Genomic DNA, 57,303 nt, shown 5'->3' on the forward strand with positions numbered 1-57,303 from the left:
TCCGATCATCAGGCGACCGACCTTGGTGCGGGCATCGTCGGCGTTCCCGACGGTGCCGACCAGCGCTCCGTTTGCGATGACGGCGATGCGGTCGCACATGCTCAGCAATTCCTCGAGGTCGGTGGAGATCAGCAGCACGGCAAGGCCACGCGCCGCCGTGTCGCGGATGCGCTGGCGCGACGCCAGTGTGTTGGCGAGATCGAGCCCATAGGTCGGCTTGTTGAAGATCACCACCTTGGCGCCTTCCGCCAGTTCCCGCGCCAGAAGCACCTTCTGGATGTTGCCGCCGGACAGCCGCGCGACGGGCGTCTTCAGGCTTGGCGTACGCACATCGTAGTCGCGCACGAGCTGGGCGGCGCGCCTGTCGATCTCCGCGCGCTGCTCGATGCCGTTGCGCCAGAACGGGGCCGCGCCGACCTGCTTGAGAAAGAAGTTGATCGAAACCGGGAAGGTTCCGACAGTGCCCTCGCCCAGCCGGTCGTCGGTCAGGTAGCGTAGACCGCGCCGGCGGCGTTCGCCGACGCTCAGCGTCTCGATGGCAACGCCGTCCAGCCTGACCGAACCGCCAGTCGCCGCGCGCTGGCCGGCCAGTGCCTCCGCCAACTGCTTCTGGCCGTTGCCGTCGATGCCGGCTATGCCCAGGATCTCGCCAGGGCGGATGTCGAAGGAGATCGACGACAGGCCCGGCGCGTTGTCCGTCGGCGCGACCGCCAGATCCGCGACCTGAAGCAGCGGGGCCGCGTCGGCGCGAACAGTGCGGACCGGACGTTCGACAGCTTCCGGATCGTCCTTCTGCTTGCCGAACATCAATTCCACGATCTCCGAGATGACCTCCTGTTCGCCAAGCGCGCGAAACCGCTCGGGCGGGATCTCGCCGACCTTGCGGCCGAGCTTTAGCACCGAGATGCGGTCGCCGAAGGCTGCCGCCTCCTTGAGCTTGTGGGTGATGAAGACGATTGCCAGGCCCTGCTCGACGAGGCGACGCATCAACGCGCCCAGTTCGTCGATGCCTTTCGGCGTCAGCATGGAGGTGGACTCGTCAAGAATGAGCAACCGGCTGTTGCGGACCATCGCGCGCAGGATTTCGACCTGTTGCTGTTCGCCAAGCGAGAGCTCCGACACCTTGGCATGCAATTTCACCGTGATACCAAGCGTGCTGGTGATGTCGGCGACGCGCGCCGCCAGTTCCTCGGTCCTGGGCCGCTGCCACCAGGGCCCACCAAGCAACAGGTTCTCAGCCACGGTCAGCGTCGGCACCAACATCATGTGCTGGAAGACGGTGCCGATGCCGAGCGACAAGGCATGGCGTGGCGAGGTGATCGGGGTCGGTTTGCCGTCGACCAATATGCGTCCCTCGTCCGGCTGCTGCAAGCCGGACAGCATGCCGATCAACGTGGACTTTCCGGCGCCGTTCTCGCCGAGCAGCACATGCACCTCGCCCGGACGGATCGCCAGATCGATGCCGTCATTGGCGACGATGCCGGGGAACCGTTTGGTCACGCCTTCCAGCGCGACGATGTCGCGCTCGGCAACAGACGATGAAGAAAGACTGCTCATGAAAGCCCAGCACCAGAAAATGGAAATCGTCCGGAGGGGTGAATGGATCACCCCTCCGGCAGCCGACCTTGATCGCCTTACTGGGCGACGCTTGTCATCAGCGCCCTGACGGCGGCCGCGTCATAGACCGGATCGACCTTGATCTTGCCGGAAATGACGTCTTCGCGCAGCGCCTGGATTTCGGCCCAGACATTGTCCGGGATCGCCGCGGTTTTCAACAGCTTGACCGAGTCGTCCTGGAGGCCGATCGTATAGTGTTTGGTGCCGAACGTGTCGGCCTTCAGGTCGGCAATCATCGCCGCATAGACCGGCTCGATGTTCCACACCACCGACGACAGCAGGAAGCCCTTGTCGATCGGCGATTTGTCGCCGATGACGTCGATGAAATAGACCTTGCCACCATCGGCGGCCTTGGTCGTCTCGACCGCCTGCAGCATGCCGAAGCTTGAACCGTTGCCCTGGCCGAAGATGATGTCCGCGCCCGACGCGATCACGCTTTCGGTGACGCGCTTGCCGCCGGCCGCATCGCTATAGGCGGCCGGGCCGATCACCGCATAGGTGATCTTGACGTCAGCGTTCTCCGCCTTCACGCCTTGCGCGAACGCCGCCGACTGCGAATTCCACGATGGCGGTTCGCCCGACACCACGATGCCGACCGACTTCGCGCGTGACATCTTGGCGGCGAGGCGGCCGGCGAGATAGGCGCCCTGGTGGCCGCTCAGCGTGTAGTCGGCGACGAGGCCCTTCTCCAGGCCGTTCGGCGTGTCGACGATCGCCACCGGAACTTTCAATTCCTTGGCGATCTCGGGAGCCGAGGTGTTGTAACCGCTGGCGTGGGCGATCAGCAGGCTGGCGCCGTCGGACGCAAGTTCCCGCAATGTCGGACGAACGTCGCCATAGCCGAGGCCCTGGGCGACGACCACTTCGACGCCGGCGGCTTTGCCTGCCGCCTTGGCGGCGTCGATGCCTTGCTGGTTCCAGCCATAATCCGTGCCTTCTTCGGGCGTCAGAATGGCAATCGACTTGACCTCGGCGGCAAGCGCGCCGCCCATCAAGAGGCCACTTAATATAGCTGCACTTACACTGCTCTTAAGAATCTTTAACATGTTACCCTCTCTGTTTGATTTACCAATCAATATTCTTATTGTTATTGCGCGAAAGCGAGATAGACTGCGTAGGCAAATTACATATGGAGTTCAGGCAGAGTGAAGATCCGTTATGTCCTTCCAGTGGCGCTGGCGTTCTCCTCCTTCGCCAACGCGGTTGAGTTGCACCATGTCACCGTCCGCACGGGCACCGACGGGCTCGACATGGTGCCGCTGACGATTTCGAATGCGGGCAGCGAAGGCCTGTCCTGCAACGCCGACTTCGCCCACTGGTATTCAGCGGGGATCGCAACGGTCGAACCCGGCAGAAGCGCCCGCGTCGAACTCTGGTTCGATCCGAAGACCGGCACGTTCACGATCCTCAACGACAAGCGCGAGAACCTGCCCGTCGAGCGGCTTTGGTGCGGCCGGTCGGGCCGCGCATATGCCACCCGGGTGCAGATCACGCTGGACCGCGCCGACGCGGCGAAAGGCGGGCGTGCCGTGTCCTGCGCCATGGCGCAGGACAGTCTGGTCTGTCGGTAGGCGCTCATCGAGCTGTCCGTTCGAACACCGCGCGCCCCTTATTCTTTTGCCAGGAATGCGTCGGTGAAGACATCGTCCGCCGACAACGCCGCCTTGAGCACACCCTGATCAGTCAGCGTCTTCAAGGTTTCCTCCCACTGCGTCTTCGTCATCCAGCCGAGGCCGTGTTCCTTGGTGTCGGGGCTGTTGAACGTCGAGGCGATGTCGGCGTTGATCTGCGCCAGCAGCACATCCTTCTTTTCCGCATAGCCGGGCGCTGCCTTGGCCGTGATCTCGGCAGCCTCGTCCGGATGAGCCGCGACATAGTCGAAGGCCTCCCTGTAGGCCTTGACGAAACGGCGCACGACGTCCGGCTTGTCCTTGATCATCGCCTGCGAGGTGAACAGTCCCGAGCCATAGGCCCTCCAGCCGTAGTCCGCCCCCATCATGATGCTGAGCGAGCCGGGGCCTCCGGCTTTGGCCTCCAGTTCGGGAACCTCCGCGTCGACATAACCGACGACCGTCTGGACCCGGCCGAGGAGCAGGTAGCTTTCATAGGGCGGCGAGACGCTGTTCAGCGTCATGTCCTTGTCGGTCAGGCCGTTGGCGGCCAGGAAGCCCTTGAAGAAGATGTAGGTGGAGCCGGCGGGATGAATGCCGATGGTCAGTCCCTTGAGATCGGACGGCTTTGCCAGCTTCACCGTCTTGGCCAGCGAAATTATCCCCAGCGGCGAGTGCTGATTGACGGCCGCCAGCGCCACAACCGGAACATTCTGCGAGCGTGCAACGGCGAGCGTGGGAAGATCGCCGAACCCGAAATCGGCGTTCTCATTGCCCACCAGCCGCATTGCGTCGGGCGAACCGGAACCCTTGCGGATCTCGGCCACATCGATATCGTTCTTGGCGAAAAAGCCCTTTTCCTTGCCAACGAAGAACATGGCGTGGTTGCCGCGCACCACCCAGTCGAGCTGGACGTTGACCTTGTCGACCGCCAGAGCCGCGTTGGAGAAGCCGATAGCACCGACAAACGCCGCGAGGGTAGCGGCCTTGATAAGTGAGCGTCTCAGCATTGTTGTTCCCTTGTATGATTTTGGTTGTTCGAAGGCCTAGGCCTGGCTGAATTTGGGTGCCCACGGCACCACGATGCGTTCGAGAATTTCGGCTGCGTAGTAGAAGGCGATGCCGAGCACGGAAACGAGCAGCAGCGCCGCAAAGACCAGCGCGGTATCGAGCTGCGTCGAAGCGAACTGGATGACGTAGCCGAGGCCGTCCGAAGCCCCGGCAAATTCGCCGACGATGGCGCCGATCACACTCAAAGTGGCGGCGATCTTGGTTCCGGCCATCAGATTCGGCAGCGAGTGCGGAACGCGGATCCTGAGCAGGATCTGCGTCGGGCTGGCACCGACCGAATTCATCAGCGACAGCAGCGAACGGTCGACCGATTGCATGCCCGCCAGCATCGACAATGTCACCGGGAAGAAGGCGATGACCAGGATCAGGCCGATCTTGGGCGCGAGCCCGTAGCCGAACCAGAGGATGAAGATCGGCGCAAGCGCGACCTTGGGCACGTTCTGGAACAGCACCACCAGCGGGTACAGCGCGCGCCCCAACCAGTCGAAGCGGACAATGACCAGCGCAATGGCAATGCCGACCACGACCGAGACCAGGAAGCCGAACAGGATCTCGCCTGCCGTCACCAGGGTCGCCTGCATCAGCGTGCCCCATTGCGCGACCAGCGATTGCGCGATTTCGGATGGGGCGGGAATGACGAAGGCGGATATGGAAAATATCCGCACGGCGGCTTCCCACACCGCGATTGTCGCCAGCAGGAGGATGACCGCCGGAAGCCAACTGCCCGTTGCCGCGCTCCAGTTCGAGACGAGCCGCGGCTCGGGAAGATCCGTGATGGGTTGCTCGCTCAAGATGTGCCTCCCGGTTGATGGCTGGAGCGCAGCATCGTCCGCAACTGAACCACCAGCCTGACGAACTCCGGATCTTCCGTGACCGACAGGTCGCGTGGATAAGGCAGTGCAATGTCGAGGCTCTCGGTTATCCGCCCCGGCTTGATCCCCAGCACATGAACATGGCGGGACAGGTGAATGGCCTCGTCGATGGAATGGGTGACGAGCACGATCGTCTTGCCGGTGCGTTGCCAGATCTCCAGCAGCGACTGGCCCATCGCGTCGCGGGTGATGGCGTCAAGCGCGCCGAACGGCTCGTCCATCAGCAGCACCGCCGGATCGAGCGCCAGGGCCCGTGCGATGGCGACCCGCTGCCGCATGCCACCCGACAGTTCGTTTGGGCGCTTGTGGGCGGAATCGCCCAATCCCACCAGCTCCAGCATCTCCTGCCCGCGCGCCCGCAGGTCTGAGCGCGACAGCGATCTGTCGGCGATACCCAGCAGCATCGAGGCATTGTCGACGGCGTTCTTCCACGGCAGCAGATTGGCGTCCTGAAAGACGAGGCCGATCATCCGCTTGCGCGCCGCCTCGGCGGGCGCCAGCCCGGCGATCGAAACGCTGCCCTGGCTCGGCTGCACCAGCCCGGCCAGCACCTTGAGCAAGGTGCTCTTGCCACAACCGGAAGGGCCGATAAGCGAGACAAACGACCCCTTTGGCACCGAAAGATCGATGTTCTGGAGTATCAGTTGCCGGGCCATGACCACCGAAACGCCTTTGGCGGAGATCAGATCGTCATGGCGGATATGGGCTGGCCTGTCGCCGGCGGCTCGAATGGTTTCAATGCGCATGGCTTGTCGCCCCGCGCGTTGTCGTCGGCCGCACCCTCAACGTGTGGCCGGCGAAGGCACGCTTCGCACAATGGACCAGCCGGCACTCCCCAACCCGGCCAGCCTCGTGCGCACTGTGTGACATTGGCTACTCCCGGCCTTCCAGGATGCGCCGGACCGCGACGAGCTTGCGCGCCCGTTCGCCTTGCAGCGCCTTTGCCTGCTCGGGTGTGTAGGAGAACATGCCCTCGCCCGATTTGATGCCGAACTTCGACGCAGCGGTCTTCTCCAGCACCATTGGCGCGACATCGTCGCGATTGGAGAGATCGGCGTTCAGGAAGGACGAGACCGACTTGTAGATATCGAGGCCCGCCATATCGAGCAGCGCCATCGGACCGATGACGGCGATCTTGTAGCCGATGCCCCACGACACGCAGGTGTCGAGGTCTTCCGGCTCGATGACGCCGCGCTCGACGAGGTCGACGGCCTCGCGCAGCAACGCATAGAGGACGCGGTTCTCGACGAAGCCTGGAACATCCTTTTTCACCACCACCGGCAGCAGGCCGAGCGAGCGAATGAGATCGCGGATCGTCGCCACGGTTTCAGGCGCGGTCTGTTCGCCGCCGATCACCTCGATCATCGGTATGATGTGCGGTGGGTTCGACCAGTGCATGCCGACCATCCGCTCGGGATGCGAGATGTGCGCCTGCAGCTTGGTGATCGGGATGCCCGATGTGTCGGACGCGACGATGACGGACGGACCGATCAGCGGATCGATGTCACGATAGGTCTGCGCCTTGATGTCGATGTTCTCCGGCACATTCTCGATGACCAGTTCGGCGCCATCGACGGCCTCGGCGATCGTCTCGACGAAACGCACGCTGCCGGCGCCTGTCCCGGGCGACGTGATGTCGAGACGGTCGAGCACGCCGCCGGCAAGATCAAGCATGCCGCGGGCACGCTCGACCGCCGCCTGCGAAACATCATACGCCGTGACATCGAGCCCGCCGCGCGAAAGCCGCGCGGCGATGCCGGGACCCATCGTTCCCAATCCGATGAGGGCGGCGCGCTTGATCATCATGCGGCCTTTGCCGGGGCAGCGGCGATTGCCGCCTTGAAGGCCGGCCGAGCGGCGATCGCGGCCACCCAGCGCTCCAGATTGGGCAGCGACGGCCGGTCGATCTTGAAGTCGACGCAGCGCTTCAGGATCGGCGCGCAGGCGATGTCGGCAAGGGTCAGCTTGCCAAGCGCCAGGAAGTCCTTGCCGGCCAGATGGCCGTCGACGATCTTGAGCTGCGCCACAAGGTCCTTCACCTGTTCCTTGTACTCGGCGGTCTGTTCCTCGGGTGTCAGCTTGGCGCCCTTGAAGGCTGCCAGATAGCCGGGATTGACCGCCGCCAGCAGGAAGTCCATCCAGCGCTCGACCTCGGTCTTTTCCGCCGGCGTGGCGCCAGTCAAATGCTCGCCGCCGGATGCCGCGAGATAGCGCAGGATGGTGTTGGACTCCCAGATCACGGTGCCGCCGTCGACCAGCGTCGGGACCTTGGAGGTCGGGTTGAGCGCCTTGTATTCCGCCGTCTGCGTGTTCTCGAACTGGCGGCCGTAGTCCTCGCGCTTATACGCGGCGCCAAGCTCCTCGAGCATGAAGAGCACCTTCTGGACGTTGCCTGATGTCTGGCGGCCTAAGAGCTTGTACATGTCGTCTCCTCGATTGTGTCCAAGGCCTACTTGCCGGCCGGCAGCGGCTTGTAGACGATGGCGTCCATTTCGATCTTGGTGTTGATGACGGCCTTGGCTTCGACGGTCGTGCGCGCCAGCACTGCGTCGCCGATTCCTTCGAGGAACGCCTTGTTGTAGCGGCCGAAATCGCGCGTATCCTCGAGATAGGTGGTGATCCGCACGACATCGGACAGCGTTGCGCCTTCATGCGCGATGACGCGCGCGATGGTTTTGAGCGTGGCCAGCGTCTCTTCCTCGATCGTGCCGCTGATCATGTTGTTGTTCTCGTCCTTCGGCACCTGGCCCGAGACGAAGATGAAATCACCGGCACGCACCGCCGGGTGAAACGGCAGGTTCGGATTCTTGTTGCCGATGGCGTAGTGGCTGGCGGATTTTCGCGTGCTGTCGCTCAACATATCCCCCTAGAGAACGCTGGTTTCGATGATGTCGACGCCACGGATGCGATCGATCAGGTAGACGATGCCGCGGTCGTCGATGGTCACGTCGTTGGACGAGGAGCGCTCGGCGCCTTCAGGCGCGTCGGGCATGAAATGGCCGACTTCCTTTGGCGCGAACGGATCAGCGATGTCGACCAGCCGCAGCCCCTGCGCGAACCACGCGAAGGGAATGACGGTTCCATTGAACCGTTCGGAAGGCTGATGGCAGCCCGTCATCGGCGGTTGCGGCGCGCCGTCAAGATCGAGCCCTGGCACCTGGAACGTCGAGATCGGCAACGGGTTCGTCTCGTCGGTGATATCGTAGATCCAGGTAAAGGCCGGCGCCGAAGGTCGGAGTTTGGCGACATCCTCGTCCGCCACCACCATGATGTTGCGCCCCTTGAGCAACTGCGGAATGGGCAGGCATGTGTGCGTGGGATGCGGAAAGCTCGGGCTCGAATTGACGTGCGAGACCAGCTTCGGCCTGGTGATGTCCGAAATGTCGAGGATGAACAGGCCGTGATGCCAGTAGCTGACATAGAGCCTGTCACCCATGCGCAGCGGGTGGTGGCAGCGCGGCGTGACATAGTCGTGCCATGGGTATTCTTCGCCGCCGCCGGTCCACTGGCCGGGTATCCACCAGCGCCCGACCTCGATCGGGTTCACCGGATCGATCAGGTCGAGAATCATTACGATGTTGCCGACATAGCCGTCGGCGGTTGGCGAGATATAGGCGTAGCGGCCGTCATAATCATAGCGATGCACGCCATGGCCGCCCGTCATCCACTTCGAGATGAGTTTCGGTTCTGCCGGTCGCGTCGTGTCGTAGAGCGCCAGCCCGCCGCCGAAGTCGGCCGGTCCTTCTTTGCCGAAGCGCTCGTGGTTGATGATCATCAGCCCGTCCTTGGCGCGCACCTTGTGCGAGTGCCAGCCCGGCGGGACATCGATCGTGGCTATCTTGCGCGGATTGCGCGGGTCGGAAATATCGACCAGCGTCGTGCCGCTCGGCGGACGCATGTGGCCGATATAGAGGATGTTGCCGTCGACCCAGACCTGACCGCCGCCCGGACAGTCGATATGACCGATCTGCTTGGTGTTGAACGCCGAAACCAAATGCATACGCCTTTGCTGCTGAAACGCCATTTTCGATGTCGCGCCGCCATTGCCGGCAGACATCTCTTGCCGCAGGACCAGGATCAGGCGAGGCGAAGCAGATCGCCGGCCGGGTTGCGGCCCCAGCGCTTGTAGAGGAGCAGCGCCTTCTGCGTCGGCGCATCGGTTGCGCCGAAGAAGATCACCGGCTCGCTGGAGGAGCCGTTGACATGTTCGACCCATGATCCACCGGGTATGGCGATCGTGTCGAACTGGTTCCAGTCGTAACGCTTGCCATCGATGATCGAATGACCGCTGCCGCGGAACGGCGCCAGCAGCAGGCTGGCGGTTTCACGTTGCGGCAAGGTCTTCTCGCCAGGGCGTAGCATCTGAGCGTAGAAATTGATGGTGCGGAAGACCGGCCCGCCAGTGCTCGGATCGACGTAATCGACGACGATGCCTTCGTGAGGGTCGCCATCCCAATCCTTGTGGGCGTCGAGGACCGCTTCCATCTTCTCCCAGCGATAGACATACATCGGCGACGACAGGCCGCCGCCGCGCCTATGGTCGACGAAACGCGGCATCAGGCCACCCTCGCCATAGATGCGCTGTGAGTAGTCGCTCGGATAGCGCGCGGTCTGCACCTTCTTCTCGACTTCCTTGCCGTCGACCATCTCGGTGTATTTGTGGTCGAAATGGACGGCGTGCAGCGTCTCGACCAGCGGCAGGTCGAGCACCGACAGGTTGACCGCCTGCTCGCCGCCGACCGTGCCGTGATTGTGCCAGGCATCGTTGGGCGTCAGCACCATGTCGCCCGGGCCGAAGACCACATCCTCGCCCTCGACGCCGGTGAAGTTGCCCTTGCCGGTCAGGCCGAAGCGGATCGCGCTCGGCGAGTGCTTGTGCGGCGGCATGATCTCGTCCGGATCGTTCAGGCGGTAGGCGGTGTACATCGTGCTGACGGATGCGCGCCTGGGCGCAAGGCCAGGATTGACCAGGATCAGCGAACGGCGCTCGCTGTCGTCCATGGTCACCAGTTCGGCGGCGCGCTGCAGCAGCGGCTCGATGTCCGAATAGGACCACACGAAAGGAATGGCCTTCGACGTCGCCATCAGCTGTTTGATCTCGTCATGGTCGACGCCTTCGGACGTCGCCCAGAACGGAAACATGTTCTTTTCGTAGAGGGCGTCATAGAGGCCCTTGAGGGCCGCTTTCTTGTTGGTGAGCGTATCGTTAGCTGGTTGCGCCATGGACATATCGGACACCTCTCGTCGCGAAGAAAATGCTTCTAACCAACTCAACCGTATTCGCATTGGTTTTGCTCGACAATCCCCAAACTGCGAAATTTGAAAGTTTTTGGTTGAGTTGCATTTTCGAGCGGCAAATGCCCGAAAATAGGCAGAAATGACCCAAAAATAGCACAAAATATGCTCAGAGCAGTAGGTCGCACCTGAACTGCCACGGCCGTGCGAGATCGCATGGCAGCTCAACCAATGCATATTTTGTCCTCAACCAAAAGATATTGGTTGCATTCCAGCCGCCGCTGTCAGGCCGCCACGCTCTGCTGAGCGCGGCTGCGGATCAGATCCGCGGCCTTTTCGGCGATCATGATGACCGCCGCATTGATGTTGCCGCAGACGAGATCCGGCATCACGGAGGCGTCAACAGCACGAAGTCCGGCAACGCCGCGCACCCGCAATTCCGGATCGACGACCGACTCCGCATCGACACCCATACGGCAGGTGCCGGCCGGATGGTGCACGGTGATCGATGTCTTGCGGATATGCTCGTCGATCTCGTCGTCGCTCTCGCATTTCGGGCCGGGGAAGAATTCCGCGCCCACGAACGGAGCCATGGACGGCTGGCTGGCAAGGTTGCGCGCAACGCGAAAGCCGGCGCGAAGCGACTGCCAGTCGCGCTGCGAAGACAGGAAGTTCTGATGGATCAGCGGAGCGGCAAGCGGATCGCTCGACGCCAGGTTGACGCTGCCACGGCTCTCCGGCTGCACGGCGACGATACGCGACGCGAAGCCGTCGGCAAACGGCGCCTTGAACGGCGACATATAAGGCCATGCCCCAAGCGGCGCGGCGGTGAAAAGCAGCTGGACGTCCGGCAACGGCCGGCTCGCATCGCTTTTGAGGAATGCGACGACGCCGCCAGGCACATCTGCCGAAAAGCCCTTGCCCGTTAGATAGGTCTTCACGAAATCCAGGCCGATGCGATCGGCCCGCATCATCCTGAGAAATGGTCCTGGCTGCTTGCGCCGATACATCACGATGACCGAAACGTGGTCCTGCAAATTCTTGCCGACCTGCGGACGATCGACCCTCGTCTCGATGCCATGTGCCGCAAGTTCGGTGCTGTCACCGATCCCCGACAGCATCATGAGCTGCGGCGTGTTGATGACGCCGCCGGCAAGCAGAACCTCGCGCCGCGCGAGAACTTCATGCGCCGCCCCGCCTCTGGTATAGGCAATGCCCGTTGCGCGCCCATCCTTCAGCAGGATCTTCGTCGCCATCGCGCCGGTCAGCACCTTGACATTGCCGCGGCGCATGGCTGGCCGCAGATAGGCGGACGCGGTCGAGCAGCGTCGGCCGTTTTCGATCGTCATCTGCAGGCGGCCAAAACCTTCCTGCACGGCGCCGTTGTAGTCGTCGGTCTGCGGATATCCGGCATCACGGCTGGCGGTGGCGAAGGCATCGATCAGTTCATCCTTGTAGCGGCAGAACTGGGTGTTCAGCGGCCCGCTGCCGCCGCGATACTGGCTTGCGCCCTTTTCCCAGCGCTCCTGCTTCTTGAAATAAGGGAGCACCTTGTCGAACGACCAGTCGGTCAGCCCGCTTGCCGCCCAGCGATCGTAATCGCCGCGATTGCCGCGCACATAGGCCATGGCATTGGTGGACGAAGAGCCGCCGATGACCTTGCCGCGCGCGCATTCGACCTTGCGCCCGCCGACATTGGCCTCTGGCTCGCAGAAATACATCCAGTCGTGGCGGCGCTCGGTCAGGATCTTGCCCCAGCCGAGCGGGATGTGAATCATCGGATCGCGGTCCCAATCCCCCGCCTCCAGCAGAAGCACCGAAACCGCCGGGTCCTCACTCAGCCGGTTTGCCAGCACGCAGCCGGCCGAACCCGCGCCGACAATGACGTAGTCAAAGGTATCGCCAGCCGGCATGCATGATCCTCGGGAGAAGGACAGCCGCGATGGCAGCCGTCAACGAAGTCAGTCAACCATCGCGCAACTGGTGTTGTCAACCATCGCATGTGGATGTAGATTGGTTGAATTGGTTGAGTGCCGTTTCCATCAGGTTTCGTGTCACAATATGATGATAACCGGACGTTGAGTCGGCGCCTGCCGATCGGACAGGAGATTTGGTTTTGAACGCATTCGAGCCACAGGCCGGACCATCGGATCTCGACGACATCATTGCCGCAGTCCGCCAGTTGCAACAGGGCGGCGGCAAACTTCCGTCCGAGCGCGATCTTGCAGGACACCTGAGCGTCAAGCGCCATCAGCTTCGCAAGGCGCTTGAAGTGCTGCGTCATTCTGGCGATCTCAAACCGGCGCGCGCCAGGCGGGCGCCGACCGCCCTTCCAAGATACGGGGAGGAACTGGTCAGGGTAACCAACCCAATCGAGGTTCTGGAATTGCGCCTGATCATGGAGCCGGGCCTTGCCCGGTTGGCGTCGCTGCGTGCCTCCTCCTTCGAGACGGCGCGGATCATGGACGCGGCAACCACGCCGGAGAATGCTCCGTCAGGTGAGGTCGACTTCGCCTTCCATCTCGCGATCGTCGCCGCTGCCCGCAACCATCTCGCGGCAGAATTCTACAAGATGTTGCGTCAGGTCGGGGTCGATGCGCGGGTGAAGGTTGCGCGCACCGCCGCCCCCACCTGCCCCAAGCGGATCGCCCAGCGCGACGGCGAGCATCGCCTGATCGCCGAAGCGATCTCGCAGCGCGATCCCGAAGCGGCGGAGGCCGCGATGCGCGCGCACCTGCTGTCCGTGCAGAGGCAGATCATGGAACGGTCGAATGCCGGCGCCTTTGCCGCGTGATCGTATCACCTCTCGACATTGAGCCTGTGCGGGGAATTTCAAATTGAAACGTCATTTCGACGTGCTGGTGATCGGCGCCGGATCCGCCGGCTCGGTTGTTGCCAGTCGGCTCAGTGAAGACCGGTCGTGCCAGGTCGGCCTGATCGAGGCCGGGACGATGCCGGCTGATCCCGATATCGCCGACCCGCTGAAATGGACGATGCTCCAGGGCCGCGCCTACGACTGGGCCTACCGGACCGTGCCGCAGCCTTTTACCGCCAACCGCGTCCACGAATGGCCACGCGGCAAGATCGTCGGCGGATCGAGCTGCCTGCATGCGATGGCCTATGTGCGCGGCCATCCCGACGATTTCGAACCCTGGGCGCAAGCCGGCGGCGAGCGCTGGTCCTATCAGGGATTGTTGCCGGGCTTCATCCGCAGCGAAGCCTTCACGGCCTTCGACGGGCCGACACGCGGCAGGAGCGGCCCGCTGGACGTGTATCTGCCGGACGCCGAGGTCAGTCCGGTCGTGCGTGCTTACATCGCCGCCGGGCGCGCCATGGGCGTCCCGACGCTGCGCGACCACAACAGCGGCGAACTGGTCGGCACCAGCCCCAATTCACTCAACATACGCAACGGCAAGCGCGTGAGCGTCGCCGACGCCTATCTGTCACCGCAGGTCATGGCGCGGCCGAACCTGAGCTTACTTATCGGCCATGAGGTCGAGCATCTCGTGCTGGACGGCCACAAGGTCACGGGCGTGATCGTGGTGTCCGAGGGGGAGACCAGAACGCTCACCGCCGACCGGATTGTTCTTTGCGCCGGCGCCGTATCCACGCCGCTCGTCCTCATGCGGTCGGGCATTGGTTGTCCGGATACCCTGAAGCAGGCTGGGATACGCTGCCTTGCCGACCGACGCGATGTCGGCCGCAACCTGCAGGACCATCTGCTGGCTCTTGGAAATGTCTACAGTACGAAAAAGCCGGTGCCGCCGTCCCGCCTCCAGCACTCCGAATCGCTGATGTACCTGCATGGCGACGACCCGACCCGTTCCACGGGAAGTCCCGACATGGTGCTCGCCTGCGTCGTCGCTCCGTCAGCGGCCGAGGGCCTGAATGCCCCGTCCTACCGCTCCGCCTTTACCATCCTGTGCGGCGTCACCCATCCGACAAGCCGCGGGCGCATCGCACCGGGCGGGCCCGGCCGTAACGATGCGCCGGTCATCGATCCGCACTATCTCGAAACCGAACACGACCGCGCGGTTTTCAGGATGGCCTTGAAGAGGGCGCGCATGGTCGGCCATCATGCGGCTCTGGACGAATGGCGAGATGTGGAAGTCCTGCCTGGTGCATCGGCTCAGTCCGACGACGAGCTCGATGCCTTCATCGCCAGGGCTGCCTCCACCCATCATCATCCGGCTGGCACATGCCGGATGGGTAGTGATGCCGAGGCTGTCGTCGACCCCGACTTGCGGTTGAACGGCTTCGACAACATCTTTGTCGTCGACGCCTCGACGATGCCGACGATCCCGAGTGGACCGATCAACGCCGCAATCGTCGCCATTGCGGAAACCTGGACGGTGTTGGCGGCGCACCGGAAATCCTGACGACGCCAGGCAGTCTCTAGAGCGGTTCACCGTTTCACGGAAATGCTGGACCACTCTAGCTCTTTGTTTTGACGCAATTCCCTGAGGGAAAGCGCTACGCGCTTTTCCCGGGAAAACCGGTTCCCACTTTTCCTAGAATTGCTCTAGCGCTTGATCTGGTCAAGACGATCGACCGCCTTGACATTCTCCGCTGAAGGCCCGGTGGGATCGAAGTTGGACGCCAGATACTTGTCGACAATCGCCTTCGCCAGTTCCGGGCCTATCACGCGCGCGCCCATCGTGATGATCTGAGCATTGTTGGACTTGGCGGCCCGTTCGGCCGAGTAGGTATCGTGGGTCAGTGCGGCGCGTATCCCCGGCACCTTGTTGGCGGAAATCGAAACGCCGATGCCGGTTCCGCAGAACAGCAAACCGCGGTCGAATTCGCCTTCAACCACCTTTCGAGCAACCGTCTGCGATATGTCGGCGTAAAAGCCCGGCTGACTGAAATCCGTTAGCGTGATGCCGGTCTTTCCGGCCAGATGCGCTGCAATCACATCCAGAAGCGGCTTTCCCGCACTGTCGGCGCCGATAGCGATCTTCATAGCCTTCCTTCCTTTCGATTTTGAGTTGGCCCTCCGCACCGTGCCGCCAATGCGCCGTCTGGCGCCTGGGCCCTGGGCGTCCGTGGGTGCATTCGATCCGCGGCCAACAGTTGGCATCCATAGTTTCATCGAACGCTTGACATTTGTCGAGTGCTAATCGACTATTGTAAAAATCGACACCAAGAACAAAGATCATTCGTGTCGATCGGCTCGCGCCAAGGAGGGGTGTCGAGCGCCTGAGGGAGGAGAAACGACGTGGAGTTTTTGCTCGAGGTAGAAGGGCTGAAGAAGTCCTTTGGTGGCGTCGCAGCCTTGCGCGAGGGCCGCTTTCAACTTCGCGCCGGCACGGTTCACGCACTCTGCGGCGGCAACGGCGCCGGCAAGTCGACCTTTCTCAAGATACTGATGGGCATCTTCAAGCGCGACGCCGGCTCAATCCGCCGCCGCGGCAAGGACGTGGAGTTCGCAAGCCCGGCCGACGCATTGGCCTCGGGCATTGCCATTATCGAACAGGAACTCAGCCCTGTCCCTCACATGACGGTTGCGGAGAACATCTATCTCGGCCGCGAGCCTTCCGCGCGGTTCGGAGGCATCGATTTTCGCGCGATGAACCGGTCCGCGCAAAAGCTGCTGGACGATCTCGAATTCGATATTCGAGCCACACAATACATGATGAACCTCTCCGTCGCGCAGATGCAGCTCGTCGAGATCGCCAAGGCGCTCAGTCACGACGCCGAGGTCATCTTCATGGATGAGCCGACATCGGCGATCGGCGAGCGGGAGGCGCAGCACCTCTTTGCCGCGATCCGCCGCCTGCAGGCCCAGGGCCGCGGCATCGTCTATGTTTCTCACCGGCTGTCGGAGATCTTCCAGATCGCCGATTCCTACACGGTCTTCCGTGACGGCGCCTATGTCGGCAGCGGAGCGCTTGCAGACATCGACCGGCCCAACCTGATCCGCATGATCGTCGGCCGTGAACTGTCCGAGGAATACATAAAGACCAACACGCCCACTTTGGAAACCGTTCTCGAGGTTACCGCGCTTACGTGCTCGAACAAGATCGAGGATATCTCCTTCTGCGCACGAAGGGGTGAGATCTTCGGCATTTACGGCCTGATGGGGGCGGGCCGGACAGAGATCTTCAACTGCCTCTTCGGGCTCGACAAGCCTTCGTCAGGAAGCATCAAGCTCGACGGTGCCGAGGTCAGCATTTCCAGGTCAGCCGATGCCATGGCGCTTGGGCTGGCGCTGGTCACCGAGGACCGCAAGCTGACCGGCCTCAATCTCTCCGATTCCGTACGCGCCAACATCTGCATGGCGAGCCTGCCGGAAATGAGCCCCGCCTTCGCCATGGATCGGCCGCGGGAGGCGCAAGCAAGCCGCGACATGCGGGAAAAGTTCCAGATCAAGGCAGCGCGCGACACGATGCCGGTTTCCGGCCTTTCAGGCGGCAATCAGCAGAAGGTGGTGCTCGCAAAATGGTTCCTTCGCAACCCGAAGGTCCTGCTTCTGGACGAGCCGACCCGCGGTGTCGACGTCGGGGCCAAGCGTGAAATCTATCGGATCATCAGTGACTTCGCCGCCTCCGGCGGCACGGTCGTGATGATCTCATCGGAAATCGACGAAGTTCTCGGCATGTCGGACCGCATCATGGTGATGCGTGCCGGCAGGAGCGCCGGGATCTACAGCCGGGAGGAAACGGATGCCCAATCACTCGTCCACCTATCAACCTGAGCAGGGACAAGGTGTTCGTCCGGCGGCAGAGGAGTCAGGGATGTCGGTTGGAAACAACAAGAACGCAAAAGGCTGGCTCGGTTCGGAGCAGCGCCGGCTGCTGATTCAGGAATACGGTATCTTCTTTGCCTTCCTGATCCTGGTTGCGGTCCTGTCGGTCTCCAACGAGTTCTTTTTGACAGCCGGCAACATCTCGAACGTGCTGCTGCAAACGTCGATCAATGGTGTCCTCGCCATCGGCATGACCTTCGTCATCCTGACCCGCGGCATCGATCTCTCGGTCGGCTCCGTCGTCGCGCTTGCCGGCCTCGTCAGCGCCAGCTTCGTGACCACGTCCGCGACCGCCGGGATTTCCGGAGCACCCTATCCAGTCGTCGTCGGCCTCGGCATCGGCCTTTTGGTCGGCGTTGCCTGCGGCGCCGTTTCCGGTGTGATCGTGTCGCGCTTTTCGGTGCCGGCCTTCGTGGCGACGCTGGGCATGCTGTCGGCAGCGCGCGGACTGACCCTCATCTATGGCGGAGGCCGACCTGTTCCCGCGCTGACGCCGGCGTTTCGCTGGATCGGCACGGGCGACATCCTTGGCATACCGGCCCCGGTCGTCATTCTGGCTGTCGTGTTTGCCGTCTCCTGGTGGATCCTCAACCGGACCCGTTTCGGCCGTTACATCTATGCCGTCGGCGGCAACCCCCACGCTGCCAGGACCTCGGGCATCAACATCACCCGCATACAGTTCGTCGTCTATGTCGTCTCCGGCGGTCTTGCCGGCCTCGCCGGAATGCTGCTCAGCGCCCGCACTGGCTCCGCACTGCCCCAGGCCGGCATCGCCTATGAGCTGGACGCGATCGCTGCGGTGGTGATCGGGGGAACCAGTCTTTCGGGCGGGGTGGGCCGGGTGACGGGCACGCTGATTGGGGCGCTGATCATCGGCGTCATGAACAACGGCCTCGATCTGATGGGTATCCAATCCTACTACCAGCAAGTTCTCAAGGGCGCCCTGATCGTCGGCGCCGTGATGCTTGATCAGAAGCGAAACTACGGGGCCTAAGCCCCCTTCCGGGATCGGACCTGCACACCGCGTGTCCGTTGATAGGCGAACCATGTCGGTCGCTCACTTAAAGTGGAGGTACGAAATGAAAACATTGATGATAGCGCTCGCGTCCGCGTCCGCGCTGCTGGCCTCGTCGGCCATGGCGCAGGAGAAGATCAAGATCGGCGCAGCACCTTACGGGTTGAATGCTGAATTCATGCAGATCTGGGCGGCAGCGCTCCAGGACCACCCTGCCGTCAAGAGCGGTGAAGTCGAACTGACGGTCTTCGACGGCCGCTATGATGCCCTGGTCCAGCAGGACCAGTTCAAGACGATGGCCACGCAGAAGTACAATGCGATCATCTTCGCGCCGATCGACGTCGATGCAGGCGCGGCTGCCGTACAGACGGCCGCCGATGCCGGCATCCCGGTTGTCGGCTCCAACACCCGCGTCAATTCCGATCTCCTGGCCTCCTATGTCGGCTCCGACGACACGATCTCGGGCTACATGGAAGCCAAGACCGTGCTCGACAGAATCGGCTGCAAGGGCAACGTCGTCATTCTCGAGGGGCCGGTCGGTCAGTCGGCGCAGATTTCTCGTCTCGAAGGCAACAAGAAGGCGCTTGCCGAGTGCCCGGATGTCAAGATCCTCGAAGATCAGACGGCGAACTGGTCGCGCGCTGAAGCCCAGACGCTGATGGAAAACTGGCTCACCGCTCATCCCAAGCAGATCAATGGCGTGATTGGCCAGAACGACGAAATGGCTCTCGGCGCCATCGAGGCGATCAAGGCTGCCGGCCTTGACGTGAAGAGCTTCTCCATTGCCGGCATCGACGGCATCACCGACGCGCTCCACGCCGTCAAGAACGGCGAGATGACGTCGATCCTTCAGGACGCACGTGCCCAGGCACAAGGGGCGCTCGATCTTGCCATCTTCAATGCCAAGAAGGGTGACTACAAGCCCCAGTCCGACATCTGGGTAACCTACAAGGACATGCCGTGGAAGGACGGCAAGGAGAAGATCTACAATGTGCCGTGGACGCCGGTGACGGCGGAAAACGTCGACAAGCTTCTTGCGACGCGCAAGTAATTCAGCCGTGGGGTGTGCCCTCTTGCACACCCCACTTTCCAACAGGCCGGGAAGACAACCATGACTGATTCAATACAGGTCGATCTCAATTTTTCACTTGGCGGCAAAGTCGCCCTGATCACCGGCGGTGCCTCCGGCATCGGCAGTGCCATTGCATCGGCATTTGCCTTGAAGGGTGCTGCCGTCGGAGTGATCGATATCAATGAATCGGTTGCGCGATCGAAAGCCGACGAACTCGGCAACGGCGCGAAGTTCTTCGTCTGCGACGTGTCCGATCCGCAATCCGTGGAGGCCGTGTTTGCCGCGGCGGAAGCGGCTTTCGGCCACATCGATATCGTCGTCAACAGCGCCGGCGTCGCCATCCTTGCTCCGGCCGAGGAGCTCAGCCTCGATGCCTGGGACAAGACCATCGCTATCAATCTCAAGGGAACGTTCCTGGTCTCCCAGGCCGCCGGACGCGCCCTGATCAAAGCCGGCAAGGGCGGTAAGATCATCAACATGGCTTCGCAAGCCGGCACCGTCGCGATCGACCAGCACGTCGCCTATTGCGCCTCGAAATTCGGTGTCATCGGCCTGTCCAAGACGCTTGCGGCCGAATGGGGCAAGCATGGCATCACGGTCAATACGATTTCGCCGACAGTGGTGCTGACCGAGCTTGGCCGAAAGGCATGGGACGGGCCGCGCGGCGAGGCGTTGAAGCAGCGCATCCCGACCGGCCGCTTTGCCTTCCCGGAGGAAATAGCCGCCGCAGCGGTGTTTCTGGCATCGAACGGCGCCGACATGATCAACGGCGCCGACCTTCTGGTCGACGGCGGCTACACCATAATCTGAGCGGCGCATGATTGGAGCAACAATGCAGCGGTTTATCAACAATCCCGACGAGGTCGTCGAGGATACGGTCAAGGGCTTCGTCAAGGCGCATGCCGACATCGTCAGGCTTGGCAGCAATCCCCGTGTCATCGTCGCCCGCCATGCGCCGGTCAGCGGCAAGGTCGGCGTGATCACCGGCGGCGGATCCGGCCACGAGCCGGCCTTCATCGGCTATACGGGACGGAACATGCTGGATGCGGTTGCGGTCGGCGAACTGTTTTCGTCGCCGACGGCAAAGAGCTTCTTCGACGCCGCGCGAGAGGCAGATGGCGGCAAGGGTGTCGTCTGCCTCTATGGCAACTACGCCGGCGACAACATGAATGTGAAGATGGCCATCAAGCTCGCGGCCAAGGAGGGCATCGAGATCGCTACCGTCGTTGCCAATGACGATGTGTGCTCGGCGGGGCCCGATGAGCGCGACAAGCGCCGAGGCGTTGCCGGCGAGATCTTCATGTGGAAATGCGCCGGCGCCAAGGCCGCGGAAGGTGCTGGTCTCGCCGACGTGCGGGCGATAGCGCAAACGGCGATCGACAACTGCCGCTCAATTGGCGTTGGCCTTGGCCCTTGCACGCTGCCCGCCGTGGGGCACCCCAACTTCTCGATCGAGCCGGGCACGATGGAAGTCGGCATCGGTCATCACGGTGAACCGGGTGTCAGGGTCGAACCGCTGAAACCCGCTGCCGAGATAGCGCGAGAGATGGTCAAGATCGTCCTCGATGATCATGACCTAGCAGCCGGAACGGAAGTTGCGGTCCTCGTGTCCGGCCTCGGCGCAACACCGGTCAACGAACTCTACATCCTCAACGACACGATCGAACAGGAGATCGCCGGACGCGGGCTGAGCATCCACAAGACCTATATCGGCAACTATTTCACCTCGCTGGAAATGGTCGGCGCCACACTCACGGTCATGGCGCTCGACGCCGAATTGAAAAGGCTGCTGGATGTGGACGTCGATTGTCCCGCAAGGTTCTAGGAGACAGGCAAATGCAGCACTTTGACAACGCTTCCGCTGGCGACATCGTTCTTTCGGTCGCGGACCGGATCATCGAAAACCGAGCCTATCTGAGCGAGATCGACGGCAAGATCGGTGACGGCGACCACGGCGTCAACATGGCCAAGGGCTTCGGCATGGCCGCGGAGCGGATCAGGGGCAACGACATGTCGCTGGCCGCAGCCTTCGATACGCTGGGCACCGTGCTGATGACCGAGATCGGTGGTTCCATGGGTCCGCTCTATGGCGTCATGTTCACGCAATTCGCCGAGACGATCGAAAACGCATCGTCAATCGATGCCAAGACTTTCAGCACCATGCTCACCAATGGTCTCGACGGCATCCAGGCCATCGGATCGGCCAAGGTTGGCGACAAGACGCTTCTCGATACGCTCGTCCCGGCCATCGACGCCTTCGATAGCGCCAACGCTGGCGGAAAGCCATTCGCCGACGCGCTGGATGCCCTGGTTGTCGCGGCCGAAAAGGGCCGCGACGGCACGAAGGACCTTGTGGCGAAGATCGGCCGGGCCAGCCGCCTGGGTGAACGCTCGCTCGGCGTCCTTGATGCCGGCGCCACATCCTGCGCGTTGATCCTGAAAGCCCTGGCGCTCGGTGCCAAGCAGAAACTGCAGCTGTCCGCGGCCGCGGTGCGTTGAATTGTAAAGTATGCTCCTCCCGAGCAATGGCTCCCGGCTGATCTTCCAGCCGGGAGCATGATCCGGAGCAAGATTGAGAGTTCGCCCGTTTGCGCTCATCTTGGCGATCGATTTTGGATTCGGGGAAACCAGGCAGCATGATCGTCAAGGCACCATCGGCGCGGAAGAACGGGACGGTGCGGGCGGGAGCCGAAGCTGGCACCGAACCCATCCCGTTGCGCTACGGTGACGACCCCTATGTCTGGGCCTGCTGGCTCTACTACGAAGATCGCATGACGCAAGGCGATATCGCCGACATCATGGGCATTTCGCGGGCGACGGTGAACAGTTATCTGGCCGATGCCCGCGCCCGCGGGATCGTCAACATTTCCCTCGAGCCGTCGCGGCTGAGCTCGCTCTCGATCGCGCAGGAACTCAAGCGTCACTTCGGGTTGCATGACTGTCTGGTCGTGCCAAGCGACGACAATGCGCGCCCGCTGATCGATCGTCTTGGCGGGGCTGCGGCGCAGGCACTTGCCAAGCTTTTGAAATCCGGTGACACGCTCGCCGTTGCCTGGGGAAGAACTGTGTTGGCAATCGGGGAACAAGCCTCGGTGCCCGGCCTCCAGGACGTCACTGTCGTTCAGGCGACCGGAGGCACTCGTGCGAGTTTTGCCTATACGCCGGAACTCTGCGCGGCCGCCATCGCCAGCGCCGTGGATGGCAAGCTGATCAACATCACCGCACCAGCGGTCGTTTCGACGGCCGAGGTGCGCGACATGCTGTTGCGCGAGACGCTGATCGAAAGCCAGTTCGCAGCACTTGCCAAAGCCAACAAGGCGCTTTTCGGCATCTCTTCGCTGCGTCCAAACTCAACGATCCACACCAGCGGCTTCTTTGAATCGGTCTCACTTCAACAGTACCTCGCCAAGGATGCCGTGGGTGTCGTTGCCGGCCGCTTCATCGACGGCCAGGGCAATCCGGTGGCCGGCCCGCTCGACGACCGAACGATCGGGATATCGCTCGACAGGCTGAAGGCCATCGGCCTGCGCATCGCGGTCGCCGGCGGTTTCGACAAGGTGCCGGCAATCCTTGCCGCGCTGCGCGGCGGCTACGTCAACGTGCTCATCACCGACGCTGCCACCGGCCGCGGCATCCTGAATGCCGACGGCGTGACGGAGCTCGACCAGAAGCTCTCGCAACGCCCAAGGCTCGACAACACAGTGGCTTTGCCCAGCAACTTCCGCACCCATATCAAGAAGTTCCTCAACGACCCCGACGATGTCGTGGAGGAAATGCTTGACGGCGTGGTGAAGGCCCACGCCGCCTACATCGAGCCGATCAAGGGTTCGCACCGTGCTCTCGTTGCCCGCACAGGGCCGAGGCCTGGGAAAGTGGGGCTGGTGATCGGCGGCGGCACGGGGCACGAGCCCTGCTTTCTCGGCTATGTCGGCAAGGGGCTCGCCGATGCCGTGGCCGTCGGCAACATCTTTTCGTCACCGCCTCCCGGCACGATCTTCCAGTGTGCCAATGCCGCGTCGGGCGGGCAAGGCGTGCTGTTCGTCTACGGCAACTATGCCGGCGACGTGATGAACTTCGAAATGGCGGCCGAGATCGCGGCGGAACACAACATCGAGGTTCGCACGGTGGTGACGACGGACGACATCGCCTCGTCGCCGCTCGAGGACAGGGAGGGTCGCCGCGGCGTTGCCGGCAACTTCTTCATGTTCAAGATCGCCGGTGCCGCCTGCGATCGCGGCTTGTCGCTCGACGCCTGCGAGGCCGTGACGCGCAAGGCCAACGCACGGACTTTCACCATGGGCGTTGCGCTGGAGCCCTGCTCGCTTCCGCAGACCCGCCGCCACAATTTCGAGATCGGCCCCGACGACATCGAGATCGGCATGGGCATCCATGGCGAGCCCGGCGTCATCCGCGAAAGGATGATGAGCGCCGACGCGATCACGGACCGGATCATGGACCGCATCTTTTCGGAAATGAAGCCGGCAGCGGGCGACCGTGTCGCGGTGCTGATCAATTCATTCGGCGCCACGCCGCTGATGGAACTTTACATCCTGTTCAGGCGCGTCGCGCAGCGATTGAGCGCCAAGGACATCACGATAGAAGCGAACTGGGTGGGGCATTATTGCACATCGCTCGACATGGTCGGTGCGTCGATAACGGTCTTGCACCTCGACAGCGAGTTGACGGAACTGTTGCATCATCCTTGCGATACGGCTGTCCTGCGGGTCGGCTGAGATACGAGTATGCGACGATCGACGATGGGTCGCATCCTGCTTGAACTGGGAGGAACACGATGTCGGACAATGCGGCGCGACGCCTGAGCAGGATGTTTTATCGCATCTCCATTGCGATCGAGGCGGGAAAGGATCACCTCTCGGATCTCGATGGCGCCATCGGCGATGCCGACCATGGCATCACCATGTCGCTCGGCTTCATGGCGGTGAACGCGGAGCTGGCCAAGCTCGACCTCGACCACATGCTTGCGTCGGACGTTTTCACCGCTGCCGCGTCGGCCTTTCTCGATGCCGTCGGCGCCTCCACCGGGCCGCTCTATGCGACGGCGTTCCGAAGAGCCGCACAAGCCCTCAAACAGGATGAACGCCTTTCAGCTGCCGGCCAGGCGGCGATCGTCGAGGCCATGACGACCGGCATCAAGGAGCGCGGCAAAGGACAGCGCGGCGACAAGACGATGCTGGATGCCTGGATCCCGGCAACGGAAGCAGCCGTCGGTGCATGTGCCCGCGCTGCCGGAAGCCGGGACATGTGGAAAGGCATCCTGGAGGCCGCGGAAGCCGGCGCGAATTCGACACGATCCATGGTCGCGGCCCGCGGCAGGGCGGCACGGCTGGGCGAGCGATCCCTGGGGCACATGGACCCGGGCGCGGCCTCGGCCGTCATTATCCTGCGCGCGATGAAAGACACTTTTGGTGAAGACGCCGCGAAGTAATCCGCGATTGTGCCGTTGGGTTTTGCGCCACAGCAAACCATGACTTGGTTAGCCGCTGGCGCCATCCCTGCCGGAACGGCGGCTAGAAGAAGATACGGTCGTGTTTCGCGGGAGACGCTCCGTCGGGCTTCTTCTGAACCGCTCGATCGGCGTCGGTTGCTTCATCGACGTGACGGAAAATCATGACGAGCACACAGGCGAAATATCCCACCTGCAGCACTACAGCGCTGACGACTGTCCACCCGAACGAGGCCCAAAACGAGCCCGTGACGCTGTAGAGCCAGCCAAAGATCAGCGCCAACGCCGCCGTCGCTCCCACCAGAAACTGTGGAAAATACATTCGCCCTCGAAAGATTCCGGGAAGCATCGACCCGGTTGTCTTCCGTCCCATTGCACGATTTCTACCCCATATGAACAGTTTCAGTTTTTGGAGAGCAATGCAAGCATGAACTAATATGCCTCGGCAACACGCCTATAACGACTCTTTGTCTGTTTGAATTGCGAATAGGACCCACCGGCGCAAAGCGTTGCTGCAACACCCGCGCCGTCACCCGAGGAGACCGAGCGCCGGCAGACTGGAGAGTCTAATGTGCGCAAGTTTGCCGGCGCCCGGTAATCGCAGCACCCGGGGGTTCTTGGGGTGTTTTGGGGCTGCGACCTCAGTACGTTAGCACAAGCTAATATAGAGGTATACGGCCATTTTGCTGGTTATTCCCGGCATAGCCAAATTGATGAAGGCGCGTTTTTCCGCACCTCAGATCGCTGGGCGAGTTGCTGTCGAAAGCGGCGAAGGTTTCGCCATACGTCCAGCAACGACCCATATGATCGGCGCGGCCAGCATGGACGCATATCCGTCGATCCCATAGTGCCAGGCCAGGTAGACGGCCCCCAGTTGTATTATGACCAAGAAGGCCGCTCCGGCCCATCGCAGCAACCCGCCGAAGCGCCAAAGATAGATGGCATTCAGAGTTGCGATAGCAACGTGCAGCGAAGGAAAGGCTGAAATACCTCCACCCATTTGTGGACCGTCCAAAGCCATATTGGCAAACAGCACCTCCTGTACAGGGATGGACCACACAGGATAGACGGCGTCGATTGTCCGAAGATGATCCATCAGCGGAGAAAATGTAGCGTCACCGTAATAAGGCATCACAAAGGCTGGTCCGACCGAGGCGAATATCGTCGCTGCAAGAGTTCCTAACAGTGCCCAGATTAGAACATAACTTACCAGATACTGTGAACGGAGCCGTTGATTTCCGGTTGAGAAGGTGACGCAGAACAGCACAATGAACATTATCACTGACCAAAGACTGTAGAAGAAATTCATGACAAAAATTATCGGGCCGTATCCAAGCAAAGGATGCAACACCAACCAGGCATCGACGCCACCATGGATTGTCCTGTCAATCGCCATGATTTTGGAGTCAGCATAGAACGGTACAATCCTGCTGATACCGCGCTTCAAGCTGGTGAATAGGGAAAAAAATACAGGCAGGACCAATACGACCGGCAGGCCTATGATCATCCGGTAAGGTAATTCATAGGCAACCAGTCGATCCCTAAGCGCCGGGAACAACTGCGGTGGCCGCTCAAGCATGATGCGTATCGAGATCAAGGCGAACAGGATAACCGTCACGCCGCAACCAAACAGCAGAAACGGTCGGCTGTAGAGTTCAAAATCGACTCGGATATTCCAATGTATGGCGGCGGCAAGCGCTACCAGAACATAGACCACCAAGGTAACAAAGAACGGTTTATTGGTGCGCCATGCCGTCGAACTACCGCGAAGTACGGAGCCCATCATTGACATCGACCTGGCACTCTGAAGGCAGGCAATGCGCCAGCCGCTATGTGCGGCGCCACGTTCGGATGTACTTCTTTTTGATGATTGGGAGCGGTGGCGGTTCGGCGCTGATAATTGTTGGTGAAGCCGGTTTGTCGACAACAGCCGCAAACGGGACAGCCACGGCGCCAACGATCAATCCAGCCGTCAGCCAAGCCACTGCCGATCGGTAATCCGGTATCATATCCAAGCCCTCATTCGCACATAGAATGCCTGCCGGCCATTAAGCAAAGATTACGTCGCTGTAGCCCGCATTTCCGACGGTGGAACGGACTGTCGAGGTTCAGTTAAGCTGATTCAGGATTCCAGAGCTGCTCGCCACCACCACACTTTTGTAGATCAGGAACGCTATCGTACAGATCGCGGCTATCGCGATCGGCACTCCGAATGGCACCACGCCCTTACGGTCCAAATGCTGGACAACGAGCCGAAAAGCGCCCTCAGGCAGCATGAAGGGTCTTTTCACGATCGCCGCGGTGGCGAGGGCGAGAACCAGGAGCAGCACTGAAAACACCGCGAGATCGCGTCCGCCGATCAGGAAGGGCACGACAGCCATCAGTTTGACGTCGCCGGCGCCGATCTTGCGTAGCACCCAGAACGGGAGTAGCGCGACGAACAAAACAAGGCCGGCAAGGGCGCTCAGCCCCATCTCAAACCACGATCCGGATTGGAGCGACAGCAGCAGCAGGCTCCCCGCCCCCAGGCAGAGCAGCAGCAGCACGTCGCGGTTGGCGATCTTCTGGGTGGTGAAGTCGAGCCAGGCAATCCTTGCCAGCAGCGGGATGGCGAGCGCTTTCAGCAGCAGCGATTCGACGAGCAACATGCTAGCGCTCGATATTCTGCACGCTGGATGACAGCAGCTTCAGATTGTTGGCGACAGTCGGATCGTTGGGCGCCAGTTCGTAAGCCTTGAGGAAATTGCTGCGTGCGTCCTGCAGCTTGCCGCGCAGCAGGTGGGAATAGCCGACATTGTTGTAATATTCGGCCGTCGGGCCAACCAGCTTGAAGGCTCGGGCATAGGCCCGATCGGCGAGGTCGAAACGGTGGATCCGGTCGCTGCAGGCAGCCAACCCCATCCACGCGTTACCGTCATTGGGCGACAGTTGCGTCGCCTTGAAGAACAAGGCGCCGGCATTGCCGTAGTTTTCCGCGCGGAACTGGTTCTTGGCTTCGGCCACGGCCTGGTCCGAGGCATGGTATTCGACATCGCTGACCGTCTTCAGCCCGTCGAAAGCATCGCCGAAGGACGTCACATCACCCTTCGACGGCTCGTTGGTGCGGACGACACCGTCGGTGGCGTCCGTCTGGCAGCCGGCAAGCACTACCGTCAACAGGCAGGCTGCGACAGCGATAAGCCTCTTCATATAGTTCCCCTCGAGCGTCCCCCGACTCATATTAGGACCAAATCATACATGCAACTAGAAGAAAATCCCCTTCATCCGGATGATGACCGGCAACATAATGACCATTAGCACGACTGGAAAGATACACAGCCCCAACGGAATCATCATTTTCACGGGCAGTGCGTTGGCTTTCTCCTCCGCGCTCAGAATTCTCTGCCCTCGCATCTCTTCGCTGTAGACGCGCAGTGCGTCCGTCAGGCTGGTGCCCAGCTCTTCCGATTGCCGGAACAATACGGCCAGCGCCCTTGCTTCTTCAAGCCCTATGCGGTCCGCGAGTTCACGCAGCGCCTCGCGCAAGGGCTTCCCCGCGCGCAGTTGCAGGTTCATGATCGCAAGCTGGATGCCCAACCATTTATGGGTGCCGGCCAACTCTGAGCCAACTCGCTCGACCGCTGCCTCCAGGCTCATGCCGGCGTCGGCGCAGGTGATCATCATGTCCATGAAATCCGGGAACCCGCGACGGTAGGTTTCCTTCTGGGCATTCTCGAAGCGATCGAGCAGAATGCTCGGAATCACTATGCACCCCAGCCCTAGCAGGGCTGAGCCAACAAGGGCGAAGTACCCCGGCAGATGCGGTGGCAACACGCGCGGCAGAAGTGCGTAGGCAACCAAAAATCCTACACACACCGCGCCGAGTCGCGACAGCGTATAGATCAATGGAGCGCTCGCTTGATAGAAGCCGGCGCGGAAGAGCTTTGCTTCAAGCGCACTCGGCTCCTGGCGCTCCTTCTCCATCGTTCGAAAGTATGCGTCGACCGGCCGTTGCGCTGCGATCTTGACTAGCTGTTCCTGACCCGCGAGCGAGCGAGGGTCGACCGCACCTTCGCCTATCAGGCTTTGCGCAACGAGCTTTCGCGTCTGCAGGGCCGGCAAGAAGACAAGCGCTCCAAACAGGAAAAGGGCCACCGCAGCCACGAAAACAGCGACGGAGACCAGAAAGCTCAGGTCGTTGGTGTTGGAAAGCAGGTTGATGGTACGCTCCTCAAAAGTCGAAGTTGACCATTCGATACATGATGAAGTCGCCCAGCAGAGCCCATACGCCAAAGCCCACAAACACGGGCATAATCAGCGGGTCGTGCCATACCTTGCCGTAATAGGCCGGGGCAGTGAGCTGAAGGATGAAGAACATCACGATTGGAAACAGCGAGATGATCCAGGCTGAGACCCGCCCCTCGGACGAGAGCGCCCTGATCTTCATTCGCAACTTCTGCCGCTCACGCAGAACGGAGGAAAGATTAGCCAGAATTTCGGTAAGATTGCCGCCGGTCTTGGACTGAATGGAGAGCGCTATGGAAAGCAGGTGAAGGCCCTCGAATCCAACCCGCTGAGACAGTTTTCGCACTGCCTGTTCAATACTTAGACCAAAGGTGATCTCGTCGGAGACGATGCCGAATTCCGTCCCCAGGGGATCAGGCATCTCGCGCGCCACAAGGCCAATGGCCACCGAGGCTGGATGTCCGGCACGCAGCGAGCGCACGATCATGTCGAGTGCATTCGGGAGTTGCTTCGCGAACTTCAGGATTCGCTTTTTGCGCGCGCGGTGAAGCATGAGCACGGGCAACGCAAACCCGACAACCAGAAATACAACGAATGCCAGTATCGCCGACAAGCCCAAGACGAACGACAGCAGCAGTGCCAATGCCAACCCGGCGCAGATAAATATACCGGCGAATGTCAGCGGGTTTCCGGTGATGCCGGATTGGGTGTAGAGCCTGTTCAGCCCGACCAGCCCAAAAAGAAAGTCCCCCGATTCCGTCAGCCCCCGCTCGCGCAGCAGGTTTTGCAAAGTCCGTTCTGCCGGAACGTCGTCAGACAATCGCTTCAACCGACGATTGATCGCGCCGACCGCGGCACGGCGACCGGCAAAAGAAAGATACAGGGCCTCGCCGGCGAGGATGACCGACGCCGCCGCAAGGACGTAGATAAAATAGAGCAATGCCTGGCCGGACGGCATCAGAGCGCAACCTGCGGATTGAAGGCGTCCTTGCTGAAATGATGCCCTAGCGTTGCCGCTTCCGCCGCGAATCGGGGCCTGACACCGGTGGCACGAAAATCGCCGATGATCGTACCGTCGGCGGCGACATCGCGCCGCACGAAATGATAGATTTCCTGCAATTGCACGACATTGCCTTCCATCCCAGTGATTTCCGAGATCGATGTCACGCGCCTGCCGCCGTCCGACAGTCTTTGCGTCTGCACGATGATGTCGATGGCCGAGGCAATTTGCGCCCGGATGGACTCGTGCGTCATCGGCATGCCGGCCATGCCGATCATCTGCTCAAGCCGCGAGATCGCGTCGCGCGGCGTGTTGGCGTGGATGGTGGTCATCGAGCCTTCATGGCCGGTGTTCATCGCTTGCAGCATGTCGAAGGCTTCCTCGCCACGAACTTCGCCGACGATGATGCGATCAGGCCGCATGCGCAGCGCGTTCTTGACGAGTTCGCGCTGCCGAACCTCGCCTTTCCCTTCGACACTGGGCGGGCGTGTCTCCAGCCGGCCGACATGCGGCTGCTGCAATTGCAGTTCCGCCGCATCCTCGATGGTGATCAGGCGCTCCCTGGACGGGATGTGGCTCGACAGCGCATTGAGCAAGGTCGTCTTGCCGCTGCCGGTGCCGCCTGAAACCAGGATCGATTTGCGCACCTGAACCGCGATCCGCAGCAGGTCGATCATCGGTTGCTTGATCGAGTTGAGCGCCATCAGACGTTCAAGCGAATAAGGGTTCTTCGAGAATTTGCGGATCGACACCAGCGGACCGTCGACCGAGATCGGCCGCACCGCGATGTTGACGCGGGAACCGTCGTCCAGGCGGGCATCGACCATCGGCGACGATTCATCAACCCGCCGACCGATGTTCGACACGATCTTGTTGATGACGCGCAGCAGATGCGCCTCGTCACGAAACCGGATTGCCGTCTCCTCGACCATGCCCCGCCGCTCAATAAAGACGCGTTTGTGGGTGTTGATCATGATATCCGTAATGGAATCGTCCTTGAGCAGCGGCTCGATCGGCCCGAGCCCCAGCATCTCGTCGGCCGTGTCGCTGGTCAGCTGATCGAGTTCGCGGGCATTCAGCGGCACGTTTCGTTGGCGAACGAACTCGCGAACGATCGGCCGGATCTCATTCAGGATCTCGTCCTTGGACGCACTTTCAAGAGCGGTCAGATTGAAGCGATCTATCAGGTGGCGATGAAGCTCGACCTTGAGCGTCAGGAAGGCGTCACCGCCCTCGGCGACCTCCGTCGCTGGAGACGTAACGCTGGGCATCACCGCTACAGGCGTCGGCTCCTGCAGCGCCCGCGTCTCACTCGGTCCCTTTATGAAGCGGCCCAACATCTCGCGAAACCCCCGGCAAATTCCCCTGCCTGGAAACTAAGCGTTAACCACGGAAGGCACAAGCGCCGAACGCGTCACCGAATGAACAATACTTCCGACATAGTTAAGGACAGAGGCCCAAAAAAATCGATTTTATTTGACAACACGCCAGGCGCCGGAAATGGGCCATCACCTCACGGGACATGACCGGTCGTAACGAGCCACACCCCTCCGTAAGTCCTTATATATAAAGGGTTATGCATAGTAGCTAATTTAGGGATACCGAATTTGGATGTATGGCCAAATTGTGAACGAATGGTTAAGGCGGTTGAAAAATTAATCGAATCAAGCTCTTGTAAAAACTAACCCGCCCTCTGGTCAGGTATTGGAAGGTTAAGGAACTGTTAATCCGTTTGACTCTGCTTTTTTGCGGGACCTAGGATCGTGATGACGGGGGATGCTTGGGTATGGATTTCATCCTTGGCTCTGTCTCGTCGGGTTCAAACCTCCAAAGGGAGAAATTATCATGAAGAAGCTCATGACGATGACCCGGCAGTTCCGCGACGACGAAAACGGCGCTGCTATGGTCGAATATTCCATCCTGGTCGGCATCATCGCTGCGGCGTCGCTGCTGGCAATCCTTGCTATCGGCGGCTGGGTCGGCGACCAGTTCACCGGTCTCTGCGCCAATCTCGATGGCAAGGGCGTAAGCGCGACTGGCACCGGCACGGGTGCTTGCGCTCCGTAACCATATTGCTGGGTCGGGATCGCTCGGTCCCGACCCAGGCTTCTGCATCAGGAAAAAACTAGCATCGCCCTTGGGGGGCGATTTGGGGTGGGAAGATGCGCGCCAATACACTCATCATGATTATCCTCGCCGGCGTGTTCGGCGTGCTGGCGGTTGTGCTTGCAAACATCTGGCTGGCCAGCCAGCGCAATGCGATGGCACAGTCGAATGGCACCCAGCGCGACACCGTCGTAGTAGCAGCAATGCCGTTGAAGTTCGGCGACACGCTAAGCGCCGACAAGCTGCGCGAAATTCCCTGGCCGGCCGGCGCAATACCGGCAGGCGCGTTCAAGACGACAAAGGATGCCCTGGCCGGCGAAGGCGCAAGGCAGGCGCTGCAGGCGATCAGCACAAACGAACCCGTCCTTGCCAGCAAGATCACAGGTCCCGGCCAGCGTGCCACGCTTTCGGCGGTGCTCGGCGAAGGGATGAAGGCCGTTTCCATTCGCGTCAACGACGTGCTTGGCGTCGCCGGCTTCGTCTTCCCGGGTGACCGGGTCGATGTTCTGCTGACACAGACCGTGCGCGGCGCCGATGGCGCGGACAAGAGTTTTGTCGACGTGCTGCTGCAGAGCATGAAGGTGCTCGCCGTCGACCAGGTGGCTGATGTGAGCAAGGACAATCCGACGGTGGTGAAGTCGGTGACGCTCGAGGCCAGCACCAAGGATGCACAAAAATTGACCCTCGCGGCAGGGGCTGGCCAATTGTCGCTGGCGCTTCGTCAGGCAGCGGCCAGCAAGGGCGAGACGACCGGACGCGTAACGCTTTCCGACCTGACCGGTGAAACGGCGGCCGACGTCGCCGCCAGGCAGGCCGAACTCGACAAGAAGGCAGCTGAGCAAGCCGCGGCCGCGGAGGAGCGCAAACGCGCCGAGGACAAGATAGCCGGTTTGACCCAGGCCGTGGAACGGGTGGGAAGCCGTCTCGACGATCTGAGCAAGGTGAAGCCGGCTCCGGCGGTGGTGTCGGCACCGGAAGCGCGTGAAGTTGTTAAGGAAGTGGTCAAATATGTCACACCCGAGCCGCCGGCGCGTGCTACAGTGGGCGTTTTTCGGGGTGTGAAACTCGAGACATATGACGTGCCGCGACAACCATAACCAACCGTAACGATGGTGCGGCGAATGAAATGGGGCTGCTACCGGCAGCGACTGGGGAGACGGGGATGCAGGGGTCTTGGTTGAGGATGGCGGCCGCGTTGTCGTGTTTGGCGGCGCTGTTGCTGTCGAGCCTGGCGGCTAATGCAGCCGACCGTTTCATCGATGTGTCGAACCCCAGCGTCCATAAAATCTTCCTGCCGATGTCGCAATCGGTAACGATCCAGGTGAATGCCAATCTGGGCGACATCGTCGTTGGCGACGAGAAGATCGCCGATGCCCAGCCGATGACCGACCGCACGCTCTATGTCATCGGCAAGGGCGCCGGCACCACCACGGTCAATCTGTTTTCCACGGACAAGCACTCGCTCGGTGTCATCCAGATCGAAGTCGGCGTCGACGTCAGCGACATGGCGCAGGCGATCCGCCAGGTGGCGCCAAAGTCGCGCATCGAAGTCGGCTCGGTCAACGGCAGGGTCAGGCTTGGCGGCCATGTCAAGGACGGCGCCACGCTGGCGGCAATCATGGAAGTTGCGCAGCAATATGGTCCCGACGCCATCATCAACTCCGTCATCGTCGACGACAGCCAGCAGGTCAATCTCGAAGTGCGCGTGCTGGAAGCCAAGCGCAATGCCGGCCGCGATCTCGGCGTGTCGATCAAGAGCACCAACAGCAGAGGCACGACCCGTACCGGTACTGGTGTTGCTGCCGTCGACCAGGACAATGTCGTGCTCGGGCCAGGCGATCTGATCAGCGGCCTCCTGTCGAACTCCAACCCGTTCGCGGCGCTAATCACCCGCGTCATCGACAACAACATCAAGGTCGACCTGATCATCGAGGCGCTCGAGGCCAAGGGCGTGGTGCGCACGCTGGCCGAGCCCAATTTGACCACGCTTTCCGGCGAACCAGCCAGCTTCAATGCTGGCGGCCAGGTGCCGATCCGCAGCGTTGACGCCAATGGTCAGGTCCAGGTCGAGTTCAAGCAATTCGGCGTCAATCTGCAGTTCACGCCAGTCGTGCTCGACGACGGTAAGATCCATATGAGGCTGGCGCCGGAGGTCAGCGACCTGACCGGCTTCACCACCGCCGGCGACCCGATCTTCACCAACCGCAAACTGGAAACCGTCGTCGAACTGCGCGACGGTCAGAGCTTCGCCGTCGGCGGGCTTCTGTCGAGCAAGACCACCAAGCTTCAGAACCAGGTGCCTTGGCTCGGCCAGGTGCCGGTTATCGGGACACTGTTCCGCAATTCGAGCAACCAGAAGGAAGAGACCGAGCTGGTGGTCATCGTCACGCCGCACATCGTGCGGCCGGTGAGGCCCGGCGAACAACTGGCGACACCGTTCGACAAGACGCGACCTGCCAACGACCCGGAGTTCTTTATCCTCGGGCAGCTCGAGGTGAACAAGGACATGATCCGCAAATATGAAACGGGCGACGGCGTCACCGGCCCCTATGGCCACATGCTGGACTTCAAATCGAAGGACAAGATGCTCTATGTCAAGAAATAGCGCCCTGATCCTCATCCTGTGCGCCGGCGCGCTGTCAGGCTGCGCCGCGGACTATCTGAACAACTATGATTCGGTGACCTTGGCCGCCGGCGACTCACAGAAGTTCAATTCGCTGCTGCAGACGGTCGACCCGCTCAACCCGGCGTCCAGGAACACCAGGATCGAAGGCGACGGCACGCGCGCCGCCGCAGTTGCCCACAACTACAAATTTCCGCCGCCGCCGCCGCCGCCGCCGGCGATCACGGTCAATGTCGGCGGCTCGGGTGTAACATCGCAGTGAACTGAACGGAAGGATGCGGAGGGCGCCGGGCATGCGAGGGGCCCTGGCGCAAGGTGAGAGAGAGAGTAAGGTCATGTTGGGGGCCATTCGTGCGTTCTGGAACGATCAACGCGGCATAGCGATGATCTTCGTCGCAATCATGCTGCCCGTCCTTATCGGCTTCGCGGTACTTGCCATCGACATGAGCCGGGCCAACGACCTTCACAACGATCTGCAGAAGGGTGTCGATGCGCTTGCGCTTGCCGCCGCGGCGGAACTTGATGGCAAATCGGATTCGATCACCCGAGCCAACCGGGCGGTGGCGAACCTGGGGGTCACAAACAAAACCAAGTTTTCTACCTCTAACGATCCTACCTCGCACGATCACACGCTCGCCCTGTCTGAGGTGACCATTACCTACCTGACCGGAATTCCCGCCAGCGACAGCACCCTATTGAGCGCCGCGGGCGTTGACGCCGGTGGCACAAACTGGGCGAGCACCGACCCCAAAGCGGTATCATTCGCGGAAGTGACGGTGAACCCTTCCGGCTTGGCGGATGGTGCCGGTGCCTTCGAAACGATCTTTCCGGCAAGCTTTATCGGCAGCAAGGACACCATCGACATCCAGCCACAGGCCGTGGCCGGGTTCGTTCAGTCGATCTGCGAAACCGTGCCGATTTTCATGTGCAACCCGTTCGAGACGACCGACCCGTTGACCAGCAAAACGATCCAGCAGGCCTTCGCGTCTGGCGACACCTATGGTCGCGAGTTTCGAATCTTGAAGTCAGACAACAATACTTGGAATCCTGGAAACTTCGGCCTGCTCGACAACAGTCTAACCTCGCTGCGAGACGCCATAGCGATGGGAACGGCAGGCACTTGCTACAACCGAGACGCAATCACCACGAAAACCGGTGTCACCTTGGGCCAGGTCAACGCTGGGCTGAATACCCGTTTTGCCATCTATAGCAACTCATTGAACAAGCAGGACAAAAATTGGGCGTACCGGCCTTCGCTGAATGTGCGCAAAGGGCAAAAGAGCAATGCATGCAACAAATACTCTCCTGTTACGGACGGGTCTGCGTTGCCTCTCCCTCCCGGTGCCAACTACACCAATGGAAAATCTGACAAGATCACCAGTCAGGGCTTTTGGAGCGCATACTGGCTTGCCAACCACAAGCAAGCCTACACGACACCCGTCCCGGCCAAAACCAACCCGACCGGGCTCACGACGGCTCCAGCCTCCCGCTACGACGTGTACAGGTACGAAATCGGCAACGGTCGCGTAGGAGATAAATCGAACAATCCTACGCAGGAGGTCGGCACACCACTATGCTACAAGGGCACCACGCCAGCCCTGACCGACGATCCAGATCGCCGTCTCCTCAACATGGCAATCGTCGATTGCATCGCCAACACGGGCAAGATCAACGGGCATAGCCAGATCAAGCCAGACGGCTACGCGAGCGTGTTCGTCAACACTCCGGTTCAAAAGAACGATAACAGCAAGGACGATGAAGATTCTTCGGCCAGCGAGAAGCCTATCAGCCTGGAGATTGTCGACGTTGACGGCGGGTTTGCCAACAACACCCTTGTAGACAAAGCATTCCGCAATGAAGCCCAGCTGTATCGGTAGGGCGACATGACCAGGTTGGGCAAAATCATCCGGCGGTTCCAAGGCGACGAAAGCGGCGCCGCCTTGGTGGAAGTCGCGATCACCGTACCACTCGTATTGCTGTTGTCGGCCGGCGTGTTTGAGTTTTCCAACGTTCTGAACACGCGCCTGCTCCTTGAAGCAGGCGTCGAAGATGCAGCCCGCTATATGGCGCGTTGCAGCAGTGATTGGGATACTTGCAAGGGCCTGGCACAAAACCTTGCGGCGAATGGGGCGATCGCTGGCGGCAGCGCCAGAGTGGCTGGATGGCTTCCAGCGACGGTTGAGATCACCAAGGCTATTTCCACCCAAGCGATCGATGGCAGTGGAAACGAACTTTATCTCAGTAGCACCGGCACGGTGATCGTCGTGCAGGTCAGGACCGCGTTGCCATACAGCGGCATGGTGTTCTGGGATTATCTGGGTTTTGCAAGCATCGACATCACCGCATTGCATCAGGAGCGCGTCTTCGGATGGTGATGGAAAACCGAAGGTTCCGCGCCGAGCAGTCGGGCGCCACGATGGTCGAAATGGCCATCGCTCTGCCATTGCTGCTGACGCTGCTGCTTGGTTTCGTCGACTTCGGCTACGCCTTTTACCAGTGGAACGCCGGGAACAAAGCCGTGCAGGCCGGCGCAAGACTGGCGCAGATTTCTACCCCTGTTGCCATCGGGCTTCCACTTGAGACGTTGACGCAGAGCGACGTCACTAAAGTCGGTGCCGCGGTGCCGGCTGGCACGTATGACTATACCTGCACTGCAAGCGCAGCAGGTGTCGCTTGCTGCAGCATCGGAACAGCCGCGTGCCTAGCCGCGAACGCGAGCCAGACCTCGTTCGATGCGATCTATGACGGCACTGCCAACCGTGCAGGAATGCATGACTTTCTGCCGATGCTGGAAAAATCCCAGGTGCGAATCGAATATGCCGCCTCCGGCCTCGGCTACTGGACGCGTCCCAGCGGGCCGGTACCGACCATCACGGTCAGCATCACCAATCATCCCTTTCAGTTCTTTTTTCTGGCCGGATTGCTCGGATTCGGAACCATCACCATGCCCTCCATGCTGAGCACGGTTACGGGCGAAGACATGAAGAGCACGTGGACGCCATGAACGCCATCAACACCAAGGTTACACCGACCAAGCGAAAGCAGGTTGCGCTGTTCTCGTCGGATCCGAATTTCAAGCGCGAGGTGGCGACGCGGCTCGATGCGCTGGCGATCTACGATGTGCGGATTTCCGAGACCGGTGACTTTCTCAAGGGGCCGCCCGCGGAAACGCGCCCGGGTATCGTCATCCTCGATCTCAGCAATGGCGAGTTGCTCGGCAGACCAGGCATCGTCGAGGCGCGCGCGCTGTGGGCGACCGTGCCGCTGATCGCGGTTTCCGACGAATTGTCATCCGAACAGACGCGCGTGCTGGTGCGCATGAACGCCTCGGACTGGCTGCACAAGCCGCTCGACGGCAAGGAGCTGCTCAACGCGGTGACCTTCCACGACACCGGCAACCAGGGCACGAAAAGCCGGATCATCACCTTCATCAGCGCCAGCGGTGGCGCGGGCGCCACGACGCTGGCGCTTTCGGCGGCCGAACACCTGGCGTCGAAATCGACCGAACGCGCGGCTTCCACCTGCCTGGTCGATCTCGATTTCCAGAGCGCCAATTGCGGCGCCTACCTCAACCTGTTCAACCAGTTCGACCTCGCCGGCATCATCGGCCAGCCGGAACGGCTCGATGTCGAACTGATGGATGTCATCAAGCTGTCGCGCCCGTCCGGCCTCACCCTCTATGCGTTCGAAAGGCCGCAGCTGCCTTTCGAGCCGCAAGGCAGCGATTTCGTGTTCCGGCTGCTGGACCTCGTCGCCTACCGTTTCGACGACATCGTCATCGACCTGCCGAACATCGAGACGCCCTGGCACAACTCCGTGCTGTCGACGAGCGACGAGATCTTCATCGTCTTCGAACTCAATGTCGCTTCGCTGCGGCAAGGCAAGCGGCTCTACAAGAAAATCCGCGAGCTGCGCGGCAATGCGGTCAACATCACGCTCGTCGCCAACAAGCACAAGCGCAAATGGTTCGGCAACCACTTCTCGCGCAGCGAGCTCGAGAAGATCTTCAAGGCGCCGCACATCAAGTCGGTCGCGCTGGACAATGCGCTGCTGACCGACGCCTTGAATCGTGCGATCCTGCCTTCCGAAGTCGATGGGCGGGCGCGCTTCAACAAGGACCTGAAGCGGATGTTCAAAGAGCGGCTCGATGACGCTGCTGCACGCTAGCTACCGGATCGCCCAGGGGTTGGCCTGCGCCAGCCTGCTGGGCGTGGCGTTGGCGATGCCCGTCCAGGATTTCGCCCAGGCGAGATCGAGCCTTTCGGATCGGCCGCCGCTGCCGGCGATGGGTCCCAGCCTGCGCAAGACGGTTGCCTTCGCAACCACCGAGCAGCCAGGAACGATCATCATCCGCAAGACCGAGAAAGCGCTTTACCTGGTGACCCGCCAGGGCCAGGCGCTTCGCTACCAGATCAGCGTCGGACGCGACGGGTTTGGCTGGACGGGCGTCGTCAAGGTGGGGGCGAAGACCGAATGGCCGGAGTGGCGCCCGCCACAGGAAATGCGGGCCCGCCAGCCGGAGCTGCCGAAAATGGTGCCCGCCGGCCCCTACAACCCCCTCGGCGCAAGGGCGCTCTATCTGCTTCGCGACGGTCGCGACACGCTCTACAGGATACACGGCACCAACGATCCGTCGGGTGTCGGCTTCGACGGCACATCGGGATGTTTTCGGCTTACCAACACCGATGTGATCGATCTTTTCAAGCGCGTCGCGGTGGGCGCAAAGGTGGTGGTCCAATGACGACGATCAGCGAACCGGACATGCCGGCGATCGATATCGGAAACCAGGAACAGCGCGAACCGGTTGCCATCGAGAGACCCAGCAAGGCAAAGACGATCGCAATCCTCATAGCCAGCGGTGCCTTGCTGCTCACCGTGGTCAACATGGCGGCCGCGATCTATCTCTACCGGGGCATGAGCGACCTGCGTTTCGTCGAAGCGCGGCTGGAGCAGCTCGGAGCGTTCGAGCAGCGGATCGCGGCACGGCTCGACACGGTCAACAACGGCTTCCAGAGCCGGTTCGAGAAACTGGACAGCCAACTGCAAGGCAGCTTCAACGAGATCAATGGCAACGTTGCCCAGCTGGCACTGACTAGGCCGATCGCCGGCGGCGAGGCCACGCCGGGTGCGCCGGAACCGCCGGAGATGACCACCAGCACGCTGGCGGAAGCGCCCGAAGCTCTCGAAGGCGCGAGCGCGAGCGAACCCAGTGTCATCGAAGCGCCGCGTGCGCCTAGGAAGAGGGCAGCACCGGCGTCGCCCCCTCCCCCAAGCTCCAACTACCAGCGCATCCAGCAGCCTGACGGCAAGGTCTATTACCGGAGGATCAATTAGACTTGGCAAGGCCTAGATCTGGGCAGCCTGGAAGGGTTTAGAGATCGCGCTGCAGGGCCAGGATGCGGTTGGTCCGGGCTTCGGACCGCGCCCGCGATTCGGCGAGGAAGACGATGTGGCAGTAGACACAGGCCGCGGCGCCCAGAAGCAGCACCAGGCTGTTCTTCAAGGTGAAATCCACTGCCAGCGAGTACGGAAGACCCTTGGGCGACGTGAACGCAGCGATCGTGCTCGCCGTTTCCGAGTGGCTGCCGGCCGCGATCATCAGCCCGGCGAAAAGCAGGGCGACGTGGTTGGTGAGGAAGAAGAAAGCCGACCTTCGGGTCTGGCATGCTAACCAGCAGACGATCGATGCGGTGGCAAGGATGGCGGCGTCGGCAGCCATCGAGCCACCCAGATAGGCATTGACCTGCTGCCAAAGCATCGTCGACAACGGGCGCAGTTCAAGCCATACCCACCATGCGGTAGGACTGGCTGGATAGGATCCCAGCAGGAAGGCTGCGATGCGCTCCCCTGCCAGGATCGCAAGAATGAGAAACGGGAAGGCAAAAAGCAGAAGCGGCTTGCGTTTCATGTTCCCTCGCAATCTGTCAGTCAACATAGACTGCGAAGATTGCGCAAGGCTTAACGCCTCTCGGGCTCAGCCCCGCTTCGGAATCTGGATGTCCTCGAGCAGCAGCGTCAGCGCCATGGCGACGAAGTAGAGCGCCGCCACCCAGAGGAACATCGTGTCGAAGCCACTCGAATAGTGGCCGAGCACCACTTCGCGGACCGCAGCCGGCAGGCTCGACGCGAGGTGCGGGTTCAGTCCGGTCAGGCCGTCCGGCAGCAGCGCGGCGGCATCGGCGGGAAGCTCGGCTGTCTGCCGGTTCAGGGCCCAGGTCATCACCGCGCCGTTCAGCGCCAGTCCCAAGGATGCCCCGATGGTCCGCGCCTGGGTGATCAGCGAGGTCACCGCGCCGATGTCCTGCAGCGGTGCGGCGGCCTGGATCGCCACGATCAGCACCTGGAACTGCAGGCCCATGCTGATGCCGAACAGGCCCATCATCACCGCCAGCACCCAGATCGGCGTGTGCGAATTGACAAGGACAAAGCCCAGCATCAGCAGCCCGCCAATCCCCATCGCCACAACCGGCATCCATTTGTAGCGGCCGGTTGCGGCAATCACCCGCCCGGCCACTATCGAGATGATCATCGAGGTCACGGACGCCGGCAGGAACAGGAAGCCGACTTCGGCCGGGCTCAGTCCGGTCAGCGTCTGCATGTAGAGCGCGAAATAGAAGAACATCCCAAGCGTCACCGATCCGGCGACCAGCGACACGGCCGAGACGATGCGGACCGTCGAAATGGCGAACAGCCGCAAGGGCACGATCGGCTCCTCGGCCCGCCGCTCGACCATGATGAACGAGGCGATGGCGGCCAGCGCGAGTACCGGCAGCACAAAGGTGAGCAGGTCCGGCCCGGCAGGGTCGAGCACATGATAGCCCCAATAGACGATGGCGGTGGTGCCGATGGCCAGCAGCAGGCCGCCCAGATAGTCGATGCGGTGCTTCTTCTCGTTGAACCGGCTGCGCATGGCGAACGCCAGTACCGCCAGCACGACGATGCCTATCGGCAGATTGACCAGGAACACCCAGCGCCAGCCGAACAGGCTGGTGATATAGCCTCCGGCCAACGGGCCAAGGACCGACGACAGCGCGAAAACCGCCGAACTGTAGCCCTGATATTTGGCGCGGTCGCGCGGCCCGAACAATTCGCCGATCATGGCGAAGGCCGAGACCATCAGCCCGCCGCCGCCGATACCCTGCAGGACGCGTGCGGCTATCAGGCTCTCCATCGACCATGCCATGCCGCAGACCAGCGAACCCAGCACGAACAAGCCGATCGCCGTCAACACCACGTTTTTGCGGCCATACATGTCGCCGAGCTTGCCGTAGAACGGCGCGACGGCGGCGGTCGACAGCAGGTAGGCGGCGCCGACCCAGCCGAACAGGTGCAGATTGCCCAGTTCGCCGGCAATGGTGGGCAAGGCGGTGACGACGATCTGCATGTCGATGGTGGCCATGAACATTGCGATCAGCGCGCCGAAATAGACAATGAGCGTCGTGAGATCGGGCTTGGCTCCGGCCTCTACGGGTGCCGCGTCCGGAAGGGTCGTGTCGACAGTCATAAGTGTCTCCGTACTTGGCGTACTTGGCGTACTTGGGCGCGATTTATGTGCCTGTGGCATATATATGTCAATGACAAATATATGCCACCGGCACATAATTGACTTTTGCATATATTTTTGCTAGCGCGCTGTGCTATGGGCAGCAACGATACCGGACCGGGCAATCCCGACCGATTTTCCGCCGTGTGTCAAATCCACGGCGATCAGGACCTCGCGGATTTGGCGCGCAGCAGTGGCTTGTCCGAACCGGCCGCCGAGGCCGTCGCCGCCATCGATGCGGTGATGCAAAAGGTGCGCCGCTCGATCCAGCGCCGCGACTTCGGTCGTTTGATCCTGGCCCGCATCGACCCGTCGCTGGAAGTGAGCCATCTCGATGCGATCAGCGCTATCGCGCTCAATCCAGTCGTCAGCGTCACCCCGCAGGACGAGGTGACGGTCGGCATCATCGCCGAGCGCCTGGGGATCGACCCTTCCCGCGCCAGCCGTATCTCCGCCGATATCGTCGAGCGCGGCTACGCCTTCCGCGTCGCATCGCAACTCGATGCCCGACGCATTTGCCTCAAGCTCACCGCCAGGGGCGAGCGCCTCGTGACGGCGGTGCGTCAGACCAAATGGCGGATTTTCGCTGAGTCACTGGCGCAGTGGGATGAGCAGGAACTGGTGGCGTTCGCCAACTTGCTGGAACGCTTCGCGGGTTTGGCCAACGACGAAGCGAGGATGAGCAGGTCGGCCGATGCCGTCAAGCAGATGATGGACGAGACAGAACCCGGGGTGGATTTGCCCGAGGCGAAATAGGCGCCAGGTATGATCGGCGAGGCGTATGGCTAGGATCGGCGATCGCGACGGCACTTGTTCTGAGACGGTCACGTCGTTCATGGACTATTGCGGGGCGACTGCGGCTGGCATCATTGCCAGTGTGAAAACGGTTTCGGAAGGCGCGGCGGTTCCCGGTCAAATAGGCACAGGTTGAGACAATCATGAAATCAGCCAATGACGTTCCGGAGATCGAGCGATTGAAAATCGGCTTTGTTCTCGCTCGCTCCTTCACCCTTTCCGCGTTCGCGCTGTTCGTCGACACGCTCAGATTGGCGAGCGACGAGACCGACAAATCCGGCAGGGTTTTGGCCGATTGGCAGCTCCTGGCAAGCACCCGAAACCTGATCACCTCCAGTTGCGGAGTGCAAGTCGCGCCGACATCGGATTTCGTGGACCCGGGTGAGTTCAACTATATCGTCGTCGTGGGCGGGCTCCTGAACAGTGAATTCCCGGTCGACAGCGAGACAGTCAGCTACCTCAAGCGAGCCGCCGCTGCGAAGGTCCCGTTGATTGGGGTCTGTACGGGAACGTTCATCCTGGCCGAGGCCGGCCTGATGAAGTACCATCAGACTTGCGTCAGCTGGCTCCACTTTCAGGCGTTCCGCGAGCGCTTCCCGGATCACGCGGTCAGGGCGGACCGTCTGTTCAATCTTGATCGCACCAGGGGATCATGTGCCGGCGGCAGCAGCGCTGCGGATATGGCGGCGTCTATCGTCAGGCGCCATATCAGCAGGGAGGCCGAGACAAACGCACTCGAAGTGCTGCAGATCGAGAAGGCGCGCTCGGCTTCGGACATCCAGCCGCGCAGACCGCTTTCCATCGAGAGCCACGATCCGCGGCTCAAGGCGGCGCTCATCATCATGGAGAACCACATTGAGAATACAATCTCCATTCCCAAGCTGGCGGCCTTGGTTGGAATATCCCGAAGGCAACTCGAGCGCCTCTTCATGGAAAAAACAAGGTCTTCTCCGGCACTTGTTTATACAAGGGTGCGTCTGGAGCGGGCGAAGCACCTCCTGATGCAGACCAGGGCTCCGATGATCGAGATCGCCATCGAGGTCGGGTTTGAAAACGCCTCGCATTTCTCGAGGCTGTTCCGTCAGACCTATGGCCAACCGCCCAGCAAGTTCAGATCGGCAGCTTCGAACTGATTTGCCGATATTTTTCAGCTGCAGGCATGTCAGCGTAGCTTTCTGAGCGCCGGGCGTGATCTTCGGCTATCCCTTCAGTGCTGGTCGCCGCCACCCCGAAGTCGCGTCATCTGCTTGGCTCCCCGCCCAATGTCGGTGATTGGGGCCGAGTCGCATCATGACTTACCTATCGAAACCCAGAGGACGATCAATGCGCGACGATGCCTCGTGCAAGGCCTTGCCTTGCTACCGAGCCCACGGCCGCGCAGGCAAGTCGAAGGCCATCGCCGATCCTCAGGACCATCTCGGACGATGCCAATTCGTAGTCTGCCTCGATCAGGTGGCACGCGCCAAGGAACCGCGCCACGAAGGTCGTCTCGGGCGGTTGTAGACGACAAGCGGCGCTCCGGCATCCCGGCTCACCATGCCATAGCGGGCGCTTGCCTATTTGGTATGCTGGTATAATGTGTACCTGACATGGCGTCATCGTCATCAGGAACGCCGTGCTCGTGTGGCGGCCAAGCCGATCGTGTTTTTGGGAGGAAATACTATGAGATTTGCAATCGTGGCGGCGCTTGCCAGCGCCGCGCTCGCTAGCGTTACTGCGATGCCGGCAATGGCATCCTCGGACGTGCCGGTCATCGCACTCGCCAACGCCTATTACGGCAACACCTGGCGGCACCAGATGGTGGAAGCGTTCGAAGCCTCTGCCAAGGAAGCCAAGGCCGCCGGGCAGATCGCCGACTACATCGTCATGAACGGCGACGGCTCCGTCGCGCAGCAGAACAGCCAGATCGCCGAGTTGATCCTCAAAAAGGTCGACGTGCTTGCTGTCGACGCCGCCTCGGAAACCGCGGTCAACGGCATCATCGAAAAAGCCTGCAAGGCCGGCATCATCGTCATCTCTTTCGATTCTGTGGCCTCGGCGCCTTGCAACTACCAGCTCAATTTCGACTTCAAGGGCTACAAGGCCACCCAGGCCGAGGCCGTCTTCAAGATGCTCGGCGGCAAGGGCAACATCCTGCAGGTGCGCGGCGTGAAGGGCTCGGCGCCCGACAACGACATGTTCAATGCGCAGCAATCGGTGCTGGCGAAGTATCCTGACATCAAGGTGGTCGCGACCGTCTATGGCCAGGCGACCGCCTCGGTGGCGCAGGCGGCGATCGCCAATGTGCTGCCCTCGCTGCCGCATGTCGACGCCGTGCTCGGCCAGGGCGGCAGCGACGACGTCGGTATCGCGCAGGCCTTCGTCCAGTATGGCGGCGACTACACCGGCAAAATGCCGATCATCGAGGGCGGCGGCGGCACCGACTTCGTCAAATGGTGGGCCGACGAGAATGCCAAGAACGGCTACCAGACGGTGTCGATGAACACCACGCCGGGCATCGGCGGCGCTGCCTTCTGGCTCGGCCTGTCGCTGCTGAAGGGCGCCAAGGCGCCCAAGCTGATGATCATGCCGGTGGCGACGGTCGATGCCGGCAACCTCAAGGACTATGCGAAGCTGCCGGGCGGCCAGATCATCAGCCCGAGCTATTCGCTGGACTGGGTGAAGCAGAACCTGCTGAGCAAGTAACACGACAGCTCCCCCTCGATCGGGCGCGGCGTGCAGCCCGCCCGATCTCGAAGAAATGGAGGACGAATGTCCCAGCTTGCTGTTGCCGAACAGGACAGCGCCGCGTCCACGGCGCCTGCCGCTCCCATCCGGCAAAGCGTCGTCTCGCTCACCGGGATAACGAAGAGCTTTGGACCGACGCTCGCCAATGCGGGGATCGACCTCTCCGTCGGCGCCGGCGACGTGATCGGGCTGGTCGGCGGCAATGGCGCTGGAAAATCGACGCTGATGCGCATCCTGTGCGGCGCGATGTGGCCGACGCTCGGCTCGATTTGCTTCGCTGGCGAAGAGATCGGGTTCGCCGACTACGGCACCGGCGAGGCGCAGCGGCGCGGCATCCGGATGGTGCATCAGGAGCTGTCGCTCTGCGCCAATCTGTCGGTCGCCGAGAACTTCTTTCTGGAAACCCCCGGCGACGCGGCAAGCCGGCCCGGCTGGCGGGCGCTCTACCGGGCCCGAGCCCGCGAGGCGCTCGACGCTGTCTTTCCCAACAACGGCATCGATGCCGACGCCGAGGTCGGCCACCTCTCCATCGCCGAACGGCAGATGGTCGAGATCGCCCGCGCCGCCGCGACACCCGGCGTCAAGCTGATCGTGCTCGACGAGCCGACATCATCACTCGATCTCGACCGCTCGAAACAGTTGCGCGCCTTCATCCGCCAACGAGCGAAGGCCGGGCTCGCCTTCATCTTCATCAGCCACAAGCTGCAGGAGATCATCGACATCGCCACCGAGATCGTGGTGCTGCGCAACGGACGCACCGCATGGCAGGGCCATGTCGCGGACGCTTCGATCGGCAGGCTGGTGCAGTTGATGGGCGGCGATGCCAATCCGGTGCATCAGCACACCGTCTCCGCCGCTTCCGCCCAGGACGTGCTGGTGCGGCTCTCCGGCCCGCTGACGGCGGAGCTCGGCCGCGACATCGACATCGTGCGCGGCGAAATCGTCGGGCTGGCCGGCCTCGAAGGCAGCGGCCAGAAGGAGCTGCTGCATGCGATCTTCAGCCCCGACCGCAAGCAAAACGCTGCAGCCACAAGACATGCGCAGGCAGGCTTCATAGCCGGCGACCGGCAGAAGGAAGGCGTGTTCCCGCTCTGGAGCGTGCTCGCGAACATCTGCATCGGCGCGCTGGCCCGCCGCCCGGCGCTCAGCCTGGTCTCCGATCGCGCCAACCGCGACACGGCCGCCGGCGCCGCCAGCAGGTTGCGGCTGGACGACAGGCGCTTCGGTTCCAACATCACCGAGCTCAGCGGCGGCAACCAGCAGAAGGCGCTGGTCGCCCGGGCGCTGGTCGCCGACACCCCGATCATATTGCTCGACGACCCGACGCGCGGCGTCGACATCGCCACCAAGCAGGATTTCTATCGGCTGTGCAACGAGATTGCGCGCAGCGGCCGCGCACTGGTCTGGCATACGACCGAGGACGCCGAACTGCTGGCTTGCGACCGCGTTCTGGTCTTTGCCGGCGGGCGTATCGTCCGGGAACTCTCGGGCGAAGCGATCACGGAATCGGCTGTTGTCGGAGCCTCTTTCACGCTGCCGGCGGACGGTCATGCCGGCGCCGGGCACAAGGATGCCGCCACGGCCGGGCTTGGCCGAAAGCTGGTGAACGCGGCGCCGTTCATTGGCCTTGCCGCCGTGCTGGCCGTCATGATCTCGGCCAATCCGGCGGTCGCCTCGATCTTCGGCCTCGACCTGCTGCTGATGCCGGCGCTGTCGCTGGTGCTGGTGACGGCGGCGCAGATGTTCATCGTCGGGGGCAGCGAGATCGACCTCGGCGTCGGCGCCTTTGCGGGCCTAGTCAGCGTGCTCAGCGCCACGCTGCTCTACGACCAGCCATGGCTCGGCGCGCTGGCGCTGGTGGCGGCGCTCGCCGCCTATGCCGGGCTTGGCGGCGTGATCCAGGCGCGCAAGATCCCGGCCATTGTCGTCACGCTCGGCGCCTCCTTCATCTGGGTCGGGCTGGGTTATGCGCTTCAGCCGACGCCCGGCGGCGCCAGCCCGGAATGGCTGTCGGCGCTCTTCAACTGGTCGCTCGGCATGGTGCCGACCTCCGTCATCCTCATCGCGGCGGTCGCGCTGATCGTCTTCGTCATCGACCGGTTGCCGCTCGGCGTGGTGCTGCGCGGCTTCGGCAACAATCCGACGGCGATGATCCGCTCGGGATGGTCACCAACGCGCTATGCGCTGGTGCGCTATCTCATCGCCGGGCTGTTTGCGGCCGCCGCCGGCCTGTCGCTGACGGCGATCAACACAGCGAGCGACATCAATTCCGGTAACTCGTTCACGTTGCTCAGCGTCGCCGCGGTGGTGATGGGCGGCTGCTCGCTGCTCGGTGGGGTCATCTCGCCGGTCGGCGCCATCGCCGGCGCGGTGACGCTGTCCCTGATCGGCGCGCTGCTCGGCACGCTCAGCGTCAGCAGCGATTTCAACGCCGCGACACAAGGCCTGATCCTGATCGCACTGCTGACGCTGCGCAGCCTGACCGCCGACCGCAGGAGCGAGCAATGAACGCCGTGGCCGCCTTCAGCCTCTGGGCGCAGAGGAACCGCTGGATCTGGGCGGCGATCGGCGTGCTGCTGTTATGGCTGGTGCTGTCGATCGTTACCAACCGCTTCAGCCTTTCCAGCCTGTCAGGCATTGTCTTGTCGGCGTCCTTCCTGACGATCGTCGGCATCGGCCAGATGTTCGTGGTGACGACCGGGCGCGGCAACATCGATCTCTCCGTTGCCTCGGTGATCACGCTCAGTGCCTTCGTCGCGCTACTCACGATCAAGGGTCAGGATGCCAACCTCGCCATCGGCGTTGCCGCCGCGATCCTGCTCGGCCTTGCCGTCGGCGCGCTCAATTCGCTGCTTGTCGTCGGGCTCGGTATCCCGGCCATCATCGCCACGCTGGCGACCGGCTATGTGCTGGCCACCGCGACGCTGCTGTCGAATCGGGCGATCTCGGGCTTCACCGTCAGCCCGGCGCTGAAATATCTGGCATCGGGCCGCATTTCCGGCGTGCCTATCATGGCCGTCATCGCCATCCTCGGCGTGGCGGCGACCTCCTTCGTGCTGCGCTACACGGTGTTCGGCCAGTTGCTGTCGGCGGTCGGTCAGAACCGCACTGCTGCGCGGCTCGCCGCCATCAAGACCGGCCCGGTGATCGCATCGGCGTTTATCATCTCGTCGGTGCTGGCATCGCTCAACGGGCTGCTGCTCGGCGCCTATATCGGCGGCGCCTTCCTCGAAATGGGCCAGCCCTACCTGTTGCAGTCGATCGCCGCGGTGGTGCTTGGCGGAACGCTGATCTTCGGCGGCTCGGCAACCGCTGTCGGCACCCTGTTCGCCAGCATCCTGCTGATTCTGATCGTCACCACGATGCAGATCGTTGGCCTGCCTCCCGGCGCCCAAGACATCGTCCAGGGCATCGTCGTCATCTTCGTGCTCGCGCTTGCCGGACGGCAGGCGATGACGCGGCGAGCGCCGGTCGAGCCGACAAGCGGCGACAGCGACGTCGCAGTGCCGGCGGGAGACCGGCCGGCATGAGACAGTGTCAGCAAGGCTCTGTTCAAACTGCCGAGATATGGTAGAGTGATTATACCAGTTGATAACATGACGATCGGCGCGGCCATCGTTTGAAATCGGGAGTAACGGATACATGACGACGATTGCGCTGTTCGGAGCCGGCGGCAAAATGGGCTACCGCCTGTCGACCAATTTTCGTGGATCGCCCTACACGATACGTCATGTCGAGGTCAGCGAGGCCGGCCGCGAGCGGCTGAAATCGGGCCTGGGCTTTGACGCGGTCAGCGCCGACGAGGCGCTCAAGGGTGCCGATGTGGTGATCCTGGCCGTTCCGGACACGCATATCGGCAAGGTGGCGACCAGCATCGAGAGCAAGCTTGCCCCGGGCACGATGGTGGTGGTGCTCGACGCCGCCGCCCCGTTCGCCGGCCATCTGCCGAAGCGGCCGGACCTGACCTATTTCGTCACCCATCCCTGCCATCCGCCGATCTTCAACGACGAGACCGACATGGCGGCCAAGAAGGACTATTTCGGCGGCGTCAAGGCCAAGCAGCATATGGTCAGCGCGCTGATGCAGGGACCGGAAGAGGACTACGCCAAGGGCGAGGCGATCGCAAAAATCATCTGGGCGCCGGTGATGCGTTCGCATCGCGTGACGGTCGAGCAGATGGCGCTGCTCGAGCCCGGCCTTTCTGAAACGGTGTGCGCCTCGCTGCTGGTCGTGATGAAAGAGGCAGTCGACGAAGTCGTCGCGCGCGGCGTCGACCAGCAAGCGGCGCTCGACTTCCTGCTCGGCCATATGAATGTGCTCGGTGCCGTCATCTTCGGCGAGACCAAGGGCGTATTCTCCGACGCCTGCAACAAGGCCATCGAGTTCGGCAAGCCGGTGCTGATGCGCGACGACTGGAAGCGGGTCTTCGAGCCGGAAGAGATCGCCGCCAGCATTCAGCGCATCACCTGAAAGAGGCCAACACGGCGCTGGCCCGGAGCGCTTCGATGCGTCGGCGCACCATTGCCGACGCTCCGCTTTTGCCGCTCATCAGGTACATATCATCTGAATTTGTGATTGACTCATCATACCAGTTGGCTTAGCTGTTCATGGCTCGGATCGATAAGGTTTCGCAGGGAGTCGAAGCCTGGACGAGTGGAGGACGGCTTGGGGAGCAACGATCCGTCGAGGGGAAGCCGGCAAACGGCTTTTAGCCCGAAACGATCCGCGGCCCGCGCAGGCTGACGAATTCGGATGCAGACAGAGGCCTTGGTCGATCAAGGCAATTTTTCAAACGGGAGGACTTCATGAAACTCACACGCAGAATGACGCTTGCGGCTTTCGCCGGCATGCTGGCGCTGGGCACGGCAGTACCTGCCTATGCGGCGGACCTCATTGCCATCATCACACCCTCGCACGACAATCCGTTCTTCAAGGCCGAAGCCGTCGGCGCCGAAGCCAAGGCCAAGGAACTCGGCTACGAGGCGCTGGTGCTCGTCCATGACGATGACGCCAACAAGCAGTCGCAACTGATCGACACGGCGATCGGCCGTGGCGCCAAGGCGATCATCCTCGACAATGCCGGCGCCGACGCCACCGTCGCCGCCGTGCAGAAGGCCAAGGACGCCGGCGTGCCCTCCTTCCTGATCGACCGCGAGATCAACGCCACCGGCGTCGCCGTGGCGCAGATCGTCTCCAACAACTACCAGGGAGCCCAGCTCGGCGCGCAGGAGTTCGTCAAGCTGATGGGCGAGAAGGGCAATTTCGTCGAGCTGGTCGGCAAGGAATCCGACACCAATGCCGGCATCCGCTCCAAGGGCTATCACGACGTCATCGACGACTATCCGGACCTCAAGTTGGTCGCGCAACAGTCGGCCAACTGGAGCCAGACCGAAGCCTATTCCAAGATGGAATCGATCCTGCAGGCCAATCCCGACATCAAGGGCGTGATCTCCGGCAACGACACGATGGCGATGGGCGCCTATGCGGCGCTTGCCGCGGCGAACCGCAAGGACGTCATCGTCGTCGGCTTCGACGGATCGAACGACGTACGCGACTCCATCACCTCCGGCGGCATCAAGGCGACCGTCCTGCAGCCGGCCTTTGCGCAGGCGCAAACGGCGGTCGAGCAGGCCAATGACTACATCAAGAACAAGAAGTCGCCGGCCAAGGAAAAGCAGCTGATGGACTGCGTGCTAGTCAATGGCGACAATGCCGCCAAGCTGGAAACGTTCGCGCTGACGAACTGAGCCCGCGCGAGATGAATAGCGAGGGGCGAACCTCGGGTTCGTCCCTCGTCGCCATTTTCCGTGGGCCGACCACCATGCCGAACAACAGGCCGCCATGCTGAACAACAAGCCGAACTGGCCGATCCTTGCCGTGATGGTCGGCATCAGCCTGACCGCCTGCAAGATTCTGCCGACGAAATCGGGAGACGGCGGCAATGCTTCCGCCTTCAATCCGGACAAGATGGTCGAGGGGATCTGGGCGGCAAAGGTCGTGCCCTATCTCCAGCAGAAAGCCGGACCGTTTCCAGAGGTTCACACCCTGGCGAAAACCGATGCCGCTTCTGCCGGCGCCAAATATGGCAATCCGAACAAGCAGGCGAACTCGCCGTGGACTTTCGCGGTGCGGCTGGAGGGCAAGATCGTCGCGGCCAATACCCAATCGCGCGCGGCGACCGTGGACGTCGATGTCGACGGTGACGGCAAGGCCGATGCACGGGTGCAGATCGGACCGGCGGTGCGCGGCACCGCACTGCGCGACAGCCTCGACTTCATCCAGTTCAACGACTTCACCAACCAGATCGACTTCGCCCAGTTCGGCAAGGCGTTCAACACCTATGCCGACAAGACGGTGCTGTCCAAGCTGCCGCGCGACGCACTCGAAGGCCGCGGCGCCAAGGTGCTCGGCGCCTACACGCTTGGCAGCGGCCAGGACCTGCCGCTGGTGACGCCGGCGGAGGTCGAGATCGGGCCGAAGCCATGAGCGCGGCCGCCGAGCGCGATGTCATCCTGAAGCTGGAGGACGTCTCCAAGGTCTATGCCGGCACCGTCGCGGTCAAGCACGCCAATTTCGAGGTGCGCAAGGGCGCGGTCAACGTGCTGGTCGGCGAAAACGGCGCCGGCAAGTCGACGCTGATGAAGATCATCGCCGGCGTCGAGCAGCCGACGGCCGGCCGCATCCTGCTCGAAGGCGAAGAGGTTTCGTTCGCCTCGTCCGGCGATGCGGTGAACCGCGGCATCGGCATGGTGTTCCAGGAACTGAACCTGTTCGGCAATTTGACTGTCGCCGAGAACATTTTCGCCACCCGCGAGATCACCAACCGGTTCCGCAAGATCGATCGCAAGGAGCAGGAGCGCCGGGCGGCGCAATTCCTCGAACGGCTGGAAGCCGGTATCCGCCCGGACATGCTGGTCGAGGATCTGCGCATCGGCCAGCAGCAGCTGGTCGAGATCGCCAAGGCGGTTTCGCTCGACGCGCGCATCCTGATCATGGACGAGCCGACCTCGGCGCTGAGCGCGGCGGAGGTCGAAATCCTGTTCAAGGTGATCGCCGACCTCAAGGGGCGCGGCGTGGCCATCGTCTACATCTCGCACCGGCTGGAGGAGCTGATCCGTATCGGCGACTACATCACGGTGCTGCGCGACGGACGGATCACCGGCCAGGAGGAGATGAAAAACGTCGATACGCAGTGGATCGTGCGGCAGATGATCGGCTCCGACGCCAAGGATTTCGCCAAGGCCGACGGCCATGTTCCAGGCGAAGAGATCTTCCGCGCCGAGGACATCTGCCTGCCGCGCGTCACCGGCGGGCTGGCGGTCGATCATGTCTCGCTGTCGCTGCGCGCCGGCGAGATTTTGGGCATCTACGGCCTGATGGGCGCCGGGCGCAGCGAGCTGTTCGACTGCATCATGGGCCGCCACGGCCAAGCCACCGGAGCGATCTTCATCGCCGGCAAACAGGTCAAGGAGCGCGACACGACGCGGCGCATCCGGCGCGGCCTGGCGCTGATCCCCGAAGACCGCCAGCGCGAGGGGCTGGTCTCGATCCTCTCGGTTGCCAGCAATCTGACGCTGGCCAGCCTGTCCCGTTTCGTGCGCCTGTTCCATATCAGCGGCACCGAGGAGAAGCAGGCTGTGACGCAAATGGTGCGCGAGTTGGCGATCAAGGTCGCCGACCCAGCCCAGGAAGTCTCGTCGCTGTCCGGCGGCAACCAGCAGAAGGTGGTGATCGGCAAGGCGCTGCTGACCGGGCCGAAGGTGCTGCTGATGGATGAGCCAAGCCGCGGCATCGATGTCGGCGCCAAGGCCGACGTCTTCCGCACCATGCGCAGACTGTCCCGCGACGGGTTGGGGATTCTTTTCGCGACCTCCGATCTCGACGAGGTGATGGCACTGTCCGACCGGATCGCGGTGATGAGCAACGGAAAACTGACCGGCATGTTCGATCGCGCCGAGGCGACGGAGGCGGCGCTCGTCGCTGCCTCGGCGCTTGGCCATGGACCGGCCCCGCATACGGAGACAAACGCCCATGACTGACATTCCGGCCAAGGCGGCTGCCCCCTCCGCTTCCAGCGGCTCCGTGCTGTTGACGCTGATGAAGCTCAGAACCTTCATCGCGCTGATCGCCGTGCTCGTCTTCTTCTCGATCGCGGCGCCGAACTTCCTGTCGACCGCCAACCTGATCCTGATGTCGAAGCATGTGGCGCTCAACGCCTTCCTCGCCATGGGCATGACCTTCGTCATCATCACCGGCGGCATCGACCTGTCGGTCGGCTCGATCGTCGGCCTGTGCGGCATGGTGGCCGGCTATCTCGTGCTCAACGGCATCGACCTGCAGATCGGCTACACCATCTATTTCAACGTCTTCGAGATCGCGCTGATCACGCTGGCGGTCGGCATCCTGATCGGCGCGGTCAACGGATTGCTGATCACTAGGCTGAACGTCGCGCCGTTCATCGCCACGCTCGGCGTGCTCTATGTCGCGCGCGGCCTGGCGCTGCTGTCGTCGGATGGCCGCACTTTCCCCAACCTGGTCGGCAAGCCGGAACTCGGTACCACCGGATTCGGCTTCCTCGGTGCCGGCCGGCTGCTCGGCCTGCCGGTCGCGATCTGGATCCTAATCGTCGTTGCACTGGGAGCCGCCTATCTCGCCAAATACACGCCGCTCGGCCGTCACATCTTCGCCGTCGGCGGCAATGAACGGGCATCGCGAATTTCGGGCGTGCGTGTCAACATGGTGAAGATGTTCGTCTACATGTTCTCCGGTTTCTGTGCGGCGATCGTCGGCCTTATCATCTCGTCCGAGCTGATGGCCTCGCATCCGGCAACAGGCGAAAGTTTTGAGCTCAACGCGATTGCCGCGGCGGTGCTTGGCGGCACCTCGATGTCGGGCGGCCGCGGCACGATCGGTGGCACCATTGTCGGCGCCTTCGTCATCGGCATTCTCTCGGACGGGTTGGTGATGATGGGGGTGAGTTCGTTCTGGCAGATGGTGATCAAGGGCCTGGTCATCATCGTCGCCGTCGTCGTCGACCAGGCACAGCGCCGGCTGCAGAGCCGCGTGACGCTGATGCAAATGGCAAAGGCGGGCTGAGCATGGCGGAGCTACGTGGAGCGCTGATCGGCTGCGGCTTCTTTGCCGTCAACCAGATGCATGGCTGGCGCGATATAGCGGGCGCCTCGATCGTCGCCATCTGCGATCGCGATCCGGAACGGCTCCAGATCGTCGGCGACCAGTTCGGCATTGCGAAACGCTATGCCGATGCGGCCGCTTTGTTCGAAGGCGAAACGCTGGACTTCGTCGACATTGCCACCACAGCACCCAGCCATCGCGCGCTTGTCGAGATGGCGGCGCGACACCGCGTGCCGGCGATCTGCCAAAAACCGTTCGCGCCGACGCTTGCCGACGCCAGGGCGATGGTGAAGGCCTGCGTGGAAGCCGGAGTGTCTTTGATGGTGCATGAGAACTTTCGCTGGCAGTCGCCGATCCAGGCGGTGCGCGCGGTGATCGACAGGGGCGAGATCGGCACGCCGTTCTTCGGACGCATCTCCTTCCGCTCCGCTTACGACGTGTTTTCCGGGCAGCCCTATCTGGCGACGGGAAAGCGCTTCATCATCGAGGACCTTGGCATCCACATCCTCGACATCGCCCGCTTCCTGCTGGGCGATGTCTCGACGATCACCGCGCGAACGGCGCGCATCAACCAGGCGATCGCCGGCGAAGACGTGGCGACCATGCTGATGGACCATGCCAGTGGAGCCACGTCGGTGGTCGATTGTAGTTATGCGAGCAGGCTTGCCACCGAGCCGTTCCCGGAGACGCTGATCGAGATCGACGGCAGCGATGGGACGATTCGGCTGGCACAGGGATACCAGCTTACTGTAACCGGCAAGAACGGCACGGTGGTCAGCGATGTCTCGCCTCCGCTTCTCCCCTGGGCATCGCGTCCCTGGCACAACATCCAGGAAAGCGTGGTCGCGATCCAGAAACACTGGGTTGACTGCCTTGCCACGGGCAACGAGCCCGCGACCTCGGGCGCCGACAACCTCAAGACGTGCGCGCTGGTCGAGGCCGCCTATTTGGGCGCCGCGAGCCACGAACCTGTCCACCTCGATGCCTTGCTGAAATGACAGCCGACGCCTTACTGCTCTATGGCACGCACACGGTCGAAGCTGAGCCGGTCAGGCTGAGTGCGGGCGTGCTCAGCGCCGATTTCGTCAACGGCAATCTGCGCACCATCCGCCATGGCGGCACCGAAGTGCTGCGCGCCATCGCCTATATCGTGCGCGACCGCGACTGGGGCACCTACGAGCCCAAACTGACAGACCTTGTCATCGACCAGGGCGCAGACACATTCTCGGTCAGCTATTCGGCAAGCTGCGCCGGGCCGGACGCAAGTCGGCTCGGCTTCCGCGCCGCCATCAAAGGCTCCGCCGATGGCCGTCTGGTCTTCGACGTCAACGCGCTGCCCGAAAGCGATTTCGAAACCAATCGCTGCGGCTTCTGCATCCTGCATCCGATCGCCAGCCTGGCCGGCAGCCCGGTGACGGTCGAACACACCGATGGCAGCGTGGTGGCGACAAAGCTTCCGCTGCTGATCGACCCCTGGCAGCCTTTCAAGGATCTGCGCGCCATCACCCATGAGGTGCGGCCCGGCGTCAGCGCCGAATGCCGGATGCAAGGCGACGTGTTCGAAATGGAAGACCAGCGCAACTGGTCCGACGCCTCCTACAAGACCTATGTGCGGCCGCTCGCATTGCCGTGGCCCTATGTGCTGCCGGCCGGCGAACCCAATCGCCAGACGATCAGCCTGCGCATTACTGGTGAAGGCAAAGCGCCGGCTGCTGCCGTGGCCAGCGAACCGGTCCGCGTTGAACTCGGCGAGGCCGGACCAAGACTGCCCGATGTCGGCGTCATCATCTATCCCGAGGATGTCGAGGCCGCGCTGGCGAACCTCTCCACGCTGTCAACACTTGGCCCGCAACAGCTGATCCTCCAATACGATCCAACGCGCGGCCACGGGCTCGACGCCTTGCGCTCCTTTGCCCGGCTCGCGGCAGCGTACCCTGCGCAGACGACGCTTGAATGCGTCGTTGCCGGAGCGGGCGATCTCGACGCTGAACTTTCGGCCGTCGCCGGCATGGTACGCCGGGCCGGGCTGAAACTCTCGGCCATTGCCGTCTCGCCTTCGGTCGACCTGCAGTCGACGCCGCCGGGCAGCGCATGGCCGCAATGCCCGCCGCTCGAAGCCGTCTATGTCGCCGCCCGCCACGCCTTCCCCGACATCCGCCTCGGTGGCGGCATGTTCAGCTATTTCACCGAGCTCAACCGTAAACGCGTTCCCGCCGACCGGCTTGACTTCATCACCCATTGCACCTGCCCGATCGTGCATGCGGCCGACGACCTCAGCATCATGCAATCGCTGGAGGCGCTGCCCTTCATCACCCAATCGACGCGAGCAATCTACGGGGCAAAGCCCTACCGGATCGGCCCGTCGACGATTCCCATGCGCCAGAACCCCTATGGCGGCGCGACCAAGGCCAATCCTGACGGACAGCGCATCGCCATGGCCGACAGC

Annotated in this window: 54 protein-coding genes (2 of these 54 only partly in view); 33 read left to right on the forward strand and 21 right to left on the reverse strand. The window is 62.1% G+C overall.

Features of this window, described 5'->3' with window-relative positions:
- Positions 1-1,557 carry the 5' portion of a putative B6 ABC transporter ATP-binding protein gene (locus ACFFNA_RS31610; protein ID WP_378923704.1) on the reverse strand. 12 nt of this gene lie to the left of the window's left edge, so 1,557 of the gene's 1,569 nt are visible here — the first part of the coding sequence; it begins with the start codon at positions 1,555-1,557; the stop codon falls past the left edge of the window.
- Positions 1,558-1,634: 77 nt separating this feature from the next.
- A complete protein-coding gene (locus ACFFNA_RS31615) occupies positions 1,635-2,663 on the reverse strand; it encodes a putative B6 ABC transporter substrate-binding protein (protein ID WP_378923705.1) in 1,029 nt (342 codons plus the stop codon).
- A gap of 99 nt (positions 2,664-2,762) precedes the next feature.
- Here ACFFNA_RS31615 and ACFFNA_RS31620 point away from each other — a divergent pair, with 99 nt between their 5' ends.
- Entirely contained in the window at positions 2,763-3,188 is a 426-nt protein-coding gene (locus ACFFNA_RS31620) for a hypothetical protein (RefSeq protein WP_111546115.1), read from the forward strand.
- A 38-nt stretch (positions 3,189-3,226) separates the two neighbouring features.
- Here the strand turns inward: ACFFNA_RS31620 and ACFFNA_RS31625 are convergent, their stop codons facing one another.
- The 9 genes from ACFFNA_RS31625 to ACFFNA_RS31665 form a co-directional block, all read right to left on the reverse strand.
- Complete coding sequence (locus ACFFNA_RS31625) at positions 3,227-4,237, reverse strand: ABC transporter substrate-binding protein (protein WP_378923706.1); 1,011 nt, start codon at positions 4,235-4,237, stop codon at positions 3,227-3,229.
- Positions 4,238-4,273: 36 nt separating this feature from the next.
- Positions 4,274-5,089 (reverse strand): ABC transporter permease, encoded by an 816-nt coding sequence (locus ACFFNA_RS31630; protein ID WP_378923707.1) that lies wholly within the window; start codon positions 5,087-5,089, stop codon positions 4,274-4,276.
- Positions 5,086-5,916 carry an ABC transporter ATP-binding protein gene (locus tag ACFFNA_RS31635; RefSeq protein ID WP_378923708.1) on the reverse strand — a complete coding sequence of 277 codons (831 nt, stop codon included), beginning with the start codon at positions 5,914-5,916 and terminating at the stop codon, positions 5,086-5,088. Before ACFFNA_RS31635 ends, ACFFNA_RS31630 begins: the two co-directional genes overlap by 4 nt.
- Before the next feature lie 127 nt (positions 5,917-6,043).
- A complete protein-coding gene (gene fhmpcd1, locus ACFFNA_RS31640) occupies positions 6,044-6,973 on the reverse strand; it encodes a 5-formyl-3-hydroxy-2-methylpyridine 4-carboxylate 5-dehydrogenase (RefSeq protein ID WP_378923844.1) in 930 nt (309 codons plus the stop codon).
- On the reverse strand, positions 6,973-7,593 hold the full coding sequence (locus ACFFNA_RS31645) for a glutathione S-transferase family protein (RefSeq protein ID WP_111546111.1): 621 nt from the start codon (positions 7,591-7,593) through the stop codon (positions 6,973-6,975). Before ACFFNA_RS31645 ends, fhmpcd1 begins: the two co-directional genes overlap by 1 nt.
- 26 nt (positions 7,594-7,619) lie before the next feature.
- Positions 7,620-8,030: a RidA family protein gene (locus tag ACFFNA_RS31650; protein WP_111546110.1), complete on the reverse strand. Its 411-nt coding sequence runs from the start codon at positions 8,028-8,030 to the stop codon at positions 7,620-7,622.
- A 6-nt stretch (positions 8,031-8,036) separates the two neighbouring features.
- The gene (locus ACFFNA_RS31655) at positions 8,037-9,170 is read right to left on the reverse strand and encodes an LVIVD repeat-containing protein (protein WP_378923709.1); all 1,134 of its coding nucleotides are present in this window, start codon (positions 9,168-9,170) and stop codon (positions 8,037-8,039) included.
- A gap of 77 nt (positions 9,171-9,247) precedes the next feature.
- Positions 9,248-10,393, reverse strand: a complete 1,146-nt coding sequence (locus tag ACFFNA_RS31660) for a cupin domain-containing protein (RefSeq protein WP_378923710.1) — start codon at positions 10,391-10,393, stop codon at positions 9,248-9,250.
- A 296-nt stretch (positions 10,394-10,689) separates the two neighbouring features.
- Positions 10,690-12,318 (reverse strand): GMC family oxidoreductase, encoded by a 1,629-nt coding sequence (locus tag ACFFNA_RS31665; RefSeq protein WP_378923711.1) that lies wholly within the window; start codon positions 12,316-12,318, stop codon positions 10,690-10,692.
- Positions 12,319-12,521: 203 nt separating this feature from the next.
- Here ACFFNA_RS31665 and ACFFNA_RS31670 point away from each other — a divergent pair, with 203 nt between their 5' ends.
- Together ACFFNA_RS31670 and ACFFNA_RS31675 are read left to right on the forward strand one after the other, a co-directional pair.
- On the forward strand, positions 12,522-13,199 hold the full coding sequence (locus ACFFNA_RS31670) for a FadR/GntR family transcriptional regulator (protein WP_111546106.1): 678 nt from the start codon (positions 12,522-12,524) through the stop codon (positions 13,197-13,199).
- Between the two features lie 43 nt (positions 13,200-13,242).
- On the forward strand, positions 13,243-14,784 hold the full coding sequence (locus ACFFNA_RS31675; protein WP_378923712.1) for a GMC family oxidoreductase: 1,542 nt from the start codon (positions 13,243-13,245) through the stop codon (positions 14,782-14,784).
- Positions 14,785-14,927: 143 nt separating this feature from the next.
- Here the strand turns inward: ACFFNA_RS31675 and derI are convergent, their stop codons facing one another.
- Positions 14,928-15,368, reverse strand: a complete 441-nt coding sequence (gene derI / locus ACFFNA_RS31680; protein WP_378923713.1) for a D-erythrulose-4-phosphate isomerase — start codon at positions 15,366-15,368, stop codon at positions 14,928-14,930.
- A gap of 255 nt (positions 15,369-15,623) precedes the next feature.
- Here derI and ACFFNA_RS31685 point away from each other — a divergent pair, with 255 nt between their 5' ends.
- From ACFFNA_RS31685 to dhaL (ACFFNA_RS31720), 8 genes are all read left to right on the forward strand, one after another.
- Entirely contained in the window at positions 15,624-17,102 is a 1,479-nt protein-coding gene (locus ACFFNA_RS31685) for a sugar ABC transporter ATP-binding protein (protein WP_378923714.1), read from the forward strand.
- A gap of 40 nt (positions 17,103-17,142) precedes the next feature.
- Positions 17,143-18,147, forward strand: coding sequence for an ABC transporter permease (locus tag ACFFNA_RS31690; protein ID WP_378923715.1), 1,005 nt, complete (start codon positions 17,143-17,145; stop codon positions 18,145-18,147).
- An 85-nt stretch (positions 18,148-18,232) separates the two neighbouring features.
- A complete protein-coding gene (locus ACFFNA_RS31695; protein WP_378923716.1) occupies positions 18,233-19,219 on the forward strand; it encodes a substrate-binding domain-containing protein in 987 nt (328 codons plus the stop codon).
- Positions 19,220-19,279: 60 nt separating this feature from the next.
- A complete protein-coding gene (locus ACFFNA_RS31700; RefSeq protein WP_378923717.1) occupies positions 19,280-20,050 on the forward strand; it encodes an SDR family oxidoreductase in 771 nt (256 codons plus the stop codon).
- 22 nt (positions 20,051-20,072) lie between these two features.
- The gene (locus ACFFNA_RS31705; protein ID WP_111546100.1) at positions 20,073-21,065 is read left to right on the forward strand and encodes a dihydroxyacetone kinase subunit DhaK; all 993 of its coding nucleotides are present in this window, start codon (positions 20,073-20,075) and stop codon (positions 21,063-21,065) included.
- An 11-nt stretch (positions 21,066-21,076) separates the two neighbouring features.
- Positions 21,077-21,739 carry a dihydroxyacetone kinase subunit DhaL gene (gene dhaL / locus ACFFNA_RS31710; RefSeq protein WP_378923718.1) on the forward strand — a complete coding sequence of 221 codons (663 nt, stop codon included), beginning with the start codon at positions 21,077-21,079 and terminating at the stop codon, positions 21,737-21,739.
- A 137-nt stretch (positions 21,740-21,876) separates the two neighbouring features.
- Positions 21,877-23,973 (forward strand): bifunctional sugar-binding transcriptional regulator/dihydroxyacetone kinase subunit DhaK, encoded by a 2,097-nt coding sequence (locus ACFFNA_RS31715; protein ID WP_378923719.1) that lies wholly within the window; start codon positions 21,877-21,879, stop codon positions 23,971-23,973.
- A 59-nt stretch (positions 23,974-24,032) separates the two neighbouring features.
- Positions 24,033-24,686: a dihydroxyacetone kinase subunit DhaL gene (dhaL, locus tag ACFFNA_RS31720; protein WP_378923720.1), complete on the forward strand. Its 654-nt coding sequence runs from the start codon at positions 24,033-24,035 to the stop codon at positions 24,684-24,686.
- 82 nt (positions 24,687-24,768) lie between these two features.
- On the opposite strand, the gene ACFFNA_RS31725 is transcribed toward dhaL (ACFFNA_RS31720), so the two are convergent.
- From ACFFNA_RS31725 to ACFFNA_RS31755, 7 genes are all read right to left on the reverse strand, one after another.
- On the reverse strand, positions 24,769-25,026 hold the full coding sequence (locus ACFFNA_RS31725) for an exopolysaccharide production repressor protein (protein WP_378923721.1): 258 nt from the start codon (positions 25,024-25,026) through the stop codon (positions 24,769-24,771).
- A gap of 414 nt (positions 25,027-25,440) precedes the next feature.
- Complete coding sequence (locus tag ACFFNA_RS31730; protein ID WP_378923722.1) at positions 25,441-26,661, reverse strand: phosphatase PAP2 family protein; 1,221 nt, start codon at positions 26,659-26,661, stop codon at positions 25,441-25,443.
- 151 nt (positions 26,662-26,812) lie between these two features.
- On the reverse strand, positions 26,813-27,352 hold the full coding sequence (locus ACFFNA_RS31735; protein WP_378923723.1) for a prepilin peptidase: 540 nt from the start codon (positions 27,350-27,352) through the stop codon (positions 26,813-26,815).
- Between the two features lies 1 nt (position 27,353).
- Positions 27,354-27,893: a tetratricopeptide repeat protein gene (locus ACFFNA_RS31740; protein WP_378923724.1), complete on the reverse strand. Its 540-nt coding sequence runs from the start codon at positions 27,891-27,893 to the stop codon at positions 27,354-27,356.
- A gap of 54 nt (positions 27,894-27,947) precedes the next feature.
- Complete coding sequence (locus ACFFNA_RS31745; protein WP_378923845.1) at positions 27,948-28,898, reverse strand: type II secretion system F family protein; 951 nt, start codon at positions 28,896-28,898, stop codon at positions 27,948-27,950.
- A 16-nt stretch (positions 28,899-28,914) separates the two neighbouring features.
- Positions 28,915-29,481 (reverse strand): type II secretion system F family protein, encoded by a 567-nt coding sequence (locus ACFFNA_RS31750; RefSeq protein ID WP_378923846.1) that lies wholly within the window; start codon positions 29,479-29,481, stop codon positions 28,915-28,917.
- 404 nt (positions 29,482-29,885) lie between these two features.
- Positions 29,886-31,268 carry a TadA family conjugal transfer-associated ATPase gene (locus tag ACFFNA_RS31755; protein WP_378923725.1) on the reverse strand — a complete coding sequence of 461 codons (1,383 nt, stop codon included), beginning with the start codon at positions 31,266-31,268 and terminating at the stop codon, positions 29,886-29,888.
- 505 nt (positions 31,269-31,773) lie between these two features.
- On the opposite strand from ACFFNA_RS31755, the gene ACFFNA_RS31760 reads away from it, so the two are divergent.
- The 10 genes from ACFFNA_RS31760 to ACFFNA_RS31805 all read left to right on the forward strand — a co-directional run bounded on the left by ACFFNA_RS31760 (position 31,774) and on the right by ACFFNA_RS31805 (position 39,991).
- On the forward strand, positions 31,774-31,995 hold the full coding sequence (locus ACFFNA_RS31760) for a Flp family type IVb pilin (RefSeq protein WP_378923726.1): 222 nt from the start codon (positions 31,774-31,776) through the stop codon (positions 31,993-31,995).
- Between the two features lie 95 nt (positions 31,996-32,090).
- A complete protein-coding gene (cpaB, locus tag ACFFNA_RS31765) occupies positions 32,091-33,131 on the forward strand; it encodes a Flp pilus assembly protein CpaB (protein WP_378923727.1) in 1,041 nt (346 codons plus the stop codon).
- Between the two features lie 65 nt (positions 33,132-33,196).
- Positions 33,197-34,639 (forward strand): type II and III secretion system protein family protein, encoded by a 1,443-nt coding sequence (locus ACFFNA_RS31770; protein ID WP_378923728.1) that lies wholly within the window; start codon positions 33,197-33,199, stop codon positions 34,637-34,639.
- Positions 34,626-34,919 (forward strand): hypothetical protein, encoded by a 294-nt coding sequence (locus ACFFNA_RS31775; protein ID WP_378923729.1) that lies wholly within the window; start codon positions 34,626-34,628, stop codon positions 34,917-34,919. The genes ACFFNA_RS31770 and ACFFNA_RS31775 overlap by 14 nt, the downstream gene beginning before the upstream one ends.
- A 73-nt stretch (positions 34,920-34,992) precedes the next feature.
- On the forward strand, positions 34,993-36,534 hold the full coding sequence (locus ACFFNA_RS31780; RefSeq protein ID WP_378923730.1) for a TadE/TadG family type IV pilus assembly protein: 1,542 nt from the start codon (positions 34,993-34,995) through the stop codon (positions 36,532-36,534).
- A 6-nt stretch (positions 36,535-36,540) separates the two neighbouring features.
- Complete coding sequence (locus ACFFNA_RS31785) at positions 36,541-37,032, forward strand: TadE/TadG family type IV pilus assembly protein (protein ID WP_378923731.1); 492 nt, start codon at positions 36,541-36,543, stop codon at positions 37,030-37,032.
- Positions 37,026-37,661: a TadE/TadG family type IV pilus assembly protein gene (locus tag ACFFNA_RS31790; protein WP_378923732.1), complete on the forward strand. Its 636-nt coding sequence runs from the start codon at positions 37,026-37,028 to the stop codon at positions 37,659-37,661. The genes ACFFNA_RS31785 and ACFFNA_RS31790 overlap by 7 nt, the downstream gene beginning before the upstream one ends.
- A complete protein-coding gene (locus ACFFNA_RS31795; protein WP_378923847.1) occupies positions 37,658-38,824 on the forward strand; it encodes a CpaE/TadZ family protein in 1,167 nt (388 codons plus the stop codon). The genes ACFFNA_RS31790 and ACFFNA_RS31795 overlap by 4 nt, the downstream gene beginning before the upstream one ends.
- On the forward strand, positions 38,805-39,398 hold the full coding sequence (locus tag ACFFNA_RS31800) for a L,D-transpeptidase (RefSeq protein ID WP_378923733.1): 594 nt from the start codon (positions 38,805-38,807) through the stop codon (positions 39,396-39,398). The genes ACFFNA_RS31795 and ACFFNA_RS31800 overlap by 20 nt, the downstream gene beginning before the upstream one ends.
- Positions 39,395-39,991: a hypothetical protein gene (locus ACFFNA_RS31805; RefSeq protein ID WP_378923734.1), complete on the forward strand. Its 597-nt coding sequence runs from the start codon at positions 39,395-39,397 to the stop codon at positions 39,989-39,991. Before ACFFNA_RS31800 ends, ACFFNA_RS31805 begins: the two co-directional genes overlap by 4 nt.
- A gap of 37 nt (positions 39,992-40,028) precedes the next feature.
- Here ACFFNA_RS31805 and ACFFNA_RS31810 read toward each other — a convergent pair whose 3' ends face one another.
- On the reverse strand, positions 40,029-40,565 hold the full coding sequence (locus ACFFNA_RS31810) for a hypothetical protein (protein ID WP_378923735.1): 537 nt from the start codon (positions 40,563-40,565) through the stop codon (positions 40,029-40,031).
- A gap of 66 nt (positions 40,566-40,631) precedes the next feature.
- The gene (locus ACFFNA_RS31815) at positions 40,632-42,161 is read right to left on the reverse strand and encodes an MDR family MFS transporter (protein ID WP_378923736.1); all 1,530 of its coding nucleotides are present in this window, start codon (positions 42,159-42,161) and stop codon (positions 40,632-40,634) included.
- A gap of 135 nt (positions 42,162-42,296) precedes the next feature.
- Between ACFFNA_RS31815 and ACFFNA_RS31820 the strand changes: the two genes are divergently transcribed.
- The 12 genes from ACFFNA_RS31820 to apnL all read left to right on the forward strand — a co-directional run.
- Positions 42,297-42,956, forward strand: coding sequence for a MarR family winged helix-turn-helix transcriptional regulator (locus tag ACFFNA_RS31820; RefSeq protein ID WP_378923737.1), 660 nt, complete (start codon positions 42,297-42,299; stop codon positions 42,954-42,956).
- A 182-nt stretch (positions 42,957-43,138) separates the two neighbouring features.
- A complete protein-coding gene (locus tag ACFFNA_RS31825; protein WP_111546078.1) occupies positions 43,139-44,128 on the forward strand; it encodes a GlxA family transcriptional regulator in 990 nt (329 codons plus the stop codon).
- Positions 44,129-44,657: 529 nt separating this feature from the next.
- Positions 44,658-45,680, forward strand: coding sequence for an ABC transporter substrate-binding protein (locus tag ACFFNA_RS31830; protein WP_378923738.1), 1,023 nt, complete (start codon positions 44,658-44,660; stop codon positions 45,678-45,680).
- 66 nt (positions 45,681-45,746) lie between these two features.
- Positions 45,747-48,230, forward strand: a complete 2,484-nt coding sequence (locus ACFFNA_RS31835) for an ATP-binding cassette domain-containing protein (RefSeq protein WP_378923739.1) — start codon at positions 45,747-45,749, stop codon at positions 48,228-48,230.
- The gene (locus ACFFNA_RS31840; protein ID WP_378923740.1) at positions 48,227-49,252 is read left to right on the forward strand and encodes an ABC transporter permease; all 1,026 of its coding nucleotides are present in this window, start codon (positions 48,227-48,229) and stop codon (positions 49,250-49,252) included. Before ACFFNA_RS31835 ends, ACFFNA_RS31840 begins: the two co-directional genes overlap by 4 nt.
- Positions 49,253-49,364: 112 nt before the next feature.
- Positions 49,365-50,192, forward strand: coding sequence for a phosphogluconate dehydrogenase C-terminal domain-containing protein (locus tag ACFFNA_RS31845; protein WP_111546073.1), 828 nt, complete (start codon positions 49,365-49,367; stop codon positions 50,190-50,192).
- A gap of 335 nt (positions 50,193-50,527) precedes the next feature.
- Complete coding sequence (locus ACFFNA_RS31850) at positions 50,528-51,469, forward strand: D-ribose ABC transporter substrate-binding protein (protein WP_378923741.1); 942 nt, start codon at positions 50,528-50,530, stop codon at positions 51,467-51,469.
- A gap of 94 nt (positions 51,470-51,563) precedes the next feature.
- Positions 51,564-52,208, forward strand: a complete 645-nt coding sequence (locus tag ACFFNA_RS31855; RefSeq protein ID WP_378923742.1) for a DUF2291 family protein — start codon at positions 51,564-51,566, stop codon at positions 52,206-52,208.
- Positions 52,205-53,761, forward strand: a complete 1,557-nt coding sequence (locus tag ACFFNA_RS31860) for a sugar ABC transporter ATP-binding protein (protein WP_378923743.1) — start codon at positions 52,205-52,207, stop codon at positions 53,759-53,761. The genes ACFFNA_RS31855 and ACFFNA_RS31860 overlap by 4 nt, the downstream gene beginning before the upstream one ends.
- Positions 53,754-54,818 carry an ABC transporter permease gene (locus ACFFNA_RS31865; RefSeq protein WP_378923744.1) on the forward strand — a complete coding sequence of 355 codons (1,065 nt, stop codon included), beginning with the start codon at positions 53,754-53,756 and terminating at the stop codon, positions 54,816-54,818. Before ACFFNA_RS31860 ends, ACFFNA_RS31865 begins: the two co-directional genes overlap by 8 nt.
- A gap of 2 nt (positions 54,819-54,820) precedes the next feature.
- Positions 54,821-55,855, forward strand: coding sequence for a Gfo/Idh/MocA family protein (locus tag ACFFNA_RS31870; RefSeq protein WP_378923745.1), 1,035 nt, complete (start codon positions 54,821-54,823; stop codon positions 55,853-55,855).
- Positions 55,852-57,303 carry the 5' portion of a D-apionate lactonase gene (gene apnL, locus ACFFNA_RS31875; RefSeq protein ID WP_378923746.1) on the forward strand. The gene runs 387 nt beyond the window's last position, so only the first 1,452 of its 1,839 coding nucleotides appear in the window; its start codon is at positions 55,852-55,854; the stop codon falls past the right edge of the window. The genes ACFFNA_RS31870 and apnL overlap by 4 nt, the downstream gene beginning before the upstream one ends.

It is taken from the genome of Mesorhizobium kowhaii (assembly GCF_042431665.1).
GTDB lineage: Bacteria > Pseudomonadota > Alphaproteobacteria > Rhizobiales > Rhizobiaceae > Mesorhizobium > Mesorhizobium kowhaii.

Bases quoted from the DNA above. Each gene is read 5' to 3' on its own strand.
- ACFFNA_RS31615 (WP_378923705.1), bottom strand. From the start codon at position 2,663: ATGTTAAAGATTCTTAAGAGCAGTGTAAGTGCAGCTATATTAAGTGGC.
- ACFFNA_RS31625 (WP_378923706.1), bottom strand. From the start codon at position 4,237: ATGCTGAGACGCTCACTTATCAAGGCCGCTACCCTCGCGGCGTTTGTC.
- ACFFNA_RS31635 (WP_378923708.1), bottom strand. From the start codon at position 5,916: ATGCGCATTGAAACCATTCGAGCCGCCGGCGACAGGCCAGCCCATATC.
- fhmpcd1 (WP_378923844.1), bottom strand. From the start codon at position 6,973: ATGATCAAGCGCGCCGCCCTCATCGGATTGGGAACGATGGGTCCCGGC.
- ACFFNA_RS31645 (WP_111546111.1), bottom strand. From the start codon at position 7,593: ATGTACAAGCTCTTAGGCCGCCAGACATCAGGCAACGTCCAGAAGGTG.
- ACFFNA_RS31650 (WP_111546110.1), bottom strand. From the start codon at position 8,030: ATGTTGAGCGACAGCACGCGAAAATCCGCCAGCCACTACGCCATCGGC.
- ACFFNA_RS31655 (WP_378923709.1), bottom strand. From the start codon at position 9,170: ATGCATTTGGTTTCGGCGTTCAACACCAAGCAGATCGGTCATATCGAC.
- ACFFNA_RS31660 (WP_378923710.1), bottom strand. From the start codon at position 10,393: ATGGCGCAACCAGCTAACGATACGCTCACCAACAAGAAAGCGGCCCTC.
- ACFFNA_RS31665 (WP_378923711.1), bottom strand. From the start codon at position 12,318: ATGCCGGCTGGCGATACCTTTGACTACGTCATTGTCGGCGCGGGTTCG.
- derI (WP_378923713.1), bottom strand. From the start codon at position 15,368: ATGAAGATCGCTATCGGCGCCGACAGTGCGGGAAAGCCGCTTCTGGAT.
- ACFFNA_RS31690 (WP_378923715.1), top strand. From the start codon at position 17,143: ATGTCGGTTGGAAACAACAAGAACGCAAAAGGCTGGCTCGGTTCGGAG.
- ACFFNA_RS31695 (WP_378923716.1), top strand. From the start codon at position 18,233: ATGAAAACATTGATGATAGCGCTCGCGTCCGCGTCCGCGCTGCTGGCC.
- ACFFNA_RS31700 (WP_378923717.1), top strand. From the start codon at position 19,280: ATGACTGATTCAATACAGGTCGATCTCAATTTTTCACTTGGCGGCAAA.
- ACFFNA_RS31705 (WP_111546100.1), top strand. From the start codon at position 20,073: ATGCAGCGGTTTATCAACAATCCCGACGAGGTCGTCGAGGATACGGTC.
- dhaL (WP_378923718.1), top strand. From the start codon at position 21,077: ATGCAGCACTTTGACAACGCTTCCGCTGGCGACATCGTTCTTTCGGTC.
- ACFFNA_RS31715 (WP_378923719.1), top strand. From the start codon at position 21,877: ATGATCGTCAAGGCACCATCGGCGCGGAAGAACGGGACGGTGCGGGCG.
- dhaL (WP_378923720.1), top strand. From the start codon at position 24,033: ATGTCGGACAATGCGGCGCGACGCCTGAGCAGGATGTTTTATCGCATC.
- ACFFNA_RS31725 (WP_378923721.1), bottom strand. From the start codon at position 25,026: ATGTATTTTCCACAGTTTCTGGTGGGAGCGACGGCGGCGTTGGCGCTG.
- ACFFNA_RS31735 (WP_378923723.1), bottom strand. From the start codon at position 27,352: ATGTTGCTCGTCGAATCGCTGCTGCTGAAAGCGCTCGCCATCCCGCTG.
- ACFFNA_RS31740 (WP_378923724.1), bottom strand. From the start codon at position 27,893: ATGAAGAGGCTTATCGCTGTCGCAGCCTGCCTGTTGACGGTAGTGCTT.
- ACFFNA_RS31750 (WP_378923846.1), bottom strand. From the start codon at position 29,481: ATGCTTCACCGCGCGCGCAAAAAGCGAATCCTGAAGTTCGCGAAGCAA.
- ACFFNA_RS31755 (WP_378923725.1), bottom strand. From the start codon at position 31,268: ATGTTGGGCCGCTTCATAAAGGGACCGAGTGAGACGCGGGCGCTGCAG.
- ACFFNA_RS31760 (WP_378923726.1), top strand. From the start codon at position 31,774: ATGAAGAAGCTCATGACGATGACCCGGCAGTTCCGCGACGACGAAAAC.
- cpaB (WP_378923727.1), top strand. From the start codon at position 32,091: ATGCGCGCCAATACACTCATCATGATTATCCTCGCCGGCGTGTTCGGC.
- ACFFNA_RS31770 (WP_378923728.1), top strand. From the start codon at position 33,197: ATGCAGGGGTCTTGGTTGAGGATGGCGGCCGCGTTGTCGTGTTTGGCG.
- ACFFNA_RS31775 (WP_378923729.1), top strand. From the start codon at position 34,626: ATGTCAAGAAATAGCGCCCTGATCCTCATCCTGTGCGCCGGCGCGCTG.
- ACFFNA_RS31780 (WP_378923730.1), top strand. From the start codon at position 34,993: ATGTTGGGGGCCATTCGTGCGTTCTGGAACGATCAACGCGGCATAGCG.
- ACFFNA_RS31785 (WP_378923731.1), top strand. From the start codon at position 36,541: ATGACCAGGTTGGGCAAAATCATCCGGCGGTTCCAAGGCGACGAAAGC.
- ACFFNA_RS31790 (WP_378923732.1), top strand. From the start codon at position 37,026: ATGGTGATGGAAAACCGAAGGTTCCGCGCCGAGCAGTCGGGCGCCACG.
- ACFFNA_RS31795 (WP_378923847.1), top strand. From the start codon at position 37,658: ATGAACGCCATCAACACCAAGGTTACACCGACCAAGCGAAAGCAGGTT.
- ACFFNA_RS31800 (WP_378923733.1), top strand. From the start codon at position 38,805: ATGACGCTGCTGCACGCTAGCTACCGGATCGCCCAGGGGTTGGCCTGC.
- ACFFNA_RS31805 (WP_378923734.1), top strand. From the start codon at position 39,395: ATGACGACGATCAGCGAACCGGACATGCCGGCGATCGATATCGGAAAC.
- ACFFNA_RS31810 (WP_378923735.1), bottom strand. From the start codon at position 40,565: ATGAAACGCAAGCCGCTTCTGCTTTTTGCCTTCCCGTTTCTCATTCTT.
- ACFFNA_RS31815 (WP_378923736.1), bottom strand. From the start codon at position 42,161: ATGACTGTCGACACGACCCTTCCGGACGCGGCACCCGTAGAGGCCGGA.
- ACFFNA_RS31820 (WP_378923737.1), top strand. From the start codon at position 42,297: ATGGGCAGCAACGATACCGGACCGGGCAATCCCGACCGATTTTCCGCC.
- ACFFNA_RS31825 (WP_111546078.1), top strand. From the start codon at position 43,139: ATGAAATCAGCCAATGACGTTCCGGAGATCGAGCGATTGAAAATCGGC.
- ACFFNA_RS31830 (WP_378923738.1), top strand. From the start codon at position 44,658: ATGAGATTTGCAATCGTGGCGGCGCTTGCCAGCGCCGCGCTCGCTAGC.
- ACFFNA_RS31835 (WP_378923739.1), top strand. From the start codon at position 45,747: ATGTCCCAGCTTGCTGTTGCCGAACAGGACAGCGCCGCGTCCACGGCG.
- ACFFNA_RS31840 (WP_378923740.1), top strand. From the start codon at position 48,227: ATGAACGCCGTGGCCGCCTTCAGCCTCTGGGCGCAGAGGAACCGCTGG.
- ACFFNA_RS31845 (WP_111546073.1), top strand. From the start codon at position 49,365: ATGACGACGATTGCGCTGTTCGGAGCCGGCGGCAAAATGGGCTACCGC.
- ACFFNA_RS31850 (WP_378923741.1), top strand. From the start codon at position 50,528: ATGAAACTCACACGCAGAATGACGCTTGCGGCTTTCGCCGGCATGCTG.
- ACFFNA_RS31855 (WP_378923742.1), top strand. From the start codon at position 51,564: ATGCTGAACAACAAGCCGAACTGGCCGATCCTTGCCGTGATGGTCGGC.
- ACFFNA_RS31860 (WP_378923743.1), top strand. From the start codon at position 52,205: ATGAGCGCGGCCGCCGAGCGCGATGTCATCCTGAAGCTGGAGGACGTC.
- ACFFNA_RS31865 (WP_378923744.1), top strand. From the start codon at position 53,754: ATGACTGACATTCCGGCCAAGGCGGCTGCCCCCTCCGCTTCCAGCGGC.
- ACFFNA_RS31870 (WP_378923745.1), top strand. From the start codon at position 54,821: ATGGCGGAGCTACGTGGAGCGCTGATCGGCTGCGGCTTCTTTGCCGTC.